At 71.3% G+C, this 44437-nt stretch carries 44 protein-coding genes and 2 rRNA genes; 28 read left to right on the top strand and 18 right to left on the bottom strand.

Annotated features, from left to right (window positions below; genetic code table 11):
• From MB828_RS44665 to MB828_RS44615, 11 genes are all read left to right on the top strand, one after another.
• Positions 1-113 (top strand): 23S ribosomal RNA (locus MB828_RS44665); the annotation flags it as partial.
• An 89-nt stretch (positions 114-202) separates the two neighbouring features.
• Positions 203-319: ribosomal RNA gene (rrf, locus tag MB828_RS44660) — 5S ribosomal RNA — on the top strand.
• 60 nt (positions 320-379) lie between these two features.
• Entirely contained in the window at positions 380-1024 is a 645-nt protein-coding gene (locus MB828_RS44655; RefSeq protein WP_301653160.1) for an HAD family hydrolase, read from the top strand.
• A gap of 93 nt (positions 1025-1117) precedes the next feature.
• Entirely contained in the window at positions 1118-1816 is a 699-nt protein-coding gene (locus MB828_RS44650; protein WP_301653159.1) for a VC0807 family protein, read from the top strand.
• Positions 1817-1897: 81 nt separating this feature from the next.
• Complete coding sequence (locus tag MB828_RS44645) at positions 1898-3112, top strand: MFS transporter (protein WP_301653158.1); 1215 nt, start codon at positions 1898-1900, stop codon at positions 3110-3112.
• The gene (locus MB828_RS44640; RefSeq protein ID WP_301653157.1) at positions 3063-4235 is read left to right on the top strand and encodes an acetoin utilization protein AcuC; all 1173 of its coding nucleotides are present in this window, start codon (positions 3063-3065) and stop codon (positions 4233-4235) included. Before MB828_RS44645 ends, MB828_RS44640 begins: the two co-directional genes overlap by 50 nt.
• Positions 4236-4578: 343 nt before the next feature.
• The gene (locus MB828_RS44635) at positions 4579-5394 is read left to right on the top strand and encodes a phosphatase (protein WP_301653156.1); all 816 of its coding nucleotides are present in this window, start codon (positions 4579-4581) and stop codon (positions 5392-5394) included.
• A 132-nt stretch (positions 5395-5526) separates the two neighbouring features.
• A complete protein-coding gene (locus MB828_RS44630) occupies positions 5527-5736 on the top strand; it encodes a helix-turn-helix domain-containing protein (RefSeq protein WP_123975194.1) in 210 nt (69 codons plus the stop codon).
• A 131-nt stretch (positions 5737-5867) separates the two neighbouring features.
• Positions 5868-5966 (top strand): 30S ribosomal protein bS22, encoded by a 99-nt coding sequence (locus MB828_RS44625; RefSeq protein ID WP_003948845.1) that lies wholly within the window; start codon positions 5868-5870, stop codon positions 5964-5966.
• A gap of 171 nt (positions 5967-6137) precedes the next feature.
• Positions 6138-7247 carry an NAD-dependent epimerase/dehydratase family protein gene (locus tag MB828_RS44620; protein ID WP_301653155.1) on the top strand — a complete coding sequence of 370 codons (1110 nt, stop codon included), beginning with the start codon at positions 6138-6140 and terminating at the stop codon, positions 7245-7247.
• Positions 7248-7261: 14 nt separating this feature from the next.
• Complete coding sequence (locus tag MB828_RS44615) at positions 7262-8434, top strand: lysophospholipid acyltransferase family protein (protein ID WP_301653154.1); 1173 nt, start codon at positions 7262-7264, stop codon at positions 8432-8434.
• A 99-nt stretch (positions 8435-8533) separates the two neighbouring features.
• Here MB828_RS44615 and MB828_RS44610 read toward each other — a convergent pair whose 3' ends face one another.
• The 3 genes from MB828_RS44610 to MB828_RS44600 all read right to left on the bottom strand — a co-directional run bounded on the left by MB828_RS44610 (position 8534) and on the right by MB828_RS44600 (position 12118).
• Positions 8534-9778 carry a DUF5667 domain-containing protein gene (locus MB828_RS44610; RefSeq protein ID WP_301653153.1) on the bottom strand — a complete coding sequence of 415 codons (1245 nt, stop codon included), beginning with the start codon at positions 9776-9778 and terminating at the stop codon, positions 8534-8536.
• Positions 9779-10012: 234 nt separating this feature from the next.
• A complete protein-coding gene (locus tag MB828_RS44605) occupies positions 10013-10792 on the bottom strand; it encodes an ECF subfamily RNA polymerase sigma factor, BldN family (RefSeq protein WP_133027601.1) in 780 nt (259 codons plus the stop codon).
• 402 nt (positions 10793-11194) lie between these two features.
• Positions 11195-12118 carry an HAD family hydrolase gene (locus MB828_RS44600; protein WP_301653152.1) on the bottom strand — a complete coding sequence of 308 codons (924 nt, stop codon included), beginning with the start codon at positions 12116-12118 and terminating at the stop codon, positions 11195-11197.
• 139 nt (positions 12119-12257) lie between these two features.
• On the opposite strand from MB828_RS44600, the gene MB828_RS44595 reads away from it, so the two are divergent.
• The 9 genes from MB828_RS44595 (at position 12258) to hemB (ending at position 22256) form a co-directional block, all read left to right on the top strand.
• A complete protein-coding gene (locus MB828_RS44595) occupies positions 12258-12542 on the top strand; it encodes a glutaredoxin family protein (protein WP_301653151.1) in 285 nt (94 codons plus the stop codon).
• Between the two features lie 281 nt (positions 12543-12823).
• Positions 12824-13579 (top strand): redox-sensing transcriptional repressor Rex, encoded by a 756-nt coding sequence (locus MB828_RS44590; RefSeq protein WP_133027598.1) that lies wholly within the window; start codon positions 12824-12826, stop codon positions 13577-13579.
• Positions 13576-15273 carry a glutamyl-tRNA reductase gene (locus MB828_RS44585; RefSeq protein WP_301653150.1) on the top strand — a complete coding sequence of 566 codons (1698 nt, stop codon included), beginning with the start codon at positions 13576-13578 and terminating at the stop codon, positions 15271-15273. The genes MB828_RS44590 and MB828_RS44585 overlap by 4 nt, the downstream gene beginning before the upstream one ends.
• Positions 15270-16229 carry a hydroxymethylbilane synthase gene (hemC, locus tag MB828_RS44580; RefSeq protein ID WP_301653149.1) on the top strand — a complete coding sequence of 320 codons (960 nt, stop codon included), beginning with the start codon at positions 15270-15272 and terminating at the stop codon, positions 16227-16229. Before MB828_RS44585 ends, hemC begins: the two co-directional genes overlap by 4 nt.
• The gene (locus tag MB828_RS44575; protein WP_133027595.1) at positions 16226-17932 is read left to right on the top strand and encodes a uroporphyrinogen-III synthase; all 1707 of its coding nucleotides are present in this window, start codon (positions 16226-16228) and stop codon (positions 17930-17932) included. The genes hemC and MB828_RS44575 overlap by 4 nt, the downstream gene beginning before the upstream one ends.
• Positions 17933-18405: 473 nt before the next feature.
• Positions 18406-19371 (top strand): helix-turn-helix domain-containing protein, encoded by a 966-nt coding sequence (locus MB828_RS44570; protein ID WP_301653148.1) that lies wholly within the window; start codon positions 18406-18408, stop codon positions 19369-19371.
• Positions 19372-19457: 86 nt separating this feature from the next.
• Positions 19458-20342: a DNA-processing protein DprA gene (locus MB828_RS44565; protein ID WP_301653147.1), complete on the top strand. Its 885-nt coding sequence runs from the start codon at positions 19458-19460 to the stop codon at positions 20340-20342.
• A 157-nt stretch (positions 20343-20499) separates the two neighbouring features.
• Positions 20500-21105, top strand: coding sequence for a hypothetical protein (locus tag MB828_RS44560; RefSeq protein WP_301653146.1), 606 nt, complete (start codon positions 20500-20502; stop codon positions 21103-21105).
• Positions 21106-21263: 158 nt separating this feature from the next.
• Complete coding sequence (gene hemB, locus MB828_RS44555; protein ID WP_133027591.1) at positions 21264-22256, top strand: porphobilinogen synthase; 993 nt, start codon at positions 21264-21266, stop codon at positions 22254-22256.
• A gap of 100 nt (positions 22257-22356) precedes the next feature.
• Here the strand turns inward: hemB and MB828_RS44550 are convergent, their stop codons facing one another.
• Positions 22357-23112, bottom strand: coding sequence for a DUF4232 domain-containing protein (locus tag MB828_RS44550; protein ID WP_301653145.1), 756 nt, complete (start codon positions 23110-23112; stop codon positions 22357-22359).
• Positions 23113-23289: 177 nt separating this feature from the next.
• Between MB828_RS44550 and MB828_RS44545 the strand changes: the two genes are divergently transcribed.
• On the top strand, positions 23290-24702 hold the full coding sequence (locus tag MB828_RS44545) for a helix-turn-helix domain-containing protein (RefSeq protein ID WP_301653144.1): 1413 nt from the start codon (positions 23290-23292) through the stop codon (positions 24700-24702).
• Here the strand turns inward: MB828_RS44545 and MB828_RS44540 are convergent.
• On the bottom strand, positions 24642-24893 hold the full coding sequence (locus MB828_RS44540; protein ID WP_301653143.1) for a hypothetical protein: 252 nt from the start codon (positions 24891-24893) through the stop codon (positions 24642-24644). The two genes, MB828_RS44545 and MB828_RS44540, sit on opposite strands and share 61 nt — an antisense overlap.
• Positions 24894-25216: 323 nt before the next feature.
• Here MB828_RS44540 and MB828_RS44535 point away from each other — a divergent pair, with 323 nt between their 5' ends.
• Positions 25217-26437 (top strand): PLP-dependent aminotransferase family protein, encoded by a 1221-nt coding sequence (locus tag MB828_RS44535; protein ID WP_301653142.1) that lies wholly within the window; start codon positions 25217-25219, stop codon positions 26435-26437.
• A 6-nt stretch (positions 26438-26443) separates the two neighbouring features.
• Here the strand turns inward: MB828_RS44535 and MB828_RS44530 are convergent, their stop codons facing one another.
• The 3 genes from MB828_RS44530 to MB828_RS44520 are packed head-to-tail and all read right to left on the bottom strand — an operon-like array spanning position 26444 to position 28333.
• The gene (locus MB828_RS44530; RefSeq protein WP_301653141.1) at positions 26444-27217 is read right to left on the bottom strand and encodes a DUF4253 domain-containing protein; all 774 of its coding nucleotides are present in this window, start codon (positions 27215-27217) and stop codon (positions 26444-26446) included.
• A 46-nt stretch (positions 27218-27263) separates the two neighbouring features.
• Positions 27264-27509 carry a DUF397 domain-containing protein gene (locus MB828_RS44525; RefSeq protein WP_301653140.1) on the bottom strand — a complete coding sequence of 82 codons (246 nt, stop codon included), beginning with the start codon at positions 27507-27509 and terminating at the stop codon, positions 27264-27266.
• Positions 27506-28333, bottom strand: coding sequence for a helix-turn-helix domain-containing protein (locus tag MB828_RS44520; protein ID WP_301653139.1), 828 nt, complete (start codon positions 28331-28333; stop codon positions 27506-27508). Before MB828_RS44520 ends, MB828_RS44525 begins: the two co-directional genes overlap by 4 nt.
• Positions 28334-28446: 113 nt before the next feature.
• Between MB828_RS44520 and MB828_RS44515 the strand changes: the two genes are divergently transcribed.
• Positions 28447-28887 (top strand): ATP-binding protein, encoded by a 441-nt coding sequence (locus MB828_RS44515; RefSeq protein WP_301653138.1) that lies wholly within the window; start codon positions 28447-28449, stop codon positions 28885-28887.
• Here MB828_RS44515 and MB828_RS44510 read toward each other — a convergent pair.
• Positions 28868-29797 (bottom strand): helix-turn-helix domain-containing protein, encoded by a 930-nt coding sequence (locus MB828_RS44510; RefSeq protein ID WP_301653137.1) that lies wholly within the window; start codon positions 29795-29797, stop codon positions 28868-28870. The two genes, MB828_RS44515 and MB828_RS44510, sit on opposite strands and share 20 nt — an antisense overlap.
• Complete coding sequence (locus MB828_RS44505; RefSeq protein WP_301653136.1) at positions 29794-30630, bottom strand: peptidoglycan-binding protein; 837 nt, start codon at positions 30628-30630, stop codon at positions 29794-29796. The genes MB828_RS44510 and MB828_RS44505 overlap by 4 nt, the downstream gene beginning before the upstream one ends.
• Positions 30631-30892: 262 nt before the next feature.
• Between MB828_RS44505 and MB828_RS44500 the strand changes: the two genes are divergently transcribed.
• Positions 30893-31333: a peptidoglycan-binding domain-containing protein gene (locus tag MB828_RS44500; RefSeq protein WP_046734122.1), complete on the top strand. Its 441-nt coding sequence runs from the start codon at positions 30893-30895 to the stop codon at positions 31331-31333.
• Positions 31334-31415: 82 nt separating this feature from the next.
• Here the strand turns inward: MB828_RS44500 and argS are convergent, their stop codons facing one another.
• Complete coding sequence (gene argS / locus MB828_RS44495; RefSeq protein WP_301653135.1) at positions 31416-33173, bottom strand: arginine--tRNA ligase; 1758 nt, start codon at positions 33171-33173, stop codon at positions 31416-31418.
• A gap of 466 nt (positions 33174-33639) precedes the next feature.
• Here argS and lysS point away from each other — a divergent pair, with 466 nt between their 5' ends.
• The gene (lysS, locus tag MB828_RS44490) at positions 33640-35382 is read left to right on the top strand and encodes a lysine--tRNA ligase (protein WP_301653134.1); all 1743 of its coding nucleotides are present in this window, start codon (positions 33640-33642) and stop codon (positions 35380-35382) included.
• A gap of 67 nt (positions 35383-35449) precedes the next feature.
• Here lysS and MB828_RS44485 read toward each other — a convergent pair whose 3' ends face one another.
• From MB828_RS44485 to MB828_RS44475, 3 genes are all read right to left on the bottom strand, one after another.
• On the bottom strand, positions 35450-36715 hold the full coding sequence (locus tag MB828_RS44485) for a DUF2637 domain-containing protein (protein ID WP_301653133.1): 1266 nt from the start codon (positions 36713-36715) through the stop codon (positions 35450-35452).
• A gap of 99 nt (positions 36716-36814) precedes the next feature.
• Positions 36815-37720, bottom strand: a complete 906-nt coding sequence (locus MB828_RS44480) for a DUF3558 domain-containing protein (RefSeq protein WP_301653132.1) — start codon at positions 37718-37720, stop codon at positions 36815-36817.
• 132 nt (positions 37721-37852) lie between these two features.
• Complete coding sequence (locus MB828_RS44475; protein ID WP_301653131.1) at positions 37853-38716, bottom strand: DUF3558 domain-containing protein; 864 nt, start codon at positions 38714-38716, stop codon at positions 37853-37855.
• A 228-nt stretch (positions 38717-38944) separates the two neighbouring features.
• Here MB828_RS44475 and MB828_RS44470 point away from each other — a divergent pair, with 228 nt between their 5' ends.
• Positions 38945-40138 (top strand): RtcB family protein, encoded by a 1194-nt coding sequence (locus MB828_RS44470; protein ID WP_301653130.1) that lies wholly within the window; start codon positions 38945-38947, stop codon positions 40136-40138.
• A gap of 12 nt (positions 40139-40150) precedes the next feature.
• Here the strand turns inward: MB828_RS44470 and MB828_RS44465 are convergent, their stop codons facing one another.
• The 3 genes from MB828_RS44465 to MB828_RS44455 all read right to left on the bottom strand — a co-directional run bounded on the left by MB828_RS44465 (position 40151) and on the right by MB828_RS44455 (position 41559).
• Positions 40151-40321, bottom strand: a complete 171-nt coding sequence (locus tag MB828_RS44465; RefSeq protein WP_165941657.1) for a hypothetical protein — start codon at positions 40319-40321, stop codon at positions 40151-40153.
• Positions 40318-41076 (bottom strand): SDR family NAD(P)-dependent oxidoreductase, encoded by a 759-nt coding sequence (locus tag MB828_RS44460; RefSeq protein ID WP_133027576.1) that lies wholly within the window; start codon positions 41074-41076, stop codon positions 40318-40320. The genes MB828_RS44465 and MB828_RS44460 overlap by 4 nt, the downstream gene beginning before the upstream one ends.
• Before the next feature lie 147 nt (positions 41077-41223).
• Positions 41224-41559: a YnfA family protein gene (locus tag MB828_RS44455; RefSeq protein ID WP_133027575.1), complete on the bottom strand. Its 336-nt coding sequence runs from the start codon at positions 41557-41559 to the stop codon at positions 41224-41226.
• Positions 41560-41686: 127 nt separating this feature from the next.
• Between MB828_RS44455 and MB828_RS44450 the strand changes: the two genes are divergently transcribed.
• Entirely contained in the window at positions 41687-42145 is a 459-nt protein-coding gene (locus MB828_RS44450) for a hypothetical protein (RefSeq protein WP_301653129.1), read from the top strand.
• 21 nt (positions 42146-42166) lie between these two features.
• On the opposite strand, the gene MB828_RS44445 is transcribed toward MB828_RS44450, so the two are convergent.
• Positions 42167-43183 carry a thaumatin family protein gene (locus tag MB828_RS44445; protein ID WP_301653128.1) on the bottom strand — a complete coding sequence of 339 codons (1017 nt, stop codon included), beginning with the start codon at positions 43181-43183 and terminating at the stop codon, positions 42167-42169.
• 218 nt (positions 43184-43401) lie between these two features.
• Between MB828_RS44445 and MB828_RS44440 the strand changes: the two genes are divergently transcribed.
• Positions 43402-44437: RNA polymerase sigma factor (locus MB828_RS44440; RefSeq protein WP_301653127.1), on the top strand; the 1036-nt coding region annotated here is incomplete at its 3' end.

Raw genomic sequence — 44437 nt, 5'->3', positions numbered from 1 at the left:
CCACCTCTATAAGAGGGTAAGGCTCCCAGTAGACGACTGGGTTGATAGGCCGGATCTGGAAGCCAGGTAACTGGTGGAGGTGACCGGTACTAATAGGCCGAGGGCTTGTCCTCAGTTGCTCGCGTCCACTGTGTTGGTTCTGAAACCACGAACAGCCCCATGCCAGGTCACGGCATGGTGCGGCTGAACAGTTTCATAGTGTTTCGGTGGTCATAGCGTGAGGGAAACGCCCGGTTACATTTCGAACCCGGAAGCTAAGCCTCACAGCGCCGATGGTACTGCAGGGGGGACCCTGTGGGAGAGTAGGACGCCGCCGAACAAATATTGGGAAAGGCCCACGCCGTATGGCGTGGGCCTTTTCGCGTTTATGCTCGACCTCATGCGCTACGACCTGGTCATCTTCGACAATGACGGCGTTCTCGTGGACAGCGAGCCCATCTCCAACCGTCTGCTGGCCGCCTATCTCACCGAGTTGGGCCACCCCACCTCCTACGAGGAGTCCATACGGGACTACATGGGATCCGCGATGCACCGAGTCCATGAGCTGGTGGAGGAGCGAACGGGACAGCGGCTGCCGGACGACTTCGACGACGTCTTCCACGCACGGGTGTTCGCGGCCTTCGAACGGGAGTTGAAGCCCATCACGGGGGTCGCGGAGGTGCTGGAGCGACTGGCGGCGGACGGGGTGCCGTACTGCGTGGCCTCGTCCGGGAGCCATGAGCGGATCCGGGTGGGGCATCGCACGACCGGGCTCGACCGGTGGTTCGACGAGTCGCGGGTGTTCAGTTCACAGGACGTGGGGCGGGGAAAGCCGGCGCCGGATCTCTTCCTGTACGCGGCCGAGCGGATGGGGGTCGCGCCCGAGCGCTGTGCCGTCGTGGAGGACAGTCCACTGGGAGTACAGGCAGCGGTCGCGGCCGGGATGGACGTGTACGGGTTCACCGCCATGACGCCGGCCGACCGGCTGCGGGGGGCCACCCAACTCTTCTCCGACCCGGGGGACTTGACCGGCCTGCTGGAATGACCGAGTGCACCGCGCCGACGCTGACAATTGTCATGCCGAGCTCCGGACGATCGTTTCTACCGGGCGACCCCGCCCGGACGCGAAGCTGAGGGCATGACGAAGACGACGAACACCGGGTCCCAGAGCAAGCAGCAGCCCGGCGTGCTGGCTAACCTCCGGCCGCTGGTCGTGGATGTGGCGGTGCCCCTCGGGTCGTACTACTTCCTCAAGGGGGCCTTCGGGACGAGCACCTTCGCGGCGCTCGCCTGGAGCAGCGTGGTGCCGGCCGTGCGGACGGTGTGGAGCGTGGTCCAGGAGCGCCGGGTCAACGCGTTCGCGGGGCTCGTCCTGGTGGTGAACGTGGTGTCGTTGGCGCTCAGCTTCGTCTCCGGTGACCCGCGGCTGATGCTCGCCAAGGACAGCGGGGTCAGCAGTGTGATCGGTATCGCGATCCTGGTGTCGGCGGTGCTGGGCCGGCCGATGATGACCGAGGGGCTCAAGCCGTTCATCCTGAAGGGCGACCCGGCCAGGGCGGCGGCCTTCGAACGGCTGCGCTCCGGGTCCGCCGCGTTCCGGCGGGCGGAGCGGGCGTACTCGCTCGTGTGGGGCGGGGTGCTGCTCGCCGAGTGCGTGGTGCGGGTCGTGGGGGCGTACACGCTGCCCGTGGACACCATGGTGTGGCTCGGCTCGGTCGTCCTGGTGAGCGCGATCGGGATCGGGATCGTCGTCAGCGGCGGGCTCGCCGCGGAGCCGATGGCCCGGATGATCACCGCCGAGAACAGGGTGCGGCGCGAGGTGGCCGTCGTCGCCTGACACCACGTGAGGTAAAGCTGAAGGAAATTCATCTTTGGCTGGATCTACCCACGAGTACGCCGGGGCCCTACGCTCGCCGCCATGACAGATGTGCTGCGGCGCGGTAGGGCCTCGTTGGCGTTCAGCTTCTTCACGCAGGGCGCCACCTTCGCGCTGCTGGTGACGCGCATCCCCGCGATCCAGGACCGGTACGGCGTCTCCGACGCGCTGCTGCCGGTCTTCCTGGCCGCCGTGCCCATCCTGGCCGGCGTCGGCAGTGTCACCACCGAGCAGCTGGTGAAGCGAATACGGCCCAGCCGGCTGCTGCGTTGGTCCCAGCCCGTGGTGATGCTGGCGCTGCTCGGGGTCGGGGCCGGCGGGCACTTGGCCGAGCTGGCCGTGGCGCTCGGCGTGTTCGGCCTGGCCGTCGGGGCGCTGGACGCCTCGATGAACATGCTGGGAGTGAGCCTTCAGCGGACGTACGGGCGGAGCATCATGCTCAGCTTCCATGCCGCGTACAGCCTCGGCGGGATCCTCGGGGCCTCGCTGGCGTGGGTGGGCGCGCACTGGCACCTCGCGCTGTGGGTGTCGTACCTGCCGGTGGTCGCGGTGCTGTTGCCGGCCGCGCTGGTGGGGAGCCGCTGGTACGTGGACGGCGGTCCGGCGCCGGTCGAGGACGGGGCGGCCGCGGGTGGGGGCGGTGTCGTCTTCAAGCTGCTGCTGCCGCTGTGCCTGGTGATGACCTTCGCCTACATCGGGGACTCGACGGTCTCCAACTGGAGTGCGAAGTACCTGAAGGACGTGCTGGGCAGCAGTGAGCAGCTCGCGACCGTGCCGTACAACGTGTACATGGTGACCACGCTGGTCGGGCGGGCCATCGGGGACTTCGGGGTGCGCCGGTTCGGGGCGGTGACCGTCGTACGGCTGGGGGCACTGGTGGCGGCGGTCGGGTTCGCGGTGGTGGCGGTGGCGCCCGGGGCGTGGGTCGGGATGGGCGGGTTCACTCTGCTGGGGCTCGGGTTGTGCGTGCTGGTGCCGCAGACCTTCGCGGCGGCGGGGCGGCTGTTCCCGGGGGCTTCGGACGCGGCCATCGCCCGGCTGAACATCTTCAACTACGTCGGGTTCCTGATCGGTTCGCCGTTGGTGGGTGCGCTGGGCGACGCCTGGAGCTATCGCGGGGCGATGCTGGTGCCGATGGTGTTGGTGCTGGTGACGTTGGGGTACGCCCGTTCGTTCGCGACCAGCTCGGACCGATACGGTGGCGGGCATGAGCGGCCGCGCACAGCTGATGTGGGACGAGGCAGTAACGGGCTATGACTTCGGCCCGGGCCATCCGATGGACCCGGTCCGGCTGGCGTTGACCCGGAGTCTGGTGAACGCCTTCGGGCTCGACCGGGCGGTGGACGTCGTCGCGGCCAAGCCGGCCGGTGAGTCGACGTTGCGGCTGGTGCACCGGGAGGACTACATCGAGGCCGTGAAGGCGGCTTCGGCGGATCCCGCGGCGGCCGACCAGTCGTACGGCCTCGGGACGGTGGACGATCCGGCCTTCGCCGGGATGCACGAGGTGTCCGCGCTCATCGCGGGGCAGACGGTGGCGGCCGCGGAGGCGGTGTGGCGCGGGGACGCCGATCACGCGGTGAACTTCGCGGGCGGTCTGCACCACGCGATGCCGGGGGCCGCGTCCGGGTTCTGCGTCTACAACGATCCCGCGCTGGCGATCGCGCGGCTGCTGGAGCTCGGTGCCGAGCGGATCGCCTACGTGGATGTCGACGTGCATCACGGGGACGGGGTGCAGGCCGCGTTCTGGGAGGATCCGCGGGTCCTGACGATCTCGCTGCACGAGCATCCGCGGACGCTGTTCCCGGAGACCGGGTGGCCCGAGGAGACCGGGGCCGGTGCGGGGGAGGGGTCCGCCGTGAACGTGGCGTTGCCCGCGGGGACCGGGGACGCGGGGTGGGTGCGGGCGTTCCACGCCGTCGTGCCGGAGCTGCTCGCCGACTTCCGGCCGCAGGTGCTGGTGACGCAGCACGGCGCGGACACGCACTTCGAGGATCCGCTGGCTCATCTGGCCGTCTCGCTGGACGCGCAGCGGGCGGTGCAGGTGGCGTGTCATGAGCTGGCGCACGAGTACGCCGGTGGGAAGTGGGTCGCGCTGGGGGGCGGGGGGTACGAGGTGGTGGACGTCGTGCCCCGGTCCTGGACGCATCTGGTGGCGATCGCGGCGGGGCGGGAGATCGAGCCGGAGACGCTGGTGCCGGAGGGGTGGCGGCAGGAAGTGTTCGCCCGGACGCGGCAGTTGGGGCCGGGGCGGATGACGGACGGGCGCTGGCCGGTGGGGTGGGCGTCGTGGGAGGCCGGGTACGATCCCGCGGACCGGCTGGATCAGGCGGTACGGGCCACCCGGCGGTCCGTGTTCCCGCTGCGCGGGCTGCTGGCCTAGGGGTTTTCCGCCCCCGCCGCCCCTACCCGTCCCGTCCTCCAGGGGGCAAGCCCCCTTCGACCCCCCTTGCGCAGACGGGGGCAGACGGGTGCCGGCTGGCCCTGGGGGCTGCCGCCCCCAGACCCCCGCTTCGGCCTGGACGGCCTCGTCCTCAAACGCCGGACGGGCTGGGCAGTGAGCGGCCGTCGGGCGGCCTGAAGAGCGGGTGCACGTCGGGCGGGCTGGGTGGTGTGTGGCCGTTGGGCGGGGGGAGTCGTGGGTGGGGGGCGATCGTTGGGCCAATCGTGGGGTGTTGGGGTGCTTTCCAGGTGTTTTGGGGGGTGCGTGCGTCACCATCTCAGGCGTGTTGAGTGGTGGTGGGCTTCGGGCGTATCTGGTGGCTGTTCGGCTTGCCGGGGCTGTGGCTACTTCGCGGGAGCGGAGTCGGCGGAACTATCGGCTGTTCGCGGCTCGGGACCCCCGGGTGCTGATCGGGATCGATCCGCAAGGAAGCTGGGGCGAGGCGGAGTTGGTTCGGTTGATGGCAGCCAAGTGTGGGGTTTCGGACGATCCCCGGTGTGTTTCAGGGCATGATGTGATCGATCCGGCGCGTACGGTGGCCGCTCTGGACGCCTTCGCCGAGCGCGTGCGGGAGGTCGCCCGGCGGCGCGGGCCCGTGCTGTTCGGGACCGGACATCCGCACCGGCTGATCGGCTTCTACGCCGGTCTCGCGGACGCGCTGTCGGCGGCGGGGTGTGAGGTTCTCACCCCGGCGCAGGGTCGCTGTGTCGACATAACGACCCGGTTCGGTCTACGTACGGGCAACCTCGATTACGTACAAGGTGTCGGGTTGGTGCGGGAATCGGGAGGTGAACGCCCCGGTTGTGCGCCGGGGACGCACACGCATTCGCCGCTGCCGGTTCGGCTGGCCCTGGAGGCCGCGGCGAGGGGTGACGGGCCGTTGCCCGAGCTGGTGGTAGGCGACCATGGATGGGTCTGCGGTGCAGGTCAGCTCGGGTTCGAGGCCATTGGTCTGGCGGATACGGATGACCCCGCGGTCTTCGTGGGGGAGGCCGAGGGGGCCGTGTCCGTCGCCGTTCCGGTTGATGACGGCGTGCGGTCTGAGTACTACATGCCTCTCACCCGCTACGTACTCAATCGAGCGTGTCTGTCACAGTAGGCCGCCGATGGGTGCACCTCTTCCCCACTCGCATCACCCGCCCCTACATTGGGGAGTGAGCACGCAACGACGAAGAGTCACCGGAAGGGGAAGCCGGTGGCCCGTCGAGTGCGGAAGGTTCGGGTGTGTGACATGGCTGCAGACCAGAGGCCTCTGAACGAGGTTGTGTTCCTTACCGTGGCGGAGGTCGCCGCGGTGATGCGAGTGTCGAAGATGACCGTGTACCGGCTGGTGCACAGCGGTCATCTGCCCGCGATCCGGGTGGGGCGGTCCTTCCGCGTCCCCGAGCAAGCGGTACACGAGTACCTTCGCGAGAGCTATGTGGGGGTCGAGACCGCCTGACGGCGTGTTCCGGGGCACCCCGGAACACCTCGATTACGACCTCAGCGCTCGGGCGGGTAGGCTAGCCCCTCGTAGGTCGTATGGGCCCATGGCGCCCAGCACCGAGTGATGAGAAGTGAGCGAGGGTAGTCGTGGGCTCTGTTATCAAGAAGCGGCGCAAGCGGATGGCCAAGAAGAAGCACCGCAAGCTGCTCAAGCGCACGCGCGTTCAGCGCCGTAACAAGAAGTAAGTACGGCGCCGAGCCGCGAGAGCTTGTGTGTGGCCCCCCACCAGTACGGTGGGGGGCCACACGCATTTTCCGGCCGTTGCGGCGCGTCGTGGCCTGTCGGGGGTCATGCCGGCGCAACACCGACCCGCTAAGTTGGCCCGCGTACGGGAACACGGAAGAAAGGCGCTGATCTTGGGGAAGGTCGTGCTCGTGACCGGAGTGGCCCGTCAACTGGGGGGCCGGTTCGTACGACGCATTCAGCGTGATCCCGGAGTGGACCGCGTCGTCGCCGTGGACGCGGTGCCGCCCGAGCACCACCTGGGCGGGGCGGACTTCATCCAGACCGACATCCGGCAGCCGTCCATCGCCCGGGTGCTCGCCGAGAGCGGGGCGGACACCGTCGTCCACATGGACGTGACCGGGACGCCGCTGGGGAGCGGCAGCCGGGCCACCGTCAAAGAGACCAACGTCATCGGGACCATGCAGCTGCTCGGCGCCTGTCAGAAGTCGCCGAACGTCAAGCGGCTGGTGATCAAGTCCAGTACGAACGTGTACGGCTCCGCGCCGAAGGACCCGGCGGTCTTCACGGAGACGACCCCGCCGAAGTCGCTGCCCAGCGGCGGGTTCGCGAAGGACACGGTGGAGGTCGAGGGGTACGTGCGCGGGTTCGCCAGGCGGCGGCCCGACGTGGCCGTGTGCGTGCTGCGGTTCGCCAACATCCTCGGTCCGACCGCCGACACCCCGCTCGTCTCCTACTTCTCGCTGCCCGTGCTGCCGACCGTGCTCGGCTACGACCCCCGGCTGCAGTTCGTGCACGAGGACGACGTCATCGACGTCCTGCGGATCGCCTCGCACGAGCCGGCCCGGGGCACGCTCAACAGCGGCACGTTCAACATCGCCGGCGACGGCGTGCTGCTGCTCTCGCAGTGCTCGCGGCGGCTGGGGCGGCCCACCGTGCCGTTGCTGCTGCCGGCGGTCACCTGGGCCGGGTCGCTGGTGCGGACGCTCGGCATGAGCGACTTCTCGCCCGAGCAGATCCGGCTGCTGACGCACGGCCGGGTGGTGGACACCGTCCAGATGCGCGAGACGCTCGGGTTCCGGCCCAGGTACACGACGGCGCAGACCTTCGCGGACTTCGTGCGGGCCCAGGCCCCCGGGCTGCTGCCGCCCGGTGCGGTGGCCGCGGCCGTCGACCGGATCGCCGCGTTGCCCGCGCTGCACGGCGGGCACACGGTGCCGAAGGACCCGACGAGGACCGCGACGAAGTCTTCGCCGAAGACCCCGTCCCAGAGCGCCAACTGAGGAGCGCAGCAACGATGGCGGACGCCAAGGTCATTCCGTTCGACGACGACCGGTCCCGCGGGGCCGCCGCGCAGCGGCCTGCCCGGCGCCGGGGTGCGGGGAGCCGCCGCAAGGGCGGCGGCGAGCAGTCGGCGGTGCGTGAGCAGGCGCGGGTGCGTGAGCAGGCGGGGGCGCGTGAAGACGCGGGGGCGCGGGAGTCCGGGTCGGCGCGTGAGTCCGGGGCGGTGCGTGAGTCCGGGGCGGTGCGTGAGGTCCAGCCCCTCGCCGGGCGGATCCCCGCGCAGGAGGATGTGCATGTGACCCGGGAGAACCCTGAGACGGGTGCGGAGCGGCAGCCGCACGACGAGGCCGGCCTGGAGCGGCGCGTCGCGCGCGGTCTGGCGTTCCTGCGGCGGCGGCTGACCGGGGACTACGAGGTCGACGACTTCGGCTACGACGAGGAGCTGACCGACCAGGTCCTGATGTCCCTGCTGCGGCCGGTGTACGAGAAGTACTTCCGCGTCGAGGTGAAGGGCATCGAGAACATCCCGGCCGAGGGCGGTGCGCTGATCGTCGCCAACCACTCCGGGACGCTGCCGCTCGACGGCCTGATGATGCAGGTCGCCGTGCACGATCACCATCCGGAGAATCGTCACCTCAGGCTGCTCGCGGCGGACCTGGTGTTCGTGCTGCCGGTCGTGAACGAACTGGCGCGCAAGCTCGGGCACACGCTGGCGTGCGCGGAGGACGCCGGGCGGCTGCTGGAGCAGGGAGAGCTGGTCGGGGTGATGCCGGAGGGGTTCAAGGGCATCGGGAAGCCGTTCGGCGAGCGGTACAAGCTCCAGCGGTTCGGTCGGGGCGGGTTCGTGTCGACCGCGTTGCGGCAGGGGGCGCCGATCATTCCCTGCTCGATCGTGGGGGCCGAGGAGATCTACCCGATGATCGGCAACGCGAAGACGCTGGCGCGGGTGCTGGGGATCCCGTACTTCCCGTTGACGCCGACGTTTCCCTGGCTGGGGCCGTTGGGGGCGGTGCCGTTGCCGACGAAGTGGACGATCCAGTTCGGGGAGCCGATCGTCACGGACGGGTATCCGCCGGAGGCGGCGGAGGACCCGATGCTGATGTTCAACCTCACCGATCAGGTGCGGGAGCAGATTCAGCACACGCTGTACAAGTTGCTTGTGCAGCGCCGGTCGGTGTTTTTCTAGCGGTCCCCTTGTACGTCCACTGCGGGCCGGTGGGGGCCGGTCGCGCAGTTCCCCGCGCCCCCAAGCGGCGGCTTCGCCGCCTTGGGGGCGCGGGGATTCCTAGTTGCCGCTGTCCTCGCTGTCGATGCCCAGGCCCGGTAGGAGGCCCGGGAGGAGCGGGGGCAGGGTCACGTTCGGTTCGCTGGACGTGGTCTTCGACGGGGCCGGAGTGCTCGGGCCCGTCTTCGGGGGGTCCAGGAGGCCGCCCGTGGTGCCGCCGATCAGGCTGTCGTCCGCGCTGCCGGATGCCGAACCGCTGGGTGTTCCGGTGCTGGACTCGTGGCCCGTGGACGAGCTGCCGGAGGACGACGGAGCCGTCGACCGGTGGCGGCCCGAGGTGCCCGTGGACGCCGTGCCGGAGTCCTGCTTGCCGGTGCCGCCGCCGGTGTTCTGGGACGGCTGGGGAAGCAGCGACTGGAGCGGCCCGACCTCTTCGTCTATGGCGGCGAAGCCCGCCGACACCTGCTGGCTGACGTCCCCGAGCTGGACCGGGAGCCGGTCGCGCAGGGCGCCCCAGGCCTCGCGGTGGGACTGGGCGAAGGCCGACAAAGCCTGGATGGGGCCCAGCGAGTTCGGGTCGCGCTCGTAGGCCTCGTGGAGCAGCCGGTGGCCCTCGGTGACGTCGTGCTGCATGCCGGACAGCGTGCGGCGGATCTCACCGATCGACTCGTGGTCGAGATGGCCGCCGCGGTCCCGCTCCATCAGCCGGCGGGCCTCCATCAGCCGGGTCGAGGCCTGGTCGAGGTAGGTCTGGCCGCGCTGGTCGTCACCGTTGGACAGGTAGTTGAGCTGGAAGTCCTCGATGCCGCGCTTGAGGCCGTACAGCGAGTCGCCGGGCAGCGCGTCGGAGCTGGCGGCGGCGACCCCGCCGAAGGCTCCGGCGGCCACGCCGACGCTCAGGCCGCCCGCGGCGAGCCCCTTCGTGAGCCGGGAACGCGGTCGCAGTTTGCCCAGTGGACTGGCCCGGTGCGCGCCCTTGGACCGGCCGGCACGCTGCTCGGGCAGTGCCGTGTCCGCCGCCCCGCCCAGGGTGCCCTCCGCCAGCATGGCCTCCATCGCGGCCACCAGCTGAGCCCGCTGCACGACCTTGACCTCGGGGTCGAGCTCCGGTTTCGGCAGTGCGGCGAGACCCGTCGCCAGGGCCAACAGCTCGCCCTGCTCGGTCCGTTCGGCCCGGTCCGCTGTGACCGGTGGATCGCCCACCGGTCCCTCGGACGGCTCGGCCGCCGGATCCCGGCCGGGCTGCTCCTCCAGGGCCTGGGCGAAGGCGTTCGCCCGCCGGTGTGCCGATACGTTCGCGATCACTGGCGGCACCTCCTCTCGTCATGACGGTCGACTCCCCAGGGGGTCCTGAGGGTTGCACGCCCTCGACCGGACCACACGAACGTGTGATCAGGGTCTTGCTGGACGTGACCACAGGGAGCCTGTATCCCGCACAACGAGCGGCTTGGCACTTGGGTTACGGACGAACGGAGATCGGCTGAGAATGGCAACGGGCCCTCACGGAACGTGAGTTGAGAGTCGCCCGGAGTGCCCGCCTCAGCGGGCGTCCTCCGGGAGGAGCCGGGCGAGGGTGCGCACGGCCCGGTACTGGAGGGTCTTGATGGCGCCCTCGTTCTTGCCCATCACCCGGGCGGTCTCGGCCACCGAGAGGCCCTGGAGGAAGCGGAGCGTCACGCACTCCTGCTGCTGGGGGTTGAGGCGTCGTACGGCCTCGAGCAGGGCCGCGTTGGAGAGGGACTCCAGGACGGAGTCCTCGGGGGAGCGCTCCACCTCGTTGGCGTCGAGCATCTCACCGGTGGTGACCTCCAGGCGGAAGCGGCTCGACTTGAAGTGGTCGGCGACCAGGTTGCGGGCGATGGTGACCAGCCAGGCGCCGAAGTCGCGGCCCTGCCAGGTGAAGGTGCCGATCCTGCGGAGCGCGCGCAGGAACGTCTCGCTGGTGAGGTCCTCGGCGGTCGCCTTGCCGCCGACGCGGTAGTAGATGTAGCGGTACACGGTGTCGCTGTACTGGTCGTAGAGGCGGCCGAAGGCATCGGACTCGCCGGCCTGCGCGCGCTCCACGAGATCCATCATCCGGGCGCTGTCGCTGTCCGCGGCCGGGCGGCGGGCGGTGGCGGCGGTGCCGGTCGAACGGCCGCGTCTGCCCACCGCGGCGCCGCCGTCGGCCAGTGCGTAGCACGGGCCCACGGGGGCGGCGGCGAAGGCGGGGACGGCGTACGCGGTGGGGACTAGGCCGCGCAGCGTCTCTTTGACCGTTGCGACTGTTGCGCGCAGCGTAGCCAGGCCCGAGGCGTCAACCCCGACGTGTGGGTACACGGGACTCCCAGAGGCAGAGCTTTCATCACGTGCAGTGCGGAACCGTTCACCCGTCGTAGCGACGGAGGGGTACCGGTTTGCGTCTGAGGAGAATAACGCTTCGTGCAGGCACTGCTACACCGAGTTGCTCAAATCGTCGATTGAGTCGCTTCTCTTACCGTTTTGAGCCGGTTCAAGTGCCGCAGAGTGATTGATTGTTGATCAGAAAGGTGCGTGTTCCGGCGGAGTCGAGGGCGTGTTGGGGCACCCGCGCGATAATTCGGGCGCGCGGGGAGGTCCGCGGCGGCGGCCGGGGGTCGGCTGCGGATGTCCGGTGCGGGTGCCCGGGTGTCCGGGTGCGTCCGGTCGCCGGGCATGACGGGGCGGCGCCCCGTCAGGGGCGCGCGGTGGGGTCCGACCGGGTTACCGGCGCCGCCGGCTCAGTGCGATCGCCGCGGCCGTGCCGCCGGCGACCGCTCCCACTCCGGCCGCCGCCGGGATCCCCACCTTCGCCGCCTTGCGGCCCGTCCGGTAGTCGCGCAGCCGCCAGTCCATCTCCCGGGCGTGCTTGCGCAGCTTGCTGTCCGGGTTGATGGCGTACGGGTGGCCGACCAGGGACAGCATCGGGATGTCATTGTGGGAGTCGCTGTAGGCCGCGCAGCGGGACAGGTCGAGGCCCTCGGCCGCGGCCAGCGCGCGTACCGCCTCCGCCTTGGCCGGGCCGTGCAGCGGCTCGCCGACCAGTTTGCCGGTGTAGACGCCGCCGACCGACTCGGCGACCGTGCCGAGCGCGCCCGTCAGGCCGAGGCGGCGGGCGATCACGCCGGCGATCTCCACCGGTGCCGCCGTGACGAGCCACACCTTCTGGCCGGCGTCCAGGTGGGCCTGGGCGAGGGCGCGGGTGCCGGGCCAGATCCGCTCGGCCATGTACTCGTCGTAGATCTCCTCGCCGATGGTCTGGAGCTCGGCGACCCGGTGGCCCTTGACGATGGACAGGGCCGAGTCACGGGCTTCCTGCATGTGCTCGGGGTCCTCGACGCCGGCCAGCCGGAACCACGCCTGCTGCCAGGCGAACCGGGCGAGGTCGCGGGTCTCGAAGAACTTGCGCTTGTAGAGGCCGCGGCCGAAGTGGAAGATGGCGGCGCCCTGCATCACCGTGTTGTCCAGGTCGAAGAACGCGGCGGCCTTGTCGTCGCCGAGCACCGGGAACTCCGGTTCCGCGGCCTCGCCGACGAGCGCCGGCGCTTCCTGGTTCTTGCGCGCGGCCTCTGCCGAGGCCTCGCCTGCCAACACGCTCCGCGCCGTGGCGGAGCGCCTACGGGGAGTGAGCCATCCGAGAGCGGCCATGTCGTGAGCATAGCCAGTCCGTTCGGTGGTTCCGGAGTCACGGGAGTTCGACGGGTGTGAACTCTCCGCGACCGGGTCGTTAAGGGTGATGCGGAAGGCGTGCAGAAGGCGGCGGACGTGCCCTGCCAGGGGCGGGACAATGGACGACATGAGTCCCCTCTTCGGCCGGAAGGCGCCAGCACCCCGTGTGCGGCTGGTCACCCTCATCCGTAAGCCCGGCTGCCATCTGTGTGATGACGCACAGGCCGTGGTCGAGAAGGTGTGCGGCGACCTCGGCGTGCCCTGGGAGCCCCAGGACATCACCGAGGATCCGCGGCTGCACGACCTGTACTGGGAGCAGATCCCGGTCGTACTCGTCGACGGTGAACAGCACACCTTCTGGCGCGTGAACGAAGAGCGGCTCCGCAAGGCACTGACCGACTAGTCCAAACCGGCGGGAAAGTGGCTTAGGATCGATGGCGGCTGGATCTCGGGGGGCGGGATTCGTAAGGAGCGTGTGCGGTTTTGCCCCCATCGGAGAGGGAGCGCGAGCGGGTGTGCGCCGGTTCCGTGCGACTGCGCCGGGGGCGCGTGACCCCGGTCACGTTGGCCGGGCAAATCGGACACCATCTTTGTGCACGCGTTCACAAAGACATAGCCTGCTGTCGACGGGGCGGTCTGGGTACGAGTGACCGTCCGCAGCCCCGCTCAACCCGTTGGAGCACCGTGGCAACTGGCCGAACTCACCGACCGGCGACCCGCAGCCGAGGTATCCCCGAGGCCACCGTCGCCAGGCTTCCGCTGTACCTCCGGGCGCTGACCGCACTGTCGGAGCGCTCGGTGCCCACGGTCTCCTCCGAAGAGCTGGCCGCCGCCGCGGGGGTCAACTCCGCCAAGCTGCGCAAGGACTTCTCCTACCTGGGTTCCTACGGAACGCGCGGTGTCGGCTACGACGTCGAGTATCTCGTCTACCAGATCTCCCGTGAGCTGGGCCTCACGCAGGACTGGCCGGTTGTGATCGTCGGTATCGGTAACCTCGGCGCCGCCCTCGCCAACTACGGCGGGTTCGCCTCCCGTGGCTTCCGGGTCGCCGCGCTGATAGACGCCGACCCGGCGATGGCCGGGAAGCCGGTCGCCGGTATCCCGGTGCAGCACACCGACGACCTGGAGAAGATCATCCAGGACAACGGCGTCAGCATCGGCGTGATCGCCACCCCCGCCGGTGCCGCGCAGCCCGTCTGCGACCGGCTGGTCGCCGCCGGTGTCACCTCCATCCTGAACTTCGCGCCGACCGTGCTGACCGTCCCGGACGGCGTCGACGTGCGCAAGGTCGACCTCTCCATCGAGCTGCAGATCCTCGCCTTCCACGAGCAGCGCAAGGCCGGCGAGGAGCACGGGGGCACGGTGCCGCCCGTCGCCGCCCACCAGGAGCCCGGCGAGCAGGGACCCGACGGGGACGTACCCGCCGTGATGCCGGCATGAGTCTCCTCGTCGTCGGGCTGAGCCACCGCAGCGCCCCGGTCAGCGTGCTCGAACGGGCCGCGCTCGCCATGGACGCCCAGGTCAAGCTGGTCCAGGACACGGTCGCCGCCGAACCGGCCACCGAGGCCGCGGTGCTCGCCACCTGCAACCGCATCGAGCTGTACGCCGACGTCGACAAGTTCCACGCCGGGGTCGCCGAGCTGTCCACGCTGCTCGCCCAGCACAGCGGGGTCGGGCTGGACGAGCTCACTCCTTATCTCTACGTGCACTACGAGGACCGGGCCGTCCACCACCTGTTCTCGGTGGCCTGCGGGCTGGACTCGATGGTCGTCGGCGAGGGGCAGATCCTCGGCCAGATCAAGGACTCGCTGGCCCGCGCGCAGGAGCTGCACAGCGCCGGACGGCTGATGAACGACCTGTTCCAGCAGGGCCTCAGGGTCGGCAAGCGCGCCCACTCCGAGACCGGCATCGACCGGGCCGGGCAGTCGCTGGTCACCTTCGGCCTGGAGCAGCTGGCCGCCGGTGCGGACGTGGGGACCTGGGCCACGGGCAAGAAGGCGCTGGTCATCGGCGCCGGCTCGATGTCCTCGCTGGCCGCCGCGACGCTCGCGCGCGCCGGGGTGGCGGAGATCGTCGTGGCCAACCGGACGTACGACCGGGCCGAGCGGCTGGCGCGGATCCTCACCGAGGGCGACGACACGGACGTGACGGCCCGCGCGGTACCGATGGACGCGGTGCCGGGCGAGCTGACACGTGCCGACGTCGTGGTCTCGTGTACCGGGGCGACGGGGCTGGTGCTGACGGCGGAGGCGATCGCGGCCGCCGTCGAGGGGCGCACCGGCGAGCCCGTCGCCGAGATCGCCGTACCGGAGGCGCCGAGGCAGCCGGTCGCGGGCACGAGCCTCGGCACCGACGAGAACTGTCCGCTCGACCTCGCCGCCGAGCAGAGTGGTTTCTCCGTGATGGGCGAGGCCGCCGTCGCCGGGATGGCCGCCGCCGAGCTGGAGCAGCACGCGGCCTGGGTGGACAACGGGACGGTGGACATCCGGGAGGCCGGCCGTCGCACCCCCGAGACCGTCGGGGCCGACGCCGAGCTGATCGGCGCGCTCGCCGCGACCGCCGCCCGCACCGGCCGGATCCCCGAGCGGCGCCGGCCGGAGCCGGTCGCCGGGTTCACCCGTCCCGCCCCCGCGCTCTTCCTCCTCGACCTGGCCATGCCCCGTGACATCGACGCGGCCGCGCACCGGCTGGCCGGGGTCCGCCTGGTGGACATCGAGTCGCTGGCGGAGGCCTCCGCGGACGCCCCGATGGCGGCCGACGTGGACCAGGTACGGCGGATCGTCGCCGACGAAGTTGCCGCGTTCGGCGCCGCCCAGCGGGCCGCGCACATCACGCCCACCGTCGTGGCCCTGCGGACCATGGCCGCGGACGTCGTCGCCGGCGAGATCGCCCGGCTCGACGGGCGCCTGCCCGACCTGGACGAACGCCAGCGCGGGGAGATCCGCCAGGCCGTGCACCGGGTCGTCGACAAGCTGCTGCACGCGCCGACCGTACGGGTCAAGCAGCTCGCGGCCGAGCCCGGCGGCGCCGGGTACGCGGACGCGCTGCGGACCCTGTTCGACCTCGACCCCGAGACGGTGGCCGCCGTCTCCCGGGCCGTGGACAGCACGACCGAGAAGGACCGACCGGTATGAGTGACAATCCACTGCGACTGGGGACCAGGCGATCCAGACTCGCCATGGCCCAGTCCGGGCAAGTGGCGGAAGCCGTGAGCCAGGTGACCGGACGGCCCGTCGAGCTCGTCGAGATCACCACCTACGGCGACACCTCCCGCGAGCACCTCGCGCAGATCGGCGGCACGGGCGTCTTCGTGACCGCCCTGCGGGACGCGCTGCTGCACGGCGAGGTCGACTTCGCGGTTCACTCGCTGAAGGACCTCCCGACCACCCAGCCCGAAGAGCTGGTGCTGGCCGCCGTACCGGTGCGCGAGGACCCCCGGGACGTGATCGTCGCCCGGGACGCGCTGAAGTTCACCGACCTGCCGCGGGGGGCCCGCATCGGCACCGGTTCGCCGCGCCGCGCGGCCCAGCTCAACGCGTACGCCCGCGCGCACGCGCTGGACATAGCGACCGTCCCGATCCGGGGGAACGTCGACACCCGGATCGGATACGTGCACGACGGCGAGCTCGATGCGGTGGTGCTGGCCGCGGCCGGCCTGAGCCGCATCGGCCGCATCGACGAGGTGACCGACTTCCTGTCGGTCGACACGGTTCTGCCCGCCCCCGGCCAGGGGGCACTGGCGATCGAGTGCGTCGCGGACAACGCGTCGCTGATCGCCGCGCTCGGGGAACTCGACGACCCGTTCACGCGGGTCGCCGTGACCGCCGAGCGGTCACTGCTCGCCGCCCTGGAGGCCGGCTGCTCCGCCCCTGTGGGCGCGCTGGCCGACCTTCTGGCCGACGGGCAGACTGTCAACGAAATGCGCCTGCGGGCAGTCGTCGGCACGACCGACGGCACCCGGATGGTGCAGTTGTCCACCACCGGTCCCGTGCCCGAGACATACGACCAGGCGACGGCGCTCGGTCGCGAACTCGCCACCGAGATGCTTGCCCAGGGCGCGGCCGGTCTGATGGGGGAGCGAGCACAGTGAGCCCCACCAACCTTCCCGCCGGCCTCGATCACGGGCACGTCACCTTCCTGGGTGCCGGACCCGGGGATCCGGGACTGCTGACCTTGCGTGCCGTGGAGGCACTGTCCAGCGCGGACGTCCTGGTCGCCGAGCACGACGTGCTCGACGTGATCAGGAGCCACGCCAGGCAGGGTGTCTCCGTCGTGCCCACGAACCCGGATCCCTCGTCGGATCCGTATCCGGGCACAGGCACGCCTCAACTCACGGTTGTTGACGGCGTGTCAGCAACCGCTTCCCTCCCGCCCGCGCGGGATGCGGCTCATCTTGTCATGGAGGCCGCGCGGGGTGGCAGGCGGGTCGTCCGTGCGGTGTCCGGGGACCCGGGACTTGATACGTACGCGACCGAGGAAATGCTCGCCTGTGCCGCAGCCGGTGTGCCCTTCGAGGTCGTGCCGGGTGTCGCGGCCGCGGTCGGGGTGCCGGCGTACGCCGGTGTGCCGCTGCGGGACGCGCAGGGCGCGGACGTCCGCTTCGTGGACGCCCGTACCGCCTCCGACCGGTGCTGGACCGAGGTCGGTGCCTCGGACGGCACGGTGGTCGTGTCGACGACCCTCGACTCGGTGGCCGCGGCCGCCGGGGAGCTGGTCGCCGCGGGCCGCAAGCCGGACACCCCGCTGACGGTCACCGTCGCCGGTACGACGACCCGGCAGCGGACCTGGACCGCCACCCTCGGCACCATCGCGCAGACGCTGAAGCAGGCGAAGGTGCTGCCCTCGCCGGACGGCGGCCGGCCGGTGATAGCCGTGGTCGGCGAGCGGTCCTCGGCCGCCCAGCGCGACCAGCTGTCGTGGTTCGAGTCCAAGCCGCTGTTCGGCTGGAAGGTGCTCGTGCCGCGCACCAAGGAGCAGGCGGTGTCCCTCTCCGACCAGCTCCGCTCGTACGGGGCCGTGCCGTACGAGGTGCCGACGATCGCCGTCGAGCCGCCGCGCACGCCTCAGCAGATGGAGCGGGCGGTCAAGGGGCTCGTCACCGGACGGTACGAGTGGATCGCCTTCACCTCGGTCAACGCCGTCAAGGCGGTCCGGGAGAAGTTCGAGGAGTACGGCCTGGACGCGCGCGCCTTCGCGGGCATCAAGGTCGCGGCGGTTGGCGAGCAGACCGCCAAGGCGCTGGTCGCCTTCGGCGTGAAGCCGGACCTGGTGCCGAGCGGTGAGCAGTCGGCCGCCGGACTCCTCGAGGACTGGCCGCCGTACGACCCGGTCTTCGACCCGATCGACCGGGTCTTCCTGCCGCGCGCCGACATCGCCACGGAGACCCTGGTCGCCGGGCTGATCGAGCTGGGCTGGGAGGTCGACGACGTCACGGCGTACCGCACCGTGCGGGCGTCGCCGCCGCCGGCCGAGACCCGCGAGGCGATCAAGGGCGGCGGGTTCGACGCCGTGCTCTTCACGTCGTCCTCGACCGTGCGGAACCTGGTGGGTATCGCCGGGAAGCCGCACAACGTGACGGTCATCGCGTGCATCGGCCCGGCCACCGCCAAGACCGCGGAGGAGCACGGGCTGCGGGTGGACGTGATGGCTCCGGAGCCGTCGGTCGGCAAGCTGGCCGAGGCGCTGGCCGAGTTCGGCCTGCGGCGGCGCGCGAGCGCGCTGGAGGCCGGGGACCCGGTGACCCGCCCGAGCGAGCGGCGGCCGGGGGCCAGGCGGCGGCGCACCACTACGTGAGCTAGCGCGAGAGAGGGCCCGGGGCTTGGCCCCGGGCCCTCTTCCGCGTGCGGATTCCCCCGCGGGCCGGTGGGGGCTGGTCGCGCAGTTCCCCGCGCCCCTGTCGGGGCGCCTCGGTTTCCGCGTGTGGGTTTCCGCGGGCCGGTGGGGCTGGTCGCGCAGTTCCTCCCCCCAGCGCCCCTTTCGGGGTGCCTCGACGCCGAAGCCTGGAAACCCGTCGTGCAGTGGGGCGCGGGCCGGGGCTGCGGGCGGTAAAAGACCAAAGAACCCTGGGAAAAAACCCACCAACCGACCAAACCTCGCCTTCGTCACACGGGCGGGTGAATCCGGCTGGTCCGGCTGGCGCAGCGGCGGGTCGGGCGGGCAGTCTCGGCGCAGGCAACATCCACAACCCCATACGTGCTTCGGCCCCCGCCGGGACGGCAATCCCAGTGCGAGGGCCTGACCAACGAGGAAGAACGGACCCCTTCCCCATGGCTGAGAACAAGCCTATCCCTGCGCCGCGCCCGAATGACGGCGTTCGACCGACGACCACCCACTCCGGTGTCACTCACGTACGCACGTACCAGTCGGGCCAGTACGTCGTCGTAGGCAACCACCTCGCCCAGCACCGCGAGCTGTCGCTGACCGCGATCGGACTGGGTGCCCACATCCTGTCGCTGCCGGAGGGTGCCCCGGTCGACATCCGCAGCCTCGCCGACCGGTTTCCCGAGGGGCGGGACCGGATCGCCTTCGCCCTGCGGGAGTTGGAGGCGCACGGCTACCTGGAGCGGGTGCGGGAGCGTACCGAGGCGGGGCGGTTGTTCACCCGGACGTATGCCCATCACACCCCTCAGGAGGACGACCGAGGTGGCACCGGGTCGGTGGCCCCGCACGCACAGGCCACCTCCGTCCCTGCCGACCCCGACCCCGGCCCCGGCATCGAGTCCGATCCGGAGCCTGTGCCGCCCGCAGTGCCCGAGCGACGGCCCGAGGCGGCCGGAGACCGGCCCGCCGCGCCAGTGCCGTCCGCCGTGGAGTCGTACCCCGCCGCACGCCATGAGAAAGCTGCCGCCCTCCTCGCGGCTCTGCGCCGCACCGACGATCGCCTCACGCTCTCGCCACGGGACGTGAACCGGCTCGCCCCCGCTGTCACCGCCTGGTTCGACCGCGGTGTCCCGGCGGCTGTCGTACACCGCGTCCTGACCGCCGATCTCCCCGTGGACGTGCGACGTCCGGCCGGTGTACTCGACTACCGCCTCCGTGAACTGCTGCCCGCGCCCCTGCCGGCGATTCCCGCACCATGCGCCGTACCGGCGGACCTCCAGGTCGGCCGCCGCGATACGCACCCCTTCCAGACCTGCGACGGCTGTGAACGCGCCTTCCGCGCGCCGGCCCCCGGCCGCTGCCGTGACTGCAGGCATCGTCAGGCATCCCCCGCCGTTGCCTGCGCGGCCTGATCGGACTCCGGCAGATGACTGTCACAGCCTCGGTTCGTGCGTTCTCGGCCACTCCTCGAGCCGGAGGGCGTTCCTATACTTGCGCCATGGATCAGGAACTGGAGCGGGCAGCCGTCGTCGCGCTGCTACGGCGTGGTGATCGCTCCTGGTCCGAGCTGACCGACCGGATCGAGACGGTCGGAAGCGCCCGGGACGTTCTGGAGGAATCACTCGACGGCGCCGGACAGACCGCCCTCTTCGACCCCGGCCCGGCCGTGGACCTCGACGGTGTCGCCGCCGAGATCGCCGCCTGGGAGCGGGAGGGGATGCGGTTCGTCACCATCCTCGACCAGGACTATCCGCTGTATCTGCGGTTGGTTCACCAGCGGCCGCCGTTCCTCTTTCTGCGGGGCGGCCACGTCGAGCACGATCTGCGTGTCGCCGTCGTCGGAACCCGGACCCCGACCGCCGACGGGATCGCTCATGCCGGTGCCATCGCCGGCGGCCTCGCGGAGCGGGGTGTCACCGTGGTCAGCGGCTTGGCGGCCGGTATCGACACCGCTGCGCACGGTGCCGCGCTGGCCGTCGGCGGACGCACCGTCGGCGTCATCGGCACGGGCCTGCGCCGGACCTATCCGGCGCAGAACGCGGCACTTCAGAACGAGATCGCCGAACGGGGCCTGCTGATCTCGCAGTTCTGGCCGGACGCGCCGCCGTCGAAGACGTCCTTTCCCCTGCGCAACGCGGTGATGAGCGGGTACAGCCTGGCCACCGTCGTCGTCGAGGCCGCCTACCGCAGCGGCGCCCGTATGCAGGCACGCCTCGCCTTGGAACACGGTCGCCGGGTGTTCCTCATGCGTTCCCTGCTCACTCACGAATGGGCCAGGGAGTACGCGGCCAGACCGAACACCACCGTCATCGACGGGCCCGAGGACGTCTTCAGCCGACTTGAGTCCCTCGTCCCCACCACGGGCGAGCTGACCTGGAAGTAGGGCGGCGCACCCGATGGCCACCGTCGTTGAGCTGTCCGCCCGTTATGCCAACTTCCTCGTCCATCCGCTGCTGCCGGGTCCGGGTGTGTGTCAGGTCTGCCGAGGGCCGGCCGGCCCGGGGTATCCCACCTGTCGACCGTGCCACGGAACCCGTTCCGTGCTCGGCGGTGCCGTGGCCGATGTCGTCGTGCCGGTCAGCCTCGCCCTCAAGGGTGAGCAGTACGCGAACGAACTGTGGCGGTACAAAAACGTCACCGGGCCTCAGCGGCATTACTTCAGGACCGGTCTGGCGGCCGTGCTCTGGCGCTTCCTCGCAGCGCACGAGGCATGCGTCGCCCACCGGTGCGCCGTGCCTGGCTTCGATGTCGTCGCCACGGTTCCAAGTACCGGTGGGCGGGAGGCGCACCCGCTGCGGACCATGGTCGCCGACATGATCGGTGTGACCCGCAAACGGCACCGCGACCTGTTACGGGCGACGCAGAAGGCCGGGGAACTCGGCCGCACCGCGTCCTCGGCACGCTACACGTCGTCGCCTCTGTGGGGTGAGCATGTGTTGCTCGTCGACGACACCTGGACGACCGGCAACCATGTGCAGTCCGCGGCGGCCGCTCTCAAAGCGGCCGGTGCGGGAAGCGTGGCAGTCGTCGTCCTCGGGCGGCATCTCAACATCGACTACGGCGACACGTCGGCCCACATCGAGCAGGCACGGTTACGACGCTTTTCCTGGGATGTCTGCCCGGTACGGCCCTGGGCGCACAACTGACCCGCTCTTCCGTCACGCCTTGTCGTTGGCGAGGATTTCTTTCAGGTCTGCTACCACGGTGGGGGCTGGGTGCGCAGTTCTCCCACAGCCTTCGGCCGGGGGTACCCGCCGACGGTACGTCGGCAAGTGGGGGGTGGGGGCGGGCGTAGCGTGGGGGTATGACGACGTACGGCTCCTTTCCCGGTACCCGGCCGAGGCGGCTGCGGTCCACCCCCGTCATGCGGCGCATGGTCGCCGAGACCCGGCTGCACCCCGCCGACTTCATCCTGCCCGCCTTCGTGCGGGAGGGCGTGAGCGAACCCGTGCCCATCACCGCGATGCCCGGGGTCGTCCAGCACACCCGGGACAGCCTGAAGAAGGCGGCGGCGGAGGCCGTCGAGGCGGGCATCTCCGGGATCATGCTGTTCGGGGTGCCGGAGGAGGGCAAGAAGGACGCCCTCGGCACACCCGGGACCGACCCGGACGGGATTCTCCAGGTCGCGCTGCGGGACGTGCGCGCCGAGGTCGGCGACGACCTGCTCGTCATGTCCGACCTGTGCCTCGACGAGACCACCGACCACGGCCACTGCGGGGTGCTGGACGCCGAGGGCCGCGTCGACAACGACGCCACCCTGGAGCGGTACGCCGAGATGGCCCAGGTGCAGGCCGACGCCGGCGCCCATGTCGTGGGCCCCAGCGGGATGATGGACGGGCAGATCGGTGTCGTCCGCGACGCGCTCGACCAGATCGGACGCGAGGACGTGGCGATCCTCGCCTACACCGCGAAGTACGCCTCCGCCTTCTACGGCCCGTTCCGGGAGGCCGTCGGCTCGTCCCTCAAGGGGGACCGCAAGACGTACCAGCAGGACCCGGCCAACCTGCGTGAGTCCCTGCGGGAGCTGGCCCTCGACCTGGAGGAGGGGGCCGACATGGTGATGGTCAAGCCGGCCGGACCCTACCTCGACATCCTCGCGCGGGTCGCGGACGCCGTGGACGTGCCGGTGGCCGCCTACCAGATCTCCGGCGAGTACTCGATGATCGAGGCCGCCGCCGAGAAGGGCTGGATCGACCGCGACCGGGCGATCCTGGAGACGCTGACCGGCATCAGGCGGGCCGGCGCGCGGAACATCCTCACGTACTGGGCGGTCGAGGCCGCCCGCATGCTGGGCTGAGACCCGGGGTGCTTCGGCGGGATTCGGCTACGACGTCACCGACGCCGACATCAACGTGTACGCGGGTGTCGCCGCCAGGGCCTGAGCGCGGCAGCCCCGTTCACCAGTCGAGGGCGTCGGCGCGGTTCTGCTGCCAGTACGTCACCTGCAGCGAGCTGTCGTAGTACACGCCCTTCGCCGGCAGCGACGGGAGCGCGGACGCCCCGCCGCTGCTGTTCGGCGTCATGCCCTGGAAGGCGACGGTCAGCCTGTGGCCGGTGGTGCCGCCGTCGCCGCTGCCGTCGGCGGCCGACAGCAGGACACCCGCGTACCCGGACTCGCCCGGCGCGAGCGTCGTGACCGCCTGCGGCTGGGTCTCCTTCGCGCCCTGCGGGGCCCACTGCATCTCGTCGAAGCGGAGGACCGGGAAGTACGTCAGGTCGCAGAGCTTGCTGCCGGTGTTGGTGACCGTGATCAGCATGTGGTTCAGGGGGCGGGAGAGCGACTGGACCTTGACGGCGGTGTTCGAGCCGTTGCAGAGGACGCGATCGGCGGAGGCGTCGTCCTGGCCGCCGCCGGGCTTCTTGGCGGTGGCGGTGGTGGTGTCGGCGGGGGTGCGGGTCGACTTGCCCCCATCCGTACTCGTACCGGCGCCCGTGCTCGTGCCCGCACCCGTGCTCGTACCCGTGCCTGTCCCGGTGCTCGTGCCGTCGGCGCCCTCCGATGCCTTCGGCGTGGCCGCGGTCGACGTGGTCGTGGCCGAGCCGGCCGCGCCCTCGTCCTTGGTGCCCGTGCCGTCCTGGCATGCCGTCAGGGCGAGGGCGGCGACGGCGGTGCCGGTGGCGGCGAGCAGACGGAGACGGCGGGTGGTGCGCATGGCGAATCCTCTTTCGAGTGACGGCGTGCTTGGATGGCCACAGCCTGTGGGCCGCCCCGTCCCGTCCGCCACAGCCGCCGGACGATCCGGGACACTGGAACGCCCACACCGGCTTTGACCTGGGAGAACAGCCCTTCCCTGGAACGGGGGAACGGGATGCGGGGGGACGGAGGAACGGTGTCGGACGGCACGCCTGGAAGCGGTTTCGCTGAGCTGCTGCGGGAGTTGAAGGACCGCTCGGGGCTCAGCTACGGCACGCTCGCCAAACGGCTGCACATGAGTACGTCGACCCTGCACCGCTACTGCAACGGGGACGCGGTACCCACGGACTACGCGCCCGTGGAACGGCTCGCCCGGCTCTGCAAGGCAGGACCCGCGGAACTCGTCGAACCGCACCGGCGGTGGGTACTGGCCGACGCGGACCGGGGGCGCAAGCAGGAGGCGGCGGACCGCCGGGAGGAGCGGGAGGCGCGGGAGGAGCGGGCGACGCGGGAAGCGCGGGTCGCGGGCCCGGTGCCGGTGGCCGACGCCGCACCGGAGAACGACGCCTCAGCGACGGTCGGCGCCGAACACGCCGTGCAGGAGGGGCCGTTGGCTGTGTCCGCATCGGCGGCCGGGTCCGGGGCGGGGGACGGAGCCGCGGTCGGGGCCGGTGGTGGTGGGCGTTCGCGGTGGGCTCCGCGGCCCGTGCTGCTCGCCGGGACCGTGGCCGTCGCGCTGCTCGGGGCCGCCGTGTTCGCCGTGGGGCTGCCCTCCGGCGGGAGCGGTGACGACAAGCACGCGGGTCCCGCAGGTGCCGCGACCCCGCTGACCCGCGGCCCGCGGACGCCCACGCCGTCTCCCTCGGGCACGCCGTCCGGCGCCACCCCGTCCCGGTCCGCGTCCGCGTCCGCCTCGGCCACCGACCGGGCGGCCGAAGCCGGTACGGCCCCTTCCTCGGCCGCCGGCGGAACCGGGACCGGCACGTCCGCCGCGCCGCCGCTCACGGTCAACACCCAGCCCTACTCCTGGGAGAGCCCCTGCTCCCAGCGCTACCTGATCGACCGGCCCCCCGCCGACGTGGCGCCGCCGCCCGTGGAGTCCGACGCGGCCGCCTGGGTGGCCGCGCACCAGGCGGTGTCCTCGGGAGAGCAGTACGTCACGCTGACCGTGCAGGGCACCGGCACCGAGTCCGTGGTGCTGGAGAGCCTCACGGTCCGCACGGTGGACCGCGGCGCACCCCTCGCCTGGAACGACTACGCGATGGGCTACCCGGGCGTCGGCTGCGGCGCGGGCGTGCCCACCCGGTCCTTCACCGTCGCCCTGGACGCGATGCGGCCGGCGGTCGTGCCGGAGGCGGGACACCGGGACTTCCCGTTCAAGGTGAGCGAGTCGGACCCCGAGGTCTTCTACGTCAGGGCCGACGCCTCGGCGTACTCCGTGGGCTGGTACCTGGAGCTGGCCTGGTCCAGCGGGTCGCGGCACGGGACCCTGCGGATCGGCGACAAGGGGCGGCCGTTCCGCACGAGCGGCAACAACGGGCGGCCGGCCTACGAGTTCCCGCTGGGCGGCGAGGCCTGGCGGTCCGGTTCGCCGGCGTCGGCGGGCTGAGCGCGGACGGTCCCGGCGGCGCGGTCCGCGTCGCCGCCGGGGCGCGACCGGGCGGCGGCGGAGGGACCTTCGTCGCGGACGCCCTGGCCGTCCCGGCATCCGCTCAGGGTGGTCACGGCGACCAGCGCCAGGGCGGCCGCCGTCAGGAGACGGCGCCTGCCGACGGCCGGGGTGCGGTGCGTGGCGGACATGCGGGTGCTCCCTTGACGATCTCGGCGCGGTCGAAGTGGTCGACGTGGTCGGCGTGTTCGGTGATCCCGAAGTGCCCTCAGCCTGCGCGGCGGTCCGCCCGAACCGCCAGGGCACACCGGGAATTCGGGACGCCCGGACCCGGTCCACGCCGGTGACCTGCACGGATTCCACCCCCTGGGACGGCGGCACGGGACGGTCGAGGACCCTCGGGAGGGCTGGGAGGGCGCCCGTCCGGATCGCGGAATCACAGGTGTAGACGGCATCTACCTCTCTAGGCTCCGGCCAGGACGACGATCAGCCCGAGGAGCCCGAGGAGCCCACCATGACCGCCACCCCTGCTTCCGCCACCCCTGCCTCCGTCCGTGCCTCCGCCCCGCCTCCGCCGCTCGCGGCCCGGGCCCGGGCCGTCGGCGGTTCGCCGGTCCGGGAGATCCTCGCGGTGACCGCGCGCCCCGAGGTCATCAACTTCGCGGGCGGGCTGCCGGCTCCCGAACTGTTCGACCGGGAGGGCATAGCGGACGCCTTCCGGGCGGTCCTGGAGGAGACGCCGGAGCGGGCGTTGCAGTACTCCACGACGGAGGGCGAGCCCGCGCTGAGAGCCGGACTGGCCGCCCGCCTCTCCGCCCGGGGCCTGCCCACCGACGCCGACGACCTGCTGATCACCACCGGCTCCCAGCAGGCTCTCTCCCTGCTGGCGACCGCACTGGTCGAACCCGGGGACACGGTCCTCGTCGAAAGCCCCTGTTACCTGGCGGCACTTCAGGTGTTCGGGCTGGCCGGGGCGCGGGTGCTGCCGGTGCCCTGCGACGCGGACGGCGTCGACCCGGCGGCCCTGGCGGAGCTGATCCGCACCGAACGGCCCAAGCTCCTCTACCTCGTCCCGACCTTCCAGAACCCCACGGGCCGCACCATGCCCGCCGCCCGCCGCGCCGACCTCGCCGAGACCGCCGCCCGGCACGGCCTGTGGATCGTCGAGGACGACCCCTACGGCGAACTCCGCTACGACGGTGAGCCCGCCCCCTGGATCGCGTCCCTGCCCGGCGCCGAGGACCGTACGATCCTGCTCGGCTCCTTCTCCAAGGTCATGGCCCCCGGTCTGCGCCTCGGCTGGCTGCGCGCCCCCGGCGGCCCGCGCCGCGCCTGCGCGGTCGCCAAACAGGCGGCCGACCTGCACACCCCGACCCTCAACCAGCTGGCCGCGGCCCGCTACCTGGACGTCCTGGACGGGCACGTCGCCAAGGTCCGCGCGGTGTACGGCGAACGCCGGGACGCCATGCTCGCGGGCCTGGCCGACGCCCTTCCGGCCGGTTCCGTCTGGACCCGGCCCGAGGGCGGCATGTTCCTCTGGGCCCGGCTCCCGGAGCCGTACGACACCACCGCGCTGCTGCGGCGCGCGGTGGACCACCTGGTGGCCTACGTCCCCGGCGAGCCCTTCTACGCCGCCGACCCCGACCGCTCCACCCTGCGCCTGTGCTTCGTGACGCAGACCCCGGAGGAGATCGGCGAGGGCCTGGACCGACTGGCCGGGGCCCTCACGGCCTGATGCCGGTCAGTCCCACCAGAAGTGCCAGAACCGCTCGCCGACCAGCTGTTCGGCGTACGACGTGAGGGTGTCGTCGGTGCCGGGCAGCACCGCGTAGGGGCAGAACGCGAAGTGCTCGGCGGCGATCGCCTCGGCGGTGTCCAGGTCGGTGGGCGGGGCGGCGACGGAGACGGCGAGGTGGTCCAGGCCGAGGGCCACCACGCGTATGCCGAACCGGTCCTCCCAGGAGCGCAGCACCGAGCACAGCCGGGCCACGTCCTCCTCGTGGTTGACCGGGCCGCTCCAGCCGAGCGCCGCCGGTATGTCCGCGCTGCGCCGCGCCGGGACCAGCGCCAGGTGCGGCTCCTTCAGCCAGGGCCGCCCCTCGCTGAGCGCGTCCGCGACCTCGGCGGCCCGCACTTCCGGGTCGGCGACCAGCGCCGTGGCAGGGGCAAGACCCGGCCACTCCTCGCTGCCCGGCGGGTCCTCCTCCCAGGAGTCCTCCAGCACGTCCTCGGCGTGGTGGTCACCGGGGTACGACGTCTCGCCGGGCGCGAAGTCCCAGTCGTCCAGCTCGGACACGTCGACGAGGACCGGCAGCAGGCCCGCCCGCCCGGCCTGTGCCCCCAGCGCCGTCCAGGTACCCGGCCCCGCGGGCTGACCGGCGTACCACAGCAGGGGTTCGTGCCAGGGCCCGTCGAGCGTCGCGTCGATCAGTCTCCCGGGCGGGAGCTGCAACCCCAGGGACCGACCACTCGGATCGGTCGCCAGCTTGGGCAGCGGGTTGGGAAGAGTCGCCATGGCAGTGAACTGTAGAGCCCGCCACTGACAACGCCGCCGGGCACGGTCACTTGAGGGCGGCGGTGAAGGCGGCCCAGGGGGCGGGACCGAGCGCGAGGGCCGGGGCGTCGGGGGAGGGGTCGTTCTTGGAGTCACGGACGTGGACGACGTGGGGGCAGGCGGCGACCTCGACGCACTCGCCACCCTCGCTGCCGCTGTAGCTCGACTTCCGCCAGGCGAGGGCGACTTCGATGCACTCGCCGCCTTCGTCGCCGCTGTACGTCGACTTGAACCACTGGAGTGCGGTGCTCATTTCTCTCCTAGCAGACGATCCAGCAGGCCTTTCGACTCCTGTGGGGACAGGGCCTGTGCTCGCAGCATCGCATACTTGCGCGCGAGCCTGGATACCTCATCTGCGTCGGAGACCCACTGACTGCCGCGCTGGCCTTCAACGTAGGCCAAGTGCTGGTGATCGGGGGTTTCCAGGAGGACGAAGGGGCCGTTCAACCCCGCATGGGAGGGGCTTGCGAGTGGCAGGAACTGCAGTGAGACGCAGGGCAGTTCCATGCTAGTGCGCAGATGACGCAGCTGTTCCGAGCTAACCTCCGCTCCCCCGATGGCGAGGCGGAGCACCGGCTCCCAGACGACGAAGCTGACGGTCGGCGGGTTCCTGCGGCGCAGGACGTCCTGGCGCTCGATGCGCGCCGTCGTCTTCGGCTCGATCTCCTCCTCGTCGTACGCCGGAACCCGCTCCCGCAGGACGGCTTCGGCGTAGGCCCTCGTCTGGAGGAGTCCGGGCAACACCTGGTTCGCGTACGAGGACAGGGCAATCGCCTCGCGTTCGTGCTCCATGTACAGCTCGGCCCACATCGGGAACTGGTCGACGTCCGGCAGGTTGGCCACCCCCGCCGTCAACACGCCCTTCGTGTCCAGGACTTCGTCCAGCCGGGCCGCCGTGTCCGGTTTCAGTGCCCGGCGGCCCTGTTCGATGGACGCGATCGTCTGGTCGTCGAGGCCCACCCGGAGGCCCAGCTCGGTCTGCGTCAGACCGGCCGCCCGGCGGGCCGTGCCCAGCTGCTTGCCGAGCATCTTCAACGACGTCTGGTTCTTCGGCCGCGGCGGCTTCTTCGCGCTCATGTCGGTCTCAATCCCCTGGGGCACGCGTACGTCACCGGGTGGGAACCCGTACAAAAAATCTGTACGGGTCCACTCTCTGCACCACCGTAGTGACTCTGCGCGACATTCGTCCCGTGAACGACCGAAACGAACTCCTCTACCCTCGCGAACAGTTCTACGCCCGGGAGCGCCGATCCGTGCCCGCGGCCAGGCGGTTCGCCGCGCAGTCGCTCAGGTGCTGGGGTCTGACGGACTGGGTCCGCGCCGACGACATGTCGCTGTGCGTGAGCGAGTTGGCCACGAACGCCCTCCTGCACGGGGTGCCGCCCGGCCGCGGCTTCCTCCTGCGGCTGCGGTACGACGGCGAGGCCGTCCGCGTCGAGGTGCACGACAGCGGGCCGGGCCTGCCGCTGACCGCCGGGCAGGCGGACGACGCGGACGAGGGCGGCCGGGGTCTGCTGCTGGTCGGGGCGCTCGCCGACAAGTGGGGGGTGGCGGAGCGGGAGCTCGGCAAGCTGGTGTGGGCCGAGTTCGAGACCTCCGCCCTCGCGGGCGTCACCGTGGCACCGAGGTGACGCACTCCCGGCCGCCGTCGCCCGCAGGGCGGAAACAGGTCCGGACCGTGGTCCCCGGGGTGGTCACCGTCATAGGGGTGTACACGAACGCGTCCGCGTCGGCGGTCGTCCTGATCTCGGCGCCGTGGACCCGGCCGTCCGCCGTCACCTCCAGCCGGTCACCTACCCGCGTCCCCCACATCCGTGCCCAACTCGTCCCGCACTCCTTGCTGTAGCGCACCTCCAGCCAGGCGCCGCCGGTCGTGTGACGGGTGGCCAGCGTGACGGGGGAGCCGGCGCACCGCATGCCCATCGGGTTCCGGCCCTCGCAGGCCGCGCCCCGGCAGCGCGGGGCGGACGGCGAGGCGTCCTGGTGCGGGGGCGCCTCGGCGGACGCTCGCGAAGCGCCGTCGGCGCCCGGCGGCAGCAGGGCGGCTGCCACCGCCACCGCGCCCACCGCCACGGCACACACCGACGCCGTCACCGCCACGGCGACGACACTCCGGTGCCCGGCGAGCCGGGAGACGGGCGCGGGCGCCGCGGCAGACGATGCACCCGCACCCGCGGCGGTCGCCGGGCCGGTGGCTGTGGCCGGGTCCGTAGCCGTAGCAGTAGCCGGGCCCGTGGTCGTGGGCGATGGCGTCGTGGGCGATGGTGTCGCCGCCGGGGGTGGCGCAGGTGTCTCCTGCGCCCGACCGCTCCACTCCGACTCGGCGATCTCCCACAGCGCCAGGCAGCGCCCGTCCGGTTCGCCGGCCAGTCGGCACAGGTCCTGGACCGCCTGGCGCGGGGGCAGGGACTTGCCGTTGAGATAGCGCTCCCAGGACGACTTGCTGAACGCCGTCTTCGTCGCGAGGGCCGCCATGCTCAGGCCGGTGCGGGCTCTCAACTCCCTCAGCGAGGCGGCCAGCCGGGTCCGCTCCGGGGTCATCCCCGCAGCGCCTTCCAGGTGCGCGGGCCCACGATGCCGTCGCCGATCAGCCCGGCCCGTTTCTGGAACCGCACCACCGCGCCCCGCGTCAGCGGGCCGAACATGCCGTCGATGCCGCCCGGCGAGACACCCGCCCGGCGCAGCAGACACTGCACCTCCACGACGTCCGGCCCCGACTCGCCGTACCCCACGGTGGCGTCCCGGGTCCGGCTGTTGCCCGCGTACCAGGCGCCGTCGACCCGCTTCAGACGGCAGCTGTACGAGGGTGTCGAGGCCGGTGCGGACGCGGCGAGCGGGGCCGTCCGCGGCGTCCCGTCGTCGGCGGCGCCGGAGCGCCCGGTGAGCCATGAGGTCACCAGCACGGCCGACGACACCGCGAGCACCAGCGCCACCGCCCCGGCCGCGAGCGCGATCCGCAACGACCGTACGGAGAGCCGTATCTCAGCGGTGGCAGCGGTGGCAGCGGCGGGAGCGGCAGACGGCGACGGCGACACCGGCTCGGGTTCAGGTTCGGGTGCGGGTGCCGGTGTTCCGGCCGGTACGGCGGTCCTCCCGCGGTCCTTTCCGTTCTCCCAGGCCTCCGCCGCCACCTCGCGCAGCGTCAGCAGGCGGGTCGGATCGTCACCGCCGATCCGGGCCAGTGCCGCCACGGCCTCCACGGGCGGCAATGACCGGCCGCCCAGATACCGTTCCCACGACTTGGGGCTGTACCCCGTCCGCGCGGCCAGCTGCCGCATGCTCAGCCCGCTGTGGTCCTTGAGCCGGCGCAGACGTACCACCAACTGCCGTACGCGCGGATCCAGTTCAGCGGGCAGTGCTTTCCAGCGCGACATGTTCCCCCCGATGCGGTCACGAACCGTGGTCAGCGGCCCCCCGCTCCGACCGCATTCTGCATGAGCATGGCCACCCCTGTACGGCCGTCCCGTCACTCCGTCCCATGGGAGGGTGTCGGTGCAGGTCAGAGGGGGCGACGTCCCGTGCTGCCGCCACTTCGCCGGCAGTCGTGGCGGAGCCCGCCGGGCGGACCGCACCGTGGTGACGGCACCAGGTCGCCGAACGGACCGGGTGCCGTCCCACGACCTGAAAGAGGAATGCATGCGACCGAACGTTCTGGCCAGGACCCTCGTCGGAATCACCGCCGTCGCCGGTCTCGCCGCCGGCTCCCTGGCGACCGCAGGCACCAGCTTCGCCGCGCCGGTCTCGCAGCCGGCGGTGAGCGCGCAGGCCGCCACCCTGGCCTCCTACGAGAACTTCGGCCTGACCACCGCCGAGGCCAAGAACGTGCAGAACTTCCTGGCGGAGTACTGGGGCTACACCGACGGCATCGACGGCCAGCTCGGCCCCAACAGCTGGAAGGCGTTCCAGCGCTGCCTCACGAAGTACTGGGGCTACACCGGGGCCATCGACGGCGACCCCGGCACCAACACGATCAAGGCGCTCCAGCGCCTGCTGAAGGCCGACTACGGCTACACCGGTGACATCGACGGCATCGCCGGCTCCGGCACCCGCGCCGCCTTCAAGCGCTTCGCTGCCTGACAGCCGCACCATACGTACAACGGCCGGTGTCCGCTCCTCCCCGAGGAGAAGCGGACACCGGCCGTTGTCGCGGTGCGGACGCTCAGAGCCGCTCGGGCGTCCGGATGCCCAGCAGGGACATGCCCTGGTGCAGGGTGCGGGCCGTCATGTCGCACAGGAACAGACGGTTCTCCACCTGGGCCGGGGTGTCGGCCTTGAGGACCGGACACTTGTCATAGAACGACGTGTACAGCGAGGCCAGTTGGTACAGGTACGCGGCCAGCTTGTGCGGGGCGTACTCCGCCGCCGCCTCGAAGACCGTGTCGCCGAACGCGTCCACGTGCAGGCCCAGCGCCCGCTCCGCCGCGTGCAGGGCCAGCTCCGGGTGCGCGGCCGGCCGGACGTCCCCCGCCTTGCGCAGGATCGACTGGATACGGGCGTACGCGTACTGGAGGTACACGGACGTGTCGCCGTTCAGCGAGACCATCTGGTCCAGGTCGAACTTGTAGTCCCGGTTCGCGGACGTCGACAGGTCGGCGTACTTCACCGCGCCGATGCCGACCTGGGCGGCCCGCTCCTGGATCTCGTCCTCGGTGAGGTCCTGCGCCTTCTCCCGGACGACCTGGGCGGCCCGCTGCACCGCCTCGTCCAGCAGGTCCTCCAGCCGTACGGTCTCGCCCGCACGCGTCTTGAACGGCTTGCCGTCCGCGCCCAGCACCGTGCCGTAGCCCATGTTGTGCGCGGTGACGTCGTCGGTGAGCCAGCCCGCCCGCCGTGCCGTCTCGAAGACCATCTTGAAGTGCAGGGACTGACGCACGTCCACGACGTAGATCAGGGACGTGGCGTGCAGGTCGGCGACCCGGTTGCGGATCGCGGTCAGGTCGGAGGCCGCGTAGCCGAAGCCGCCGTCCGCCTTCTGCACGATCAGCGGGACCGGCTGGTCGTCCTTGCCCCGGATGTCGTCGAAGAAGACCACCAGCGCGCCCTCGGAGCGGACCGCCACGCCCATCTCCTCCAGGAGGCGGGCGGTCTCGGGCATGCCGTCGTTGTACGCCGACTCGCCCACGATCTCGTCGTCCCGGATCTCCATGTCCAGCTTCTCGAAGACCGAGTAGAAGTAGACCTTCGACTCGTCCACGAACCGCTGCCAGAGGTCGAGGGTCTCCTTGTCGCCGGACTGGAGGGCGACGACCCGCTTGCGGGCCCGCTCCTTGAACTCCTCGTCCGCGTCGAAGACCGCCCGGGACGCCTTGTAGACCCGGTTCAGGTTCGACATGGCCTGCTCGCCGTCCGTGTCGGTCTCCGCGGACAGCTCGCCCGGGTTCTCGATCAGGTACTGGATGAGCATGCCGAACTGGGTGCCCCAGTCGCCGATGTGGTGCCGGCCGATCGTCTGCTCGCCGGTGAAGTCGAGCATGCCGCGCAGGGCGTCGCCGATCACCGCGGAGCGCAGGTGGCCGACGTGCATCTCCTTGGCGACGTTCGGCTGGGCGTAGTCGATCACCGTGACGCCCGGGTCCGCCTTGGCGGCCACGCCGAGCCGGTCGCCGTCGGCGTACCGCGCGGCCAGGTTTCCGGTGATCGCCCGGTCGGAGAGGGTGATGTTGAGGAAGCCGGGGCCGGAGACCTCGACGTCCTGGATCAGGTCCGCGCCGGTGGTGATGTGCGAGACGACCTGCGTGGCCAGCTCCCGGGGGTTGGCCTTGGCCTTCTTGGCGGCGGCGAGGATGCCGTTCGCCTGGTAGTCGGCCCGGTCGCTGCGTCGCAGCAGCGGGTCGACGTCGGCCTCCGGCAGGGCGGAAGCGAGGGCGTCGGTGAGCTGCTGGTTGACGGAGGCGCTGAGGGACGTGACCGGGGCCATGGGGTGGGAGCCGTTCTCCTCGTGGGTGCTGGTAGACGGGTCCAGTATTTCACGGGGGGTAAAGGGGTTTTTGCGGCTACGGGGGTGGGGGGCTCGGTGCCGTGGCCGGGTGCGGGTCCGTCGTGGCTTGTCGCGCAGTTCCCCGCGCCCCCAAGCGGCGGCTGCGCCGCCGGGCAGGGCGTGTGGTCGGGTGCGGGTCCGTCGTGGCTTGTCGCGCAGTTCCCCGCGCCCCCAAGCGGCGGCTGCGCCGCCGGGCGGGGTGGGTGGTCGGGTGCGGGTGGGGCGTGGGTTGTCGCGCGGTTCCTCGCGCCCCTAAGCGGCGGCTGCGCCGCCGAGTGGGGTGCGGAACCTTGGGGGGCTTACTGGGCTCTTGTGTTATGGCGTTTTCGTGGAAGGGGCGGTCCCTGGGACAATGGACGCGCCAGCCGTGCGACCGTACCGGCTGCCCCGTGTCTGAAAGAAGGACGTGCCGATCGTGGCTCAGAGCACCGAGACCACCGACTGGGTCTCCCGTTTCGCGGATGAGGTCATCGAGGAGTCGGAGCGTCGGGCCCCGGGCAAACCGGTCGTCGTCGCGTCCGGGCTTTCTCCCTCCGGGCCGATCCACCTGGGCAACCTCCGCGAGGTCATGACCCCGCACCTGGTCGCGGACGAGGTGCGGCGGCGCGGTCACCAGGTGCGGCACCTGATCTCCTGGGACGACTACGACCGGTACCGCAAGGTGCCCGCGGGCGTCGCCGGTGTCGACGAGAGCTGGGCCGAGCACATCGGCAAGCCGCTCACCTCGGTGCCCGCCCCGAAGGGGTCCGCCCACCCGAACTGGGCCGAGCACTTCAAGGCCGCGATGGTCGAGTCGCTGGCCGAGCTGGGCGTGGAGTTCGACGGGATCAGCCAGACCGCGCAGTACACCTCGGGCGTCTACCGCGAGCAGATCCTGCACGCCATGAAGCACCGGGGTGACATCGACGCGATCCTCGCCCAGTACCGGACCAAGCCGAAGACCGGCAAGAAGCCCCAGCAGAAGGCGGTCGACGAGGCCGAGCTGGAGGCCGAGGAGGGCTCGGGCGCGGCCGCCGAGGACGACGGGTCGTCCGGGTCCGCCGGGTACTTCCCCTACAAGCCGTACTGCGGCGGCTGCGGCAAGGACCTGACCACCGTCACGGCGTACGACGACGACACCACCGAGCTCACGTACACCTGCACCGCGTGCGGCTTCTCGGAGACCGTCCGGCTCAGCGAGTTCAACCGCGGCAAGCTGGTCTGGAAGGTCGACTGGCCGATGCGCTGGGCCTACGAGGGCGTCGTCTTCGAGCCGAGCGGTGTCGACCACTCGTCGCCCGGGTCCAGCTTCCAGGTGGGCGGGCAGATCGTCGGGATCTTCGGCGGACAGCAGCCCATCGGGCCCATGTACGCCTTCGTGGGCATCAGCGGCATGGCGAAGATGTCCTCGTCCCGGGGCGGGGTGCCCACCCCGGCCGACGCGCTGAAGATCATGGAGCCGCAGCTCCTGCGCTGGCTGTACGCCCGCCGCCGGCCCAACCAGTCCTTCAAGATCGCCTTTGACCAGGAGATCCAGCGGCTCTACGACGAGTGGGACAAGCTGGACGGCAAGGTGGCGGAGGGGTCCGCGCTGCCCGGCGACATCGCCGCGCACTCCCGTGCCGTGGGCACGGCCGGCGGCGAGCTGCCCCGCACGCCCAGGCCCCTGCCGTACCGCACCCTCGCCTCCGTCGCCGACATCACCGCCGGGCACGAGGACCAGGCGCTGCGCATCCTCAGCGAGCTGGACCCCGCGAACCCGCTGACGTCGGTGGACGAGGCCCGCCCGCGGTACGACAAGGCCGAGGCCTGGATCAACACCCAGGTGCCGGCCGACCAGCGCACCATCGTCCGCGAGGAGCCGGACGCCGAGCTGCTGAAGTCCCTCGACGAGGCGTCCCAGCAGTCGGTACGGCTGCTGCTCGACGGCCTCGCCGAGCACTGGTCGCTCGACGGCCTCACCCACCTCGTGTACGGCGTGCCCAAGGTGCAGGCCGGGTTCTCCGCGGACGCGACGGCCAAGGAGCTGCCGGCCGAGATCAAGACGGCCCAGCGTTCGTTCTTCGCGCTCCTGTACCACCTGCTGGTGGGCCGGGACACCGGGCCGCGGCTGCCCACGCTGCTGCTCGCCGTCGGGCAGGACCGGGTACGGGCCCTGCTCGGGGCGTAAGGCCCGCACGGAGAAGGGGCCCTCCTCGGCGGAGGGCCCCTTCTTTGTGCTTGGTGCCGTGCGTGGCTTACGCGATGTGGTCTTCCTGCAGTTCCGCGGTGTGGCGGTTCGTGAAGCGGTTGACCATGCGGTCCGCGTCGCGCTGCGCGAGCGCTATGCCGTACGTCGCCTCCACGTCGTCCCTGAGCTGGCCCGAGGTGGGGTAGCTGCCGTCTATCGACTTCTTGAAGACCAGGTAGAAGTCTTCCTCGGTCGGCTCCGGCGGGCCCCCGCCCTCGCCGAGCTCACGGGTGCGACCCGGGCCGGACGGGATGGGGAAGCTGCCGGTCGTCTCCGACGGGGACTCCTCAGGGAGGGGCTGCGGCTCCCGCTCCGGGGGGAACTGCTGCTGTTGCTGGTACTGCTGTTGCTGGTACTGCCAGGCGGCGTACTCCTCGTCGGAGTACTGGGGCTCGTAGGGCGGCTCGAAGGTGGGGTCGTAGTCGCCGTGGTACTCGATCTGCTGGGGGTCCCTGGCGTGCAGCCAGGGGTTGACCTCCGGCTCGGGTGCGTACGCGGGCCGCTCGGGACGGGGGGCGGGGACCAGCTCCGCGCGCTGCTCGCCCTGCGCGGCCACCGCCGGGGCGGCGGACACCGGCGCGGGCGCCGGGGCCGGCAGGAGCACCGGGAGGTCTATGCCCGCCGCCGCCAGCCCCTCCGGGGCCGTGTCCGCCAGCGGGACGCCGTAGCGCGCCAGGCGCAGCGGCATCAGGGACTCCACGGGGGCCTTCCTGCGCCACGCCCGGCCGAAGCGGGAACGCAGCCTCGCCTGATAGACGAGACGTTCCTGCTCCAGCTTGATGACCTGGTCGTAGGAGCGCAGCTCCCACAGCTTCATCCGGCGCCACAGCAGGAACGTGGGCACCGGGGAGAGCAGCCAGCGGGTGAGGCGGACCCCCTCCATGTGCTTGTCCGCGGTGATGTCGGCGATCCGGCCGATCGCGTGCCGGGCCGCCTCGACGGCGACCACGAACAGGATCGGGATCACCGCGTGCATGCCCACGCCCAGCGGGTCCGGCCAGGCCGCCGCGCCGTTGAAGGCGATCGTGGCGATGGTCAGCAGCCAGGCCGTCTGCCGCAGCAGCGGGAAGGGGATGCGGATCCAGGTCAGCAACAGGTCCAGGGCGAGCAGGACGCAGATGCCCGCGTCGATGCCGATCGGGAAGACATACGCGAAGTTCCCGAAGCCCTTCTTGATGGCCAGCTCACGGACGGCCGCGTACGAGCCGGCGAAGCCGATACCGGCGATGATCATCGCGCCGGTCACGACCACGCCGATGAGAACGCGGTGCATCCGAGTCAGCTGCATTGGCGCGGCCACCCGTACTCCCCTCCCCTTGCGTGTTGTTGCGCGCAACAGGGTGGCACATGTGTGCGGCGCACGTGTCGCCGGTCAGCTCTTCTTGGCCGACGACTTGCTGGGCGACGCGGAGGCGGAGGGGGACTCCGAGGCCGACTTCGAGGCCGACTTCGAGGGTGTCGCCGCAGGTGAACTCGCGAGCGCACCCGAGCCGTTGGCGCTGGAGACCGACGCCACCGCCTCCTTCACTGCCTGCACCGCCGCCTTCGTGAGCGTGTCCGCGTCCGGCGTCTTCTCACCGGCCAGACCCGCGCCGTTGTAGTCGACGGTGACGACCACGTTCGCGACGCGCGCCACGACCGTCTGCTGCCTGAAGGCGCCTTCCTTCTTCTTCAGGTCGTAGCGGACGGCGGTGGACTGGTCGCCGGCCCCGCTCACCGGCTCCGACTTGGTGTTCTTGGCGCCGGTCACGGACTGCGCCTCCTGCACCTGGCTCGTGTAGTACGCCTCGGCCTGCTTGTCGCCGCTGCCCCGGCCGGCGTCCGAGTCGAAGCGCAGGAAGGACACGTTCAGCCAGCGGAACTGGGAGCCCTTCACGCCGTTGTTGTCCAGGCTGCTCCAGGAGCAACTGCCGCGCGTGGCCACATCGTCCGACGTGCCCTCCTTGCCCGACTTCACGCCCTTCGGCACGAGTGAGGTGAGCGTCTTCTTCGACAGCACCGCGCACGGCTCGGGCAGCTTCTGGTACTTGGCCGCCTGGACGGTCGGGGAGGCGGCCGTGCCGCCGGCGGCCGCGGTGCCCGCGGGGGCCGGGGTCGAGCCGGTGCCGGTCTCCTTGGCCGCGTTGTCCGAGTCCGAGGAGCAGGCGGTCGCGAACAGTGCCACGGCGGGGACGGCGGCCGCGCAGACGAGGGAGCGGCGGAGGCGCCCGGTCCGTCGCTGTGCGTTCCGTTCGTTCCGGGCGCGCTGGTCGTCTCGCTGGACTGCTACTCGCTGCATGGTTCCTTCACTCATACGTTCGGGGTTCCTGCGGTCGGATCGGGTCCGAGGGGCCACGGTACGCGGTGAGGGAGCTGTGCGGTTTTGGTTCGCGCGCTTTGCGGGCGGGGTGCGCGGGGCGTGTCCGGGCCGTCAGCCGTTGAGGGCCTCGGCCAGCTGTGCGGCCAGATTCTGCGCCCTGTCCTGCATTTCCTTGCTGTCCGGGACCGTTCCGGTGGCCATCGGCTGCTCCTCGTACTCGATGGTCACCACGACGTTGGACGTGCGGAACACCACAGTCACCGTCCGCTGTTCGGCCGTCGAACCGGAGCCGCTGAGCTGGTCGTCGAGGTATGCCTCGTCACCGAGGTCGGTGAGGACGCGGGGCTGCAGATCGGCCGGGGTGACCGACGAGGAGGCGGACGCGGAGGCCGAGCCGGCGGGGTCGCCGGAGGACGCGGAGGCGGAGGCCGAGGCGGACGAAGGGGCTGACGAGGAGGCGGAAGGGGACGCGGAGGCGGAGGAGGAGCCGGACGGCGACGGCGATTCCGTCGCGCTCGGAGGCGCGGACTCGGGGATGTCGGCCGCCGTCTCCAACTGCGAGTAGATGGTCTGCGCCTCGTTGTCGTCGCTGACCGAGTTGTCGTACGACACCACGCGTTCGAAGTCGACGGACAGCCGGTCCGTGGCGTCGGTGGACTCGACCTTCCAGCGGCAGCCGACCTTGCGGTCCGTGTCGTAGGTGAGGGTGGCGTCGCCCTGGTAGGCCTTGTCGCGCTGGTCCGTGTCGGTGATCTGGGCGATACCGGGGAGCAGGGAGTCGAGGGTGTCGTGGCTGACCGCGCCGCAGGGCTCGGGGAGGGTGCGGTACTTGCCGGGCTGGGCGGCGACGGTGGCGGTGCCGGTGTCCGCGTTCTTGTCGCTGGTGTCGTCCCCGCCGCTGGAACCGCTCGTGCAGCCGGCCAGCAGAGCCGCGAGAAGGGCGGCGGTGCCGGTTACGTACGCCTTCCGCTGCACGGTCAGGCTCCTTTCCGTTCACTGGGTCGCTCGGTCCTGCTCCAGTGTCCCCGCTGGTTAATCGCTTGCCGCAGTGGGGCGCCCGCTGGAGACAATGTGTATCGCACGCACTGCCGTGAACGCCGGTCCCCTGTCTGCTTCGGGTGTCCTTGGCCCTGCATTTGCGCTCTGCCTGATTAATCACTTGTGTTCTTTTTGTCATGCCGTCTGTGGGGGAATGAGGAAGTCATGTCGTACGTGGAGATACCGGGCGCGAAGGTACCGATCCGGATGTGGACCGACCCGGCGACCGTCGAGGACGTGGCGCTCCAGCAGCTGCGCAATGTCGCGACGCTGCCGTGGATCAAGGGCCTGGCGGTCATGCCGGACGTGCACTACGGGAAGGGCGCCACGGTCGGCTCGGTCATCGCGATGCGGGACGCGGTGTGCCCGGCGGCGGTCGGTGTCGACATCGGCTGCGGCATGTCCGCGGTGCGGACCTCCCTGACGGCGAACGACCTGCCGGGTGACCTGTCCCGGCTGCGCTCGAAGATCGAGCAGGCGATTCCGGTGGGCCGGGGGATGCACGCGGAGCCGGTGGAGCCGGGTGACGTCCACGGTCTGACCACGGCCGGCTGGGGCGAGTTCTGGGGCCGGTTCGACGGGGTCGCGGACGCGGTCAAGTTCCGTCAGGAGCGGGCGCATCAGCAGATAGGAACGCTCGGATCCGGAAATCACTTCGTCGAGGTGTGCACGGACACGACCGGTTCCGTGTGGCTGATGCTGCACTCCGGTTCCCGCAACATCGGCAAGGAGCTCGCCGAGCACCACATCGGCGTAGCCCAGAAACTCCCGCACAACCAGGGCCTGGTCGACCGCGACCTCGCCGTCTTCGTGGCGGACACACCGCAGATGGCGGCGTACGAGCACGACCTCTACTGGGCTCAGGAGTACGCGAGGTACAACCGGTCGATCATGATGGCCCTCCTCAAGGACGTGATCCGCAAGGAGTTCAAGAAGGCCAGGGTCACCTTCGAACCCGAAGTGAGCTGCCACCACAACTACGTGAGCCGCGAGCGGTACGAAGGCGTGGACCTGCTCGTGACCCGCAAGGGTGCGATCAGCGCCCGGGCCGGCGAGTACGGCATCATCCCCGGCTCCATGGGCACCGGGTCGTACATCGTGAAGGGCCTCGGCAACGAGAAGTCCTTCAACTCCGCCTCGCACGGCGCGGGCCGGCGCATGAGCCGCAACGCCGCCAAGCGGCGCTTCTCGACGAAGGACCTGGAGGACCAGACGCGGGGCGTGGAGTGCCGCAAGGACTCCGGGGTCGTGGACGAGATCCCCGGCGCCTACAAGTCGATCGACCAGGTCATCGACCAGCAGCAGGACCTGGTCGAGGTCGTGGCGAAGCTCAAGCAGGTCGTCTGCGTCAAGGGCTGACCGCGCGGTCCGTCACTTCGCGTGGCGGACCGCGTAGATCATGACGAAGGCGATGAGATGGATGCCGAAGAGGAAGTAGCCCAGGAAGTACCAGACCTGGCGTTCGTTCTTCGTCTCCTGTGCCAGGCGGGCCTTCTCCAGGTCCGCCGGCAGGGCCTTCGTCGGGTCGTCGTCCGGGGTCACAGGTCCCGGTGGACCTTCGTGTTCGAGGCCTGGGCGCGGGGGCGCAGGACCAGGAGGTCGACGTTGACGTGGCTCGGGCGGGTCACCGCCCACGTGATGGTGTCGGCCACGTCGTCCGCGGTCAGGGGCTCGGCGACGCCCTGGTAGACCTTCGCGGCCTTCTCCGCGTCGCCGCCGAAGCGGGTCAGCGCGAACTCGTCCGTCTTGACCATGCCCGGTGCGATCTCGATCACCCGGACCGGCCTGCCGACGATCTCCAGGCGCAGCGTCTCGGCGAGCACGTGGGAGCCGTGCTTCGCGGCGACGTAGCCGCCGCCGCCCTCGTAGGTGCCGTGGCCCGCGGTGGAGGAGACGACCACCACCGTGCCGTCGCCGCTCGCCTCCAGCTTGGGCAGCAGGGCCTGGGTGACGTTCAGGGTGCCGATGACGTTCGTCTCGTACATCGTGCGCCAGTCGGCCGGGTCGCCGGTGGCCACCGGGTCGGCACCGAGGGCGCCGCCCGCGTTGTTCACCAGGACGGCGATCGACTGGAACGCGGTGGCGAACTCGTCCACGGCGGCGCGGTCCGTCACGTCCAGCGGGTAGGCCGTGGCCTGGTGACCCGCCTCGGTGAGTTCCTTGGCCAGTGCCTCGATGCGGTCCTCGCGGCGGGCGGTGAGGACGACGCGGTAGCCGGCGGCGGCGAGGCCGCGGGCGGTGGCGGCGCCGATTCCGCTGCTCGCGCCGGTGACTACCGCGATGCGGGAGAGGGCCATGGGGGAGTGCTCCTCAGGGGGTTCAAGTGTGCGGGCCTGTTGGGGCAAGGATAGGTGGGGTGGCATTTCGGTCGTCGCGCCGGTGCGGGTGTGTGGGGGTTGATCGCGCAGTTCCCCGCGCCCCTGGCGGGGCGCGTTCAGCTCGCGTCAGTGATTTCTTGGGGCCCACATGATGAGTGCCATTCCGGTCAGGCAGATCGCCGCGCCCGTGAGGTCCCAGCGGTCCGGGCGGTAGCCGTCGGCCACCACGCCCCACAGGATCGAGCCCGCGACGAAGATGCCGCCGTACGCCGCCAGGATGCGGCCGAAGTGGGCGTCCGGCTGGAAGGTGGCGACGAAGCCGTAGGCGCCGAGGGAGAGGACGCCGCCGGTGATCCAGAGCCAGCCGCGGTGCTCCCGCACGCCCTGCCAGACCAGCCAGGCGCCGCCGATCTCGAAGAAGGCGGCGACGACGAACAGGGCGGCGGAGCGGAGGATCTGCATGGCCGCACACTGTCACGTCCGGGCGGTGTCACCTGATGGAGGGCGCCTGTGGCGGGGGTCCGGTGGCATACATCCGTACGAACGGCCGGAGTCGGACCGGGCGGCACGGATGGAACGGACGGGTGGCATGGACGTACGTCGTTGGGGGTTCGCGGTGGCCGTGGGCGCGCTGGTGCTGGGCGGGGGCGGGACCGCCTGGGCCGGGGACGCCGACCTGGAGGTGCACGGGTCCGTCGTGATGAGCGGGGACCTGGCGGAGGTCCGGGTGACCCCGCGCGACCAGGGGCCGGACCCGGTGACCGGTGCCAGTGTGCGGCTGCGCTGGTCGGCGCCCCTGGCGGACGACCAGCGGCTCCCGGACCGGTGCGCGCGCACCGGTGACCGTGAGGTGGTGTGCGGCACCGGTCCGCTGGCCGTGGACGTGCCCGGCGAGCAGCTGGTGGTTCCGGTACGGCTGCGGGAGCGGCCGGCGGAGGTGGTGCTCGAGGTGGACCTGGTGTGGGGCGGGGGCGCGGTCGACCACGACCGTACGAACGACTCGCAGCGGGTGCTCGTGCTGGCCACCGGGGACCCGTACGCCTTCTGACGCACGGAACCGGGGCGGGCGTCAGGTGCCGTTCGTGGTGCCGAAGGTCACCCGGTAGTAGCACTGGTGCTTGCAGGACATGGTCGCCGAGTCGTCGAAGGCGTACGAGTAGGCGTAGGGCGCGGCCAGTTTGAAGACCTGGGTGTAGTCGACCGGCCACTTGGCGGGGACGCAGTTCTCCCGGCCCGCCCAGGCGCCCCGGCAGCAGTAGGTGTCGCCGCCGAACGCCGCGCACGGGGGCTTGCAGCCGATCTCCTGGCCGTTCAGGAGGGTCTGCATCGCCTTGGGGCACTTGACCTCGGTGGTGCAGCGGCCCTGGTAGCAGCCGGCGGAGCTGACCGGGTCGACGGTCGTGGTGTGGGAGACGTTGATGTACATGGGCAGGTTCGAGCCGTCGACCATGCTGACGTCGTAGAAGTCCATGTCGTCGAAGGCGGCGAAGGTGAACTCGCCGAGGGTGGTGGGCGGGTTGCCGCCGGAGCAGACGCTGGTGCAGTCGCCGGAGGCGCACGTGCTCGCGGCCGTGGTGGCGCAGCCGGTGCGGCCCCAGATGCGGCCGCCCCAGTTGTCCGCCACGGTCACCGACATGCTCTGGCCGGGGGCCAGCCTGCGGCCGGCCGGGTAGACGGCGGTGTTGGTGACGACGGCCCAGACCGTCTTCCGGGTCTTGTTGACGACGGTGATCAGGCGTTTGCCGGCGGGGGCGGTGGTCGGCTGCTGCCGGGCCCGGCCCGAGGTGCCCGAGCCGGTGGCCGGTGTCCCGGTGGTCTTCGCCGACGCCCCGGCCGATGCCTTCGGCTTCGCCTTCGCCGACGGTGACGCGGAGGGTGTGGCGCCTCGGCTCGGTGCGGCCGACGGCGTGGGCGGGACGGTCCGCGATCCGGACGGCAGCGCCTCGGTGGTCCGGGCGCGGTCCGCGGTGCCGACGGTGTCGCTGCCGGACGGCGTCCAGGCGTTGTAGACGATCAGTACGGCCGTGACCGCGACGAGGGCTGCCACCGCGGCGTGCCACCAGCGGGGGCCTCGCGGTGGTCGCACGCCGTGTCTCCTGCGTCCTCGTGCCATCCTTGTGCCTTCCTCGGGCTGTGCCAGATGTGTGCCTTCCGCTCGGAGACCCCGTGGACGGGGTCCGTACAACACGAATTCCGGAGCCGGAACGGGTTCCGAAGCCGATCCGCCGTTTTTCTGTTGTCCCCGTGCGCCTCGGGCGGTCTCCGATCCGACAGCCGGATCCCTGCGTGGAGGAACAGACCCACATGATCGAGAACCATCGGAGAGGGCCTGACCCCGGCTTGGTCATGGCCGCCCGCGCGGGTGACGGACGGGCCCTGGAGGAGCTGGTGAGCCGTTGCCTGCCGCTGGTCTACAACATCGTCGGCCGCGCCCTGAACGGTCACGCCGACGTCGACGACGTCGTACAGGAGACGCTGTTGCGCATGGTGCGCGGGCTGCCGAAGCTGCGGGACCCGTCCGCGTTCCGGTCCTGGCTGGTGGCGATCACGATCCGGCAGGTACGGAACCGGGAGCAGTCGCGGGCCACGGACCGGGACCGCAGGGCGCACCTGGACGACGCGGAGACGATCACCGATCCCGCCCTGGACTTCGCCGGGCTGACCATCCTGCGGCTGGGGCTGACCGAGCAGCGCCGTGAGGTCGCCGAGGCGACGCGCTGGCTCGACCCGGACGACCAGGAGCTGCTGTCCCTGTGGTGGCTGGAGGAGACCGGCGAGCTGGAGCGCGCGGACCTCGCCGGTGCGCTGGGGCTGTCGGACCGGCACGCGGCGGTGCGGGTGCAGCGGATGAAGAAGCAGATGGAGATATCGCGGGGCGTGGTGCGGGCGCTGGGCGCCGAGCCGCGCTGCGCGGAGCTGGACCAGATCGCCGCGCCGTGGGACGGCACGCCGAGTCCGCTGTGGCGCAAGCGGTTCGCCCGTCATCTGCGCGGCTGTGGGGTGTGCCAGGGCCTGGAGCGGGGGCTGCTGCCGATGGAACGGCTGCTGGGCGGGCTGCCGCTGGTGGCCGTGCCGGCCAGTCTCGATCCGGCGCGGGTGCTGGCCCACGTCTGGGCGGCGACTACCGCGTCGCCCTCGGGGGCTTCGGGGGCCTCGGGCTCTTCGGGGTCCAAGGGTTCCTCGGGGGCTTCCGGCTCGGGGAGCGGTGGCGGTGGGGGCCGGGCGGCTCGGCGGGGGCACCGGCGGCTTGCGCGGACGGGCCGGCGGGTGGCGGGCAAGCAGGCCGTCGTCGGCGGCTCGGCGGCGGTCGCGGCCGTCGCGGTGGCCGCGCTGGTCGCCG

Source organism: Streptomyces arenae (genome assembly GCF_022343545.1).
Taxonomy (GTDB): Bacteria; Actinomycetota; Actinomycetes; order Streptomycetales; family Streptomycetaceae; genus Streptomyces; species Streptomyces humi.
This window is presented reverse-complemented; position numbering and strand designations above follow the sequence as displayed.

Excerpts from the sequence above, each read along its gene's own strand:
- hemB (WP_133027591.1), top strand. The coding sequence starts at position 21,264 with ATGACGACGTACGGCTCCTTTCCCGGTACCCGGCCGAGGCGGCTGCGG.
- MB828_RS44450 (WP_301653129.1), top strand. The coding sequence starts at position 41,687 with ATGGACGTACGTCGTTGGGGGTTCGCGGTGGCCGTGGGCGCGCTGGTG.
- MB828_RS44600 (WP_301653152.1), bottom strand. The coding sequence starts at position 12,118 with ATGGCCGCTCTCGGATGGCTCACTCCCCGTAGGCGCTCCGCCACGGCG.
- MB828_RS44630 (WP_123975194.1), top strand. The coding sequence starts at position 5,527 with ATGGCTGCAGACCAGAGGCCTCTGAACGAGGTTGTGTTCCTTACCGTG.
- MB828_RS44505 (WP_301653136.1), bottom strand. The coding sequence starts at position 30,630 with ATGTCGCGCTGGAAAGCACTGCCCGCTGAACTGGATCCGCGCGTACGG.
- MB828_RS44500 (WP_046734122.1), top strand. The coding sequence starts at position 30,893 with ATGCGACCGAACGTTCTGGCCAGGACCCTCGTCGGAATCACCGCCGTC.
- MB828_RS44595 (WP_301653151.1), top strand. The coding sequence starts at position 12,258 with ATGGACGACATGAGTCCCCTCTTCGGCCGGAAGGCGCCAGCACCCCGT.
- MB828_RS44535 (WP_301653142.1), top strand. The coding sequence starts at position 25,217 with ATGACCGCCACCCCTGCTTCCGCCACCCCTGCCTCCGTCCGTGCCTCC.
- MB828_RS44485 (WP_301653133.1), bottom strand. The coding sequence starts at position 36,715 with ATGCACCGCGTTCTCATCGGCGTGGTCGTGACCGGCGCGATGATCATC.
- MB828_RS44520 (WP_301653139.1), bottom strand. The coding sequence starts at position 28,333 with ATGAGCGCGAAGAAGCCGCCGCGGCCGAAGAACCAGACGTCGTTGAAG.
- hemC (WP_301653149.1), top strand. The coding sequence starts at position 15,270 with ATGAGTGACAATCCACTGCGACTGGGGACCAGGCGATCCAGACTCGCC.
- MB828_RS44510 (WP_301653137.1), bottom strand. The coding sequence starts at position 29,797 with ATGACCCCGGAGCGGACCCGGCTGGCCGCCTCGCTGAGGGAGTTGAGA.
- MB828_RS44460 (WP_133027576.1), bottom strand. The coding sequence starts at position 41,076 with ATGGCCCTCTCCCGCATCGCGGTAGTCACCGGCGCGAGCAGCGGAATC.
- MB828_RS44525 (WP_301653140.1), bottom strand. The coding sequence starts at position 27,509 with ATGAGCACCGCACTCCAGTGGTTCAAGTCGACGTACAGCGGCGACGAA.
- MB828_RS44650 (WP_301653159.1), top strand. The coding sequence starts at position 1,118 with ATGACGAAGACGACGAACACCGGGTCCCAGAGCAAGCAGCAGCCCGGC.
- MB828_RS44455 (WP_133027575.1), bottom strand. The coding sequence starts at position 41,559 with ATGCAGATCCTCCGCTCCGCCGCCCTGTTCGTCGTCGCCGCCTTCTTC.
- MB828_RS44645 (WP_301653158.1), top strand. The coding sequence starts at position 1,898 with ATGACAGATGTGCTGCGGCGCGGTAGGGCCTCGTTGGCGTTCAGCTTC.
- MB828_RS44480 (WP_301653132.1), bottom strand. The coding sequence starts at position 37,720 with ATGCAGCGAGTAGCAGTCCAGCGAGACGACCAGCGCGCCCGGAACGAA.
- MB828_RS44530 (WP_301653141.1), bottom strand. The coding sequence starts at position 27,217 with ATGGCGACTCTTCCCAACCCGCTGCCCAAGCTGGCGACCGATCCGAGT.
- MB828_RS44565 (WP_301653147.1), top strand. The coding sequence starts at position 19,458 with ATGGATCAGGAACTGGAGCGGGCAGCCGTCGTCGCGCTGCTACGGCGT.
- argS (WP_301653135.1), bottom strand. The coding sequence starts at position 33,173 with ATGGCCCCGGTCACGTCCCTCAGCGCCTCCGTCAACCAGCAGCTCACC.
- MB828_RS44615 (WP_301653154.1), top strand. The coding sequence starts at position 7,262 with ATGGCGGACGCCAAGGTCATTCCGTTCGACGACGACCGGTCCCGCGGG.
- MB828_RS44655 (WP_301653160.1), top strand. The coding sequence starts at position 380 with ATGCGCTACGACCTGGTCATCTTCGACAATGACGGCGTTCTCGTGGAC.
- MB828_RS44640 (WP_301653157.1), top strand. The coding sequence starts at position 3,063 with ATGAGCGGCCGCGCACAGCTGATGTGGGACGAGGCAGTAACGGGCTAT.
- MB828_RS44585 (WP_301653150.1), top strand. The coding sequence starts at position 13,576 with ATGAGTCTCCTCGTCGTCGGGCTGAGCCACCGCAGCGCCCCGGTCAGC.
- MB828_RS44550 (WP_301653145.1), bottom strand. The coding sequence starts at position 23,112 with ATGCGCACCACCCGCCGTCTCCGTCTGCTCGCCGCCACCGGCACCGCC.
- MB828_RS44570 (WP_301653148.1), top strand. The coding sequence starts at position 18,406 with ATGGCTGAGAACAAGCCTATCCCTGCGCCGCGCCCGAATGACGGCGTT.
- MB828_RS44470 (WP_301653130.1), top strand. The coding sequence starts at position 38,945 with ATGTCGTACGTGGAGATACCGGGCGCGAAGGTACCGATCCGGATGTGG.
- MB828_RS44540 (WP_301653143.1), bottom strand. The coding sequence starts at position 24,893 with ATGTCCGCCACGCACCGCACCCCGGCCGTCGGCAGGCGCCGTCTCCTG.